This is a genomic window from Streptomyces sp. NPDC006430 (assembly GCF_040612395.1).
Classification (GTDB): domain Bacteria; phylum Actinomycetota; class Actinomycetes; order Streptomycetales; family Streptomycetaceae; genus Streptomyces.
The window spans coordinates 1-40,729 of sequence record NZ_JBEXQA010000043.1 but is presented as its reverse complement, the minus strand read 5'-3'; the positions used below and the strand labels follow the sequence as shown (position 1 = coordinate 40,729).

The following is a 40,729-nucleotide window of genomic DNA, read 5'->3' as shown; positions in this document are numbered from 1 at the left end:
GCTCACGGCGACGCGTGTGCTTTATCCCCTTGTGAGGGCGCTTGTTAGACACCCCCTCGTACGCACCCCGGCGGTCCGGTCCGTCGAGGTCTGCGGGCCTATCAGGTGCTCAACAGGCGGTTGAAGAAGGAGCGGTAGCGCTGGAGGGCCAGCCGGAGGTCCTCGGTGGCGGCCTCGCCACCCCCGCTCCACTGCTTCTCCAGTTCCTCCTTGTGGGAAGCGAACGTGCTGGCCAAGTGCTGCATGACGGCTGCGACCAGCGCGTCCGCCGCACGGACGGATTCCTTGGGGTCGTCGACGAAGTCTCCCTGGATCCGGCTCCACTGGTCACGGAAGTCCGCGGCCTCGGATTCCGGCATCAGGGGCTGTTCCTCGGCCGCGGTTGCGTCCGGCGACGTCGGGGACCCGTCCGTGGCGGACGCTGCGCCCTGGGGCGGGCCGGTCGACTCGGCAGCCGTCCCCCGCATCGTGTCCGAGTCCGCCGTGGTAGCGCTGTCGGTCGTGTCCGACGACGCTCCGGTCGGGGCGTCGCTCACGGGTGCGGCATCGCCGGGGTAGGCCGGTGCGCTGTCCTCATCTCGGGAACCGTCTCGGAGGTGTGCCAGCTCTTCCGTCGTGAGTCCGTGCCGGGCGTCTCGGTTGTCGTCGTGGTTCATGTCTCCTCCGTCCGCTGGCCCGAGCCCGAGGGGGTGACCAAGAGCTCGTCGAACAGGGCGCGGTAGTGCACCATCGCCCCGCGCAGCTCCTCGGTCGTGGCCTGACTGCCGCTGCTACGGGTGTGGATCTCGTGGGCGTCGCGGTAGTGCTCCAGGGTGCGTCCGTGCTCCACCGAGAGGTCCTGCAGCTGCTGGTCGTAGCCTTCCGTCGGATAGCCGCGCTCCCGCATGAGGCGGGTGACCAGGGTGTCGGCCTCGCTCACCGCACCCTGCGGGCGGTCCACGAAGCGTTCCTGTACGCGGCCCCAGTCGTCGGCGTACTGCTGTCTCACCTCCGGCGACACCTCCCGGATCTCCAGGGCGTCGTGCCGCCGTTCACGGCTGCGCAGCTCGCGGTCGGCCGGCAGGCGTCCGCCCGCTTCCTCGACCGTGCGGTCGTACTCGGGGCCGAAACGGCGCTTCAGATGACGTCGTCGCGACAGCATCCACAGACCGGCACCGAGCACGATCAGCACGATGACGCACGCGACGATGATGACGACAAGGGTTTCGGTTGACATCGCGGCCTCCAGGGCCATCCGTTGAGGCTGACCCGCGCCTGCCCGTCCGGTCCCGGCTGAAACGCCGCCGAGGGCACCACCAGGGGCCCGAGCGCTGCGTGCACGACGAGCTGCGCCCTCCTGCGGGCGGATCCGAACACCGGCGGGCCGGGCGCGGGGCAGCAGGCCCGCAACTGGATCGGCTGGCGCTCGTTGCAGGCGGTCGCTCGAAGGAGGCCGCCCGCCGGGGATTACGGGACAGCCCTCACGTCCCGTCGCGAGTGGGTCGCGCCACGAGCGGCATCAGGTCCCGCGTGCGCGCGGTGACCGCGACCTTCTTCCCCTGGCGGTCTGCGCGGCCGGGTCCGCGGCGTCCAGGACCCGGATCGTCGGCAACCCGAAGCACGTCGGCGTGACCAGTGCCGTCCGCCCGTCGGGCGCACCGTTCGCCGGGCATGGGATGTGGGGCGCCGGGCACCGCCGCACGGTGGGCCAGGGTGGCCACCCAGGTCATGACGCTGCCCCGGTCGCTGCGGTAGCGGGCGGCCTGCCGCCACAGATCGATCATCACTTCCTGCGCCGCTTCCTCCGACTGCGCCCGATTGCGCACCACCGAGGCCACGATCCCGAAGACCCGGGAAGCCACCGCCTCGTAGACGGCGCAGAACGCGCCCTGATCCCCCTGCGCGACCCGCTCCATCAACTCGCCCAACTCCGGTCCGGACGGCGTCCGGTTCTCGAAGCACGGCTCCGGCATCACCATGGCTGCCTTGCCCTTCCCGGTCTTCCTCACCCCCTCTTCACCGCGGCGTCCACCGGTGGATGCACACCGTGAGCCGGACGCCGAAAAGTCCGTGAACGGCCTCCGTGAACGACGGCCCATGGACGACAATGGACGGATGAACGTGTCGGCGCCCGCCCTGGACCGGCTGCGGGAACAACTCGGCCGCAGCCTGTTCGCCCGCGTCGCCGGGCCTTCGGGCCCGCAGAACCGGGCCCGCATACACGACACCCCCGGCCCCCGCTGGTTCGGCCCGGACCGCCCCATCCGCACCGTCCACGGCGACGCCTCGATGTTCATCGGCGGGCTGAGCGCCCTGCTGCTGCAATCACTGCACCCGCTCGCCATGGCCGCCGTGGCGGCGCACTCCGGCTATCGCGGGGACCCGTGGGGGCGGCTCCAACGCACCAGCACCTTCCTCGCCGTGACGACGTACGGCACCGCCGACGACGCCGAGCAGGCAGTCGCCCGGGTGCGCGCCGTCCACGCGCGGGTGCGCGGGGTGACCGCAGACGGGCAGCCGTACCGGGCCTCCGACCCGCACCTCCTGGGCTGGGTCCACGCCGCCGAGGTCGACTCCTTCCTGCGGGCCCACCAACGGTACGGCGCCCACCCCCTCGACGGTGCCGGCTGCGACGCCTATCTCGCCGACACCGCCCGCGTGGCGGCCGCCCTGGGAGTCACCGACGCACCGCGTGACCGGGCCGCGCTCACCGCCCGGATGGCCGCGTACCGTTCGGAGCTGCGCGCCGGCCGCGAGGCACGGGAGGCCGCCCGCTTCATCCTGTTCCGCCCGCCGCTCCCCCTGGCCGCCCGCGGCCCGTACGCCGTCCTGGCCGCGAACGCCGTCGCGATGCTGCCGTCGTGGGCCCGCGACCTGCTCGGACTGCCGTACCTTCCCCTCCTGGACCGGGCGTGCGTACGGCCGGCCGGGCACGCCCTGACCGGGGGCATCCGCTGGGCCATGCGACCGCCGCGGCCGACGCCCGACCCGGACGGCACGCCTTCGGTGCCGGGGCCTGGCTAGGATCCGTCGGCATGGTGCACGTACTGGGCAGCAGGATCCTGCTGCGTCCCACGGATCCCGAACGCTCGCGCGCCTTCTACGGCGCCGCTCTGGGGCTCGCCGTCTACCGGGAGTTCGGTACCGGACCGCTGCGGGGCACGGTCTACTTCCTCGGCGGCGGTTTCCTGGAGGTCTCGGGCCGCGCCGACACCCCGCCCGCGCCCGGGCTCGAACTGTGGCTCCAAGTCGCCGACGTACAGGCGGCGTACGAAGAGCTGAGGATACGGGGGGTCGAGGTGCTGCGGCCTCCCCGGCAGGAGCCCTGGGGGCTGATCGAGATGTGGATCGCCGACCCGGACGGGGTCCGCATCGCCGTGGTGGAGGTCCCGGCGGACCACCCCCTGCGCTTCCGCCCCTGATCGTCCCGCCCCCTGAATCGCCGAACGCGGGAGGAAGGAGCCGTATCGTGGCTCCGCATGAGGGAACTTGACCGTCAGGTCGCGTACTGGGACACCGTCGGCGCAGCGAAGACGTTCACCCACCCACTGGAGCTCACGTGGCTGGCCGGAGTCGGTCGCAGCGCGCGGGTCCTGGACTACGGCTGCGGCTACGGACGCACCATGGCCGAGCTGAGTGCGCACGGCTTCCGCGAGGTCTCCGGCGTGGACCTGTCACCCGCTCTCATCGCCCGCGGGCGCCGGTCGAGGCCAGATCTGGACTTCGCGGTGCTGGAGGATCCCCCGTCGCTGCCGTACGCGTCGTCGAGCTTCGACGTCATCGTCCTGTTCGCGGTCCTGACCTGCATCCCCGACGACGACGCGCAGCGGAAGCTGGTCGACGAACTGGTCCGGGTCCTGGCCCCCGGCGGCCTGCTCTACGTCAGCGACATGATCGTCCAGGACGACGACCGCAACCGGGACCGTTACGCGGCGCACGTCGCGGAGTTCGCCGGCCCGTACTGCGTCTTCACGACCAGCGACGGCGCCGTGTGCCGACACCACGAACCCGCCCACCTACGCGCGCTGCTCCGCGATCTCGACCTGGTGCGCGAGCGCCCGATCGACGTCGTCACGATGAACGGGCACCCGTCCCGGGCCGTGCAGCTGCTGGCCCGCAAGCAGTGACGGCCGTGGCACCGCGTACCGGGGGGCCGCCCACCGGGGGCCGCGCTTCACGACTCCTCGACCGTCTCCGGGACGCGCGTGCGCGGATCGCCCGCGAGGGCCGGTGCGTTGCTGCACGGCAATGCGAAGTCGCCGCGCGACATCGGGCGGCGCTGCGGCTCGGGCCATCACACGGATCCTCGGCCAGCCGCAGCTCGAACTGGTCGGCCTGCACTGCCACATCGGCTCCCAGATCACCGAGGTCAAGCCGTACGTCTGCGCCCTGCGCCGCATGGTGGGCCTGATGACCCGCGTCCGCGACGCCCACGGCATCGTGTGACCAGTTGTCCACGGCCTCCGGCTACAACATGGTCGGCCGGGATGACGGGGTTGGCCGGGATGGCCGGGATGGCCGGGAGCCGGCCACCGGGCCACCATGGAGGTTGACCTGTCCGTTCGGGGACCCGCCCCGGGAGGCGCCGATGGTGCACACCGATGGAACGACCACGGACGTCCTGGTGGCGGGCGGCGGTCCGGTCGGGCTGACGGCCGCCGCGGAGCTCCGGCGGCGCGGGATCGCCTGCCGTATCGTCGACCGGCTTCCGGCCAGGTTGCCCTACGCGAAGGCGGTGGGCATCCAGCCGCGCACCCTGGAGATCTGGGACCGGATGGGATTCGTCCAGGCCGCGCTGGAGGCGGCCGTACCGATGCGTGGGCAGCTCGCGTACGAGAACGGCGTGCCGCAGGAACGGATGGACCTGATACTGCCGCCCGAGGTGCCGTACGGCTTCGCGGCGCTGCCGCAGTACGAGACCGAGCAGATCATCGAGGAGTTCCTGAAGCTCTTCGGGACCCGGATCGAGCGGGGCACCGAGCTGGTGTCGTTCGCCCAGGACGCCGACGGGGTGACCAGCCGGCTCACCACTCCCTCCGGTGAGGAGGAGGTCCGGACCCGGTACCTGGTGGGCTGCGATGGCGCACACAGCATCGTCCGCAAGGGGCTCGGGCTGAGCTTCGAGGGGGGCGCCTTCCCTGAGGAGTACATGCTCGCCGACGTGGAGGTCGACTGGGACCTGCCGTACGGGTACGGGGTGCGGGCCGTGCACCGCGACGCCGCCGGAGCCGTCGACGACCTGCTGGTGTGCATCCCGCTGCCCGGCGCGCACCGCTACCGGATGTCGATGCTGGTGCCGCCCGAGCTGTCCTCCTTGGCACCGCAGGGTGGTGACGCGGTGGCGCACGGCCTGGAGGTCGGCCGGGCTCCCGACCTCGGCCACATCCAGGCCGTCCTGGACCGGCTGTCGCCGCAGCCCACCACGGCCTCGGCCATGCGCTGGTCCTCCGTGTTCCGGATCAGCCACCGGCTGGTGGACCGGTACGGCGAGGGGCGGGTCTTCGTCGCCGGGGACGCGGCGCACATCCATCCGCCGACCGGCGCACAGGGCATGAACACCGGGATCCAGGACGCCTGGAACCTGGCCTGGAAACTCGCGCTCGCCGTGGAGGGCGCGGCCGCTCCGGGGTTGCTGGCGAGTTACGACGCCGAGCGCCGGCCGGTGGGCGAGGAAGTCGTCGGCCGCACCGTCCGGCACGCCGCCGAGGGCGTCCAGGCCGATCCGGAGGACAAGGCCACGCTGATGCTGCGCGAGGCGCAGCTGCTCGTGGGATACCCGGGCAGTCCGCTGGTGCAGCGCACGGAGTCGGACGGCGGGCCCGGACCGCGGCCCGGCGAGCGGGCACCGGACTGCGGCGGGCTCACCGGGAAGATCGCCGCCTATCCGCTGCGGCTGTACGACCTGCTGCGCGGCCACGAGCACGTGGTGTTGTTGTACGGGGCGGGTCCGACCCCGGACGGCCTCGCCGAACTCACCTCCGCGGTCCGGGGTTTCGCGGTCGGCCGGGTCGGTGTGTATGCGGTCCTCGCGGACGCCGACCCGGACCGGCCGGCGCCGGTGCCCGTGTACTGCGACAGCCGGGGCGAGTTCGCCCGGATGTACGGGGTGCGGGAGCCGACGGCGTTCGTGATCCGGCCGGACGGCTACCTCGGCGCCAGGTTGTGCCCGCCGAGCACTTCGGAGCTGCTCGCCCACTTCTCGGGCGTCTTCGGGAGCTGAGCGGGCGCGGTGAACCCCTTGGTGAGGAGTCGTACGGCCAGGGTCACTTCCCAGGCGAACACCGGGAGGGCGGCGAGCGACCCGGCGACGGAGACCTGCGCGTAGAGGCCGAAGAGCACGGCGTTCGCGGAGGCGCAGATCATGGCGCCGCCCACCAGCCCGAGCACCGCAATGAACCGCGGCACGAGGCGTGAGCGGAACATCAGGTAGGCCAGCACGAGGGTGTTCGCCCCGAGGACGAAGTTGGGCCCGAAGAGGAACGTCCAGTCGTGGATCGCGCTGAGCGTACGGCCGGCCGTGAGGAGGGATGCGGCCTCGGCGCCCGCGGCGCCCGCGGACTCCTTGCGGAGGGTCACGACCGACAGCAGGCTGATGATGCCGACGACGATGACGGCGGCTTCCATCAGGCGCAGGCAGACGTAGCCGAGTGCGGCGCCTTCGTTGTGTTCCTTGACGACGGGGAACAGGGCAACCCCGGTGCCGACGACCGCCAGCGCGAGGACGAACTCGCACACCGCTCCGAGAAACACCCTGACGTCGGCCCCGGGACCGAGGACGTAGTCCGCGCCCTGCAGAACGGGGCCGTACAACGCGAGGCCGCCGATCGCGGCGACCTCGGTGACGAGGAACAACACACCCGTGACGACGGCGATCTTTCTGGTGGAGCTCATCTGGATGACCCTCCCTTGAGGGGTGTACGGCGTACACCTCTCGGCACACGGTAGGTGTACGCCGTACACTCGTCAAGTCGGGATTCCGGCCCGCCAGCCGATGACGAGGGAGCTGATCGAGATGGCCCAGCAGACGGAGGCAGCGCCCCGGGCGCCCCTGAGCCGGGACCGGGTGCTGCACGCCGCCGTCGCACTGGCCGACGGCATCGGGATCGAGGCGCTGAGCATGCGCAAGCTCGCCCAGGAGCTGGGGGTGGTGCCGATGGCGCTCTACAAGCACGTCGCCAACAAGGAACAGCTGTTGGACGGCATGGTGGAGGTCGTCGTCGGCGGGATCGATCCGCCGGCCCCCGGCTCCGACTGGCAGAGCGCGGTCCGACAGCGGATCCTCTCCGCGCGGCAGGCCCTCCTGGGGCATCCGTGGGCGGCTCAGGTGATCCGGTCGCGCACCGGTCCCACCCCGGCGGTGCTCGCTTACACGGACTCGGTGATCGGCATGTTCCGCACCGGCGGCTTCTCGGTCGACCTCACCCACCACGTGATGCACGCCCTGGGCAGCCGCATGCTGGGTTTCACCCAGGAGCTGTTCGACGCCTCCCCGAGCCCCGCCGCGCAGACGCGGGCGCCCGCGCCCGCGCCCGCGCCCGCGCAGGACGCGGGCGCCTACCCGTACGTCATGGAACTGGCCATGGCAGCGACCCACGACGGCGACTCCGTCGTGGGCCAAGGCTGCGACGACCAGTTCGAGTTCGAGTTCGCGCTGGATCTGCTCCTGGACGGATTCGAACGCCTCCGGCAACAGGGATGGACGTCCGGCGACAGGCGCCGGCGGAGTTAGCCCGGGGAAGGCCGCCGTCCCGTCCTCGGAGGCCGGGACGGCCACCGGCCCGTACGGGGCGGTGGTCTGCGCCGGGTCCGTGACCTCGCACCACAGACCGGCGCTCGACCGCCGGCGGTGGCCGGATCGCGTAGGCTCGGCGGATGGCCAAGTACTTCGACGTGCACCCCGAGAACCCCCAGCAGCGCACCATCGGCAGTGTCGCTGACAGCATCCGCTCCGGCGCGCTCGTCGCGTACCCCACGGACTCCTGCTACGCCCTGGGCTGCCAACTGGGCAACCGTGACGGCCTCGCCCGGATCCGGTCCATCCGCGACCTCGACGACCGCCACCACTTCACGCTGGTCTGCCAGAACTTCGCGCAGCTGGGCCAGTTCGTGCAGATCGACAACGACGTGTTCCGGGCGATCAAGGCGTCCACTCCCGGCAGTTACACCTTCATCCTCCCCGCGACGAGGGAAGTGCCGCGCCAGCTCCTGCACCCCAAGAAGAAGACGGTCGGCGTACGCATCCCCGACCACGCGGTCACCCAGGCCCTGCTCGCCGACCTCGGCGAACCGCTGCTGTCCAGCACCCTGCTCCTGCCCGACGAGCCGGAGCCGCTGACCCAGGGCTGGGAGATCAAGGAACGCCTCGACTACCTGGTGGACATCGTGGTCGACTCGGGCGACTGCGGCACGGAGCCCACCACCGTCATCGACTTCTCCGGCGGCGGGGCCGAGATCGTGCGACGAGGGGCGGGCGACACCACCCGGTTCGAGTGACGTCGCCGCGCCCGCTCCCTTCTCGGCGTGCTGGGACGCCGCTGGATCTACGACGGAACCCACGACCCGGTCCTCGTCGCCCAGTTGTTCGCGCTCGTTCTGGGCGAGGCCCAGCCACAGGACCAGAACGAGAGCGACGTGGTCGACCGGGCGGTCACCGTCGGCTGGTACGGGGGAGCGGCCCCTGCCGCGCCGATCGAGCTCGTACGGGTTTCGGCCGGGCTGCACACCACCGACCTGCTCGTGCAGGGCCCGGCCGGGAGGCCGACCATCCGCGTGCAACGCGTCCTGCGCCCCGGACAGGGGCGGGAGGACGGCGCCGGGGAGGCCCTGGGGCTCGTCTGCGCGGACTGGACGCTACCGGACGGTGCCAGGGTGCGGGGCCGGTACGCCGTCGTCACGGCCTAGGCGGCGCGGACCGGCGGCGGCGCGCATCATGGGGGTGAAGAGCGCTTTCGCCGGCAGAGGAGGGCGCGGATGAGTTCCCAGCGGTACGAGCTGGTGTTTTCCGAGGACCCGGAGGCGAACGAGGACGTCGTCGTCGTGGAGGCCACGGGCCAGGCCGGCCCGGGCGGCCACCCGGTGTACGTGGACGCGACCGGCATCATCCGGGCAGAGATCAGCGATCAGGGCGAAGTGCGCATCCTGGCCTCCGGCGGCGGCCAGGACCCGGCCCGCGTGGTCCGGGTCCGCCCCCTGTCGTGAGCGCACCGGCAGTGCGCGGGCCACGGAGGCCGGGCGCGCGCTGATCACGACCTGCGCGGCCCGCCCGCGGCGCCGCCCCGCCGTGTCGCGGCCACCGGTGTCGGCAATTCACTGCAGTGCGCCCGATGTTGCTCCGTACGAGTTCTCTTGCGTGCCCGTTCGGTCGCACCGGCCGAGTGCATGATCATAAATTCGCCTCGCAATCGTTTTGATGCTGCCATCGGGCCGTGGGCGAGCTGGGAAGGCTGCGTGGCGATGTCATCGACGCACCGTGCACAACAGGAACGACGGGCACGAAGGGCACGACGGGGCAGGACGTGGAGCGCGGTGGCCGCCGTCGCCGGAGCCGCCCTCGTCGTCGCCGCTGCGCCGGGCCGGCCGCCGGAGCCGGTTGGCGCCGGGCGCGCACCCAACGGTCCGGACGCCGCAGTGACCCTGCTGGTCGGCCGGGCCTTGGACGAGGGGGACGGCGGTATCGCCGCGCGGTGTGCGGTGGAGGGGTTCCGCGACGGCCTGTGCACCGGCTGGCGACAGCAGCACGTACGGGCCACTGCCGGGGGGGCCGGTTCGGTACTGCGGGGCTCCGCAGCCCGCGACGCGGACGGGGCGGTCCGTACGGTCGTCCTGCCCACGAACCCCGGCGGTCCGCTGGAGATCGCGCTCGCGGAACCGGGACAGCTCACGGACGTGAGCGTCCACGACGGCCACGGACGCTACGTGGGCGGCGAGCTCGCAGCGAAGAGCCGGCGCTGGACCAATACCGAGCCGCTGCGGGCCGGTGAGCTCTACACCGTCCGGGTCGGCGCACAGGACGCCGCCGGCACTCCGGTCGGGGTGACGATGGCGTTCCGTACCGCGCCGGCCACGGACGAGGGCAGGCTCACGGTGGCGTTCGGGCCCCGGCCCGGGACGTACGGCGTGGGGCAGATCGTGACGGCCGCCCTCAGCCGGCCGGTTCCTGCCGCCGACCGGACGTCCCGGGCCCGGGTCGAGCGGGCACTCCAGGTGACCTCGGAACCGGCGGTCGAGGGGAGCTGGTACTGGGTCGATGACTCGACGCTGCACTACCGGCCGCGTACGTACTGGCCCGCGCACGCCGAGGTGCGCGTGTCCAGCGGTCTGGACGGGGTCGAGGTCGGCGACCACGACTACGGCGGCCCCTCGGACCCCCTGGAGTTCACCATCGGGGACCGGATCGAGGCGATCACCGACTCCGCCGCCCACAAGATGACCGTGCGCCGCAACGGTCGGATCATCCGGACGATCCCGGTGACCACCGGCAAGGCGGGCTTCCGCACGCGCAGCGGGATCAAGGTCGTACTGCGCAAGGAGTACCAGGTCCGGATGCGCGGGGACACCGTCGGCATCAAGCCCGGCACGAGCGAGTTCTACGACCTGCCGGTCTTCTACGCGACCCGGGTGACATGGAGCGGCGAGTACGTGCACGCCGCGCCCTGGTCGGTCGGGGCGCAGGGCGAGGAGAACGTGAGCCACGGCTGCACGGGCATGAGCACGGCGGACGCCGCCTGGTTCTTCCAGACGGTGCGGGAGGGGGACGTCGTGGAGGTGGTGAACAGCGGAGGCGAGCGCATGGCGCCGTTCGACAACGGTTTCGGTGACTGGAACCTGGACTGGCGGACCTGGCAGGCGGGCAGCGCCCTCACCGACACCCACGTCCCGGCCGCCGCCCTCCCGGCGACGTCTTCCCGGACCCCGTCCCGCCTGCGCCCCCTCACCTGAGCCGTCGGTTCGCCACCCGGCCGATCACGGCGAGCACGAGGACTCCGGCAACGGCAGGGGCCGTGTGTCGGCTGCCGGCGCAGGCGCCCTCGGATCCCGATCCGAGGGCGCCTGCGCCGGCCCGCTGTGCCCGGCGCTCGGCCCTGGCACGGCGCAGGGCCTCAGGGGCGGGGGTGGGCCGTCAGGAGGCGGCGGGCCGGGAGGGCGTGGGGCAGACCTGCCAGGCGAGGTGGTAGAGGGTGCTCACGCTCGTGTCCGTGGAGTCCATGGCCATGAAGCTCGTGGCGGTCTGCGGATTGGACGTGCCCGCATTCACGCGCAGTTCGGTATTGATGTTGAAGTTGCGTTTCTCCCCGCAGGGCGCCCATACCAGATCCGCATACTCCGTCCGGTCGGACGCCTGCCAGTTGTCGTTGAGCGGCCCGTTGAACTGATGCGTGCGCTGCGTGGTCTGGGGCATTCCCTGGAAGTAGTAGTTGGCCCGCTCCTGACCCCACGCACCGGCTTGGAGAAATGCGAATCCGCGGTAGTCCGCCTGGACGATCGCATAGGTGAATCCCGAAGGAACGTGGACGCGGAGGTTGAGCTGGCAGTTCTTGCGGAATGCCGTAGGCGGCGCACCGGGCCCGACCTGGGCGAGGTAGTCACTGTACGTGACCGTGAAGGCGGTGTTGTCCGGCGAGACCGCCACCTCGGTGGTGCCTTCCCGACAGCCGGATCCGTTCACCGTGGCGAGTTCGATCACGATCTTGTCGGGCGGTGCGGTGATCTGCGGGGCGTGTCCGGTGGCTCCGGCCGGCGTCGTCGCGGTGGCGATCAGCAGGGCCGCCGCGCCGCCGGTGAGCAGAGTACGAGACAGGGAATGAGACATCGTTGTCACTCCTGACCATCCGTCGGTGATTCCTGCGCTCACGCCGCGTCAGGCCGCGGGACATTCCTTCCACGCGAAGTGGTAGATCGTGCTGACGCTGCCGTCCGTCGAGTCCATGCTCATGAAGCTCAGGGCCTGCGGGTTCGACGTCCCCGCGTAGACGCGCAGTTCGCTGTTGACGTTGAGGTTGCGTTCCTCGCCGCAGGGCGCCCAGACCAGGTCGGCGTACTCCGTCTGGTCGCTCGCCTGCCAGTTGTCGGAGTAGGGGCCGGTGAACTGGTGGGTGGTGCGGGCCGTCTGCGCCATGCCCTGGAAGTAGTAGTTCGCGCGCTCCTGGCCGTAGGCCCCGCGCTGGAGGTGGGCGAAGCCGCGGTAGTCGGCCCGGGCGATGGCGTACGTGAACCCCTGCGGCACGTGGATCTGTAGCGCGAGCTGACAGTTCTTGCGGAACTCGGTACCGCCGGAGCCGGCTCCCGCCTGGGCGAGATAGTCACTGTACGTGACCGTGAAGGAGGTGTTGTCGGAGGCCGCGGCGACACTCGCCGTCCCCTGGGGGCATCCCGATCCGTTGACGCCGACCACGTCGACCGTGATTCTTCCGGGCGGCGTGGACGCGGTATCGGCCTGTGCGGGTACGGCCAGGACGGACAACGCCGCCACTGCCGCGCCTACGGTGAGTCTGCGGAAGAACATGTTCGTTTCCCCATTCCTCGGAACCGCTGCGAATTCCCAAACTTAGGCATGGACATGCCACCACAGGGGTCGGGTACTGGGAAGGACGCGATACGGACAACGCCTTCCGCCGCCGTTACCTGGCCGAATGCCGCATTCCCCCGTTCCGCTCCCCCGCCCCCGCCCATCAGCCCCGCTCCCCCGCCACGGCCCGTAATCCGCACGGCCGGCCGGGGTGCGACAATGACCAGAACCCCGCCTCCAGCGTCCCGGCGGCCGAAACCGGGGCGGGGGTGTGCGACCACTCCCGATGGGCAGGCGCCGGACATGGCCTTCCAACACCCGGCGGAACGCAAGAACGAGGGAGAGCCCGCCCGCTTCGAGAAGCTGGCCGAGCTCGCCTCCAATTTCACCAGCTCCGCCGTCTTCTCCCTGCTCTGCGTGGCCCTGGTCGGCGGGCTCGTGGCCGTCCACGTGGCGGGGCTGTCGACGGAGTGGCAACACCTCGCGGGCGACGCCATCGCTGCGGTGTCGCTCCTCCTGCTGGCCCTGCTGAAGAACTCGGAGCGCCGCGCCGAGCACGCCATCCAGCGCAAGCTCGACGCGATCGCCGCGTCGCTACTGGAACAGCAGGAGGGCAAGCAGAGCGAGGCCCACGAGGACCTGGCGTCCGTGATCCGCATGGAAGAGCGCACGTAGCGCACGTAGCGGAGCGCACGCAGCGCACCCGCGGCCGTCGAGCCGCGGTGCTTCAATGCAGGAGGGCACGTCGGTGCAGGAGGCACGTCAGTGCAGCGGCACACGTCGCTGAAGCCAGGCGACGAGAACCGGCCCGCGATAGGCTCGGACGGGGCACAGGAGAGGGATGATGCTGATGTGTCGATGGCTCGCCTACTCCGGCTCGCCGATGCTGCTCGATGCGGTTCTCTACCAGCCGGAACACTCGCTGATCGACCAGAGTCTGCACGCGCGGATGGGCGTCGAGTCGACCAACGGCGACGGCTTCGGCATCGGCTGGTATAGCGCCGACGGTGACGGCACTCCGGCGATCTTCCGGGACATCGGGCCGGCCTGGAACAACCGCAATCTGCGGGAACTGGCGGCGCACGTCCGCTCAACCCTGTTCTTCGCCCATGTCCGCGCCTCCACCGGCTCCGCCATTCAACAGACGAACTGCCACCCGTTCCGTCACGGCCGCTGGATGTGGATGCACAACGGTGCGATCACCGACTTCCACCGCCTCCAGCGCGAACTGTGCATGGCCGTCGATCCGGCCCTGTTCCCGTGCATCGAGGGCTCCACGGACTCCGAGGTGATGTTCTACCTCGCCGTCACCTTCGGCCTCGACCAGGACGCCCCCGGCGCGGTCGCCCGGATGGCCGGTCTGGTGGAGCGGCTCGGCAAGGAGCACGGCGTTCCCGACCCGCTCCAGATGACGATCGCAGTCAGCGACGGCGAGCGGGTGTGGGCGTTCCGGTACTCCAGCCAGGGCAAGTCGCGTTCGCTGTTCTACAGCAGCAAGGCCGAGACCGTACGGCAGCTGTACCCGGAGCTGCCGTTCCTGCGGGAGGTTTCCGATGCGACCCGGCTCGTGGTGTCGGAACCGCTGGGTGACCTCCCCGGTGTGTGGAACGAACTCCCCGAGGCCAGCTACGCGGTCATCCCCTCCACGGAGACGGAGGACTACCTCCCCTTCATCCCCGAGCTCCCGTGATCCTGAAGTCGCACGGCCATCAGCCCGCAGGCTGACGCGGCCCGCCAGGTGTGCGGCCTAACTTCGGTGCTGCGGCCGGTCGTTCAGGGGAGACCGGCCGGATGCGGGGCCGCAGCGGGGGGACGAGATGCGTGGGAGCAGGACGGCCGCCCCCGGTGCGGCCCTGCTGTGCCTGCTCGGCCCCGCGGTGCGACGCGGCCGGGCCCCGGTGCACCGAGTTCACGGCGCCCCTGGACTACCGCCGCCCGGGGCGAGTTGACCGGCCGGGACGCGAGGTCCGGCCCGGCCCCGGCACGGCTCCTGCCCCCGGGTTACCGGTCCGGCTCCGGGTTCAGCAGATGCGGGGCAGTTGTTCCCCGATCGGCAGGTCGACCACGCGGGTGCCGCCGAGGCCGGTGCGGGCCACGACCAGGCCGGGGTGGGCCTCGACCGCCTCGCCGATCACCGTCGCACGCCGGCCCAGCGGGTGGGCGCGCATCGCGTCGAGGACGGCCTCGGCGTGCTCCCGGGGTACGAAGGCGACCAACTTGCCCTCGTTGGCCACGTAGAACGGGTCGAGACCGAGGATCGCGCAGGCGTTGCCCACGGCCTCGGGGACCGGCACGCGGCCTTCGTGGATGAGCACCCCGGCGCCCGAGGCGGCAGCGATCTCGTTCAGGGCGGCGGCGATGCCGCCCCGTGTGGGATCGCGCAGCACGTGCAGGTCGGGGGTGACCGCCAGCATCGCCTGGACGAGTCCGCCCAGCGGGGCGCAGTCGCTCTCGATCTCCACGCCGAAGCCGAGGCCCTCACGCAGGCTCATGATGGCCACGCCGTGCAGGCCGATCTCGCCGCTGACGATGACGACGTCACCCGGGACGACGCGCTGCGCACGCAGGTCCACCCCGTCGGGGATGAGCCCGATGCCCGCGGTGTTGAGGTAGATGCCGTCACCGTGGCCGGCCTCCACCACCTTGGTGTCACCGGTCGCGACCTCGACGCCGGCGACGCGCGCGGCCTCACCGAGGGCCTGTGCCACTCGGGCCACCACGGAGACTTCGACGCCCTCTTCGAGGATGAACCCGCAGGAGAGGTACGCGGCCCGGGCTCCGCTCATGGCCAGGTCGTTGACCGTGCCGTTGACCGCGAGGTCCCCGATGCTGCCGCCGGGGAAGAACAGGGGCCGCACCACGTACGAATCGGTCGAGAAGGCCAATCGGGCCCCGCCCAGGGTGACTGCGGCACTGTCGCCGAGCTGGGCGAGCACCTCGCCGCCGAAGGCGGGGGCGAAGACGTGCTGGACGAGCTCGGCGGAGAGCGCGCCGCCGCCCCCATGGCCCATGACCACCCGGGGACGGTCGCGCAGCGGGGCCGGGCACGTCCACCCGGTGATGTCCAGTGCGGTACCGGACACGGTGCCGGGCGCGGCGTCGGACACGGTCTCAGACAACGGGGCTCGCCTCCAGCGGTGCGGTCCGTGCTCCGGCGGGGGCCTCGGACTCGGACTTCCGGGCCGTCGTGAGGTCGAGGCGCCGGTAGAGGTAGTACGCGGCGCAGGCGCCCTCGCTGGAGACCATCGTGGCGCCGAGCGGGGTGCGCGGGGTGCAGGTGGTACCGAAGGCCTCACACTCGTGCGGTTTGATCAGACCTTGGAGGACCTCCCCGCTGCGGCATTCGGCGGGTTCCTGCGTGGTGATGTCCGTGACCGAGAAGCGGTGCTCGGCGTCGTACTCCCGGTAGCGGGCCGACAGTCGCCAGCCGCTGTCGGGGATGACGCCGATGCCGCGCCAGGCGCGGTCGGTGACCTCGAAGACGTCCTCCAGCATGGCGAGGGCGGCCGGGTTCCCCTCCGGGCGGACGACACGGGCGTAGGCGTTGTCGACGGTGTGCTCGCCCCGTTCGAGCTGCCGCACGGCCCGGCGCACGCCTTCGAGGATGTCCAGCGGCTCGAAGCCGGTGACCACGATCGGGACGCGGTGGCGCGCGGCCAGCTCGGGGTACTCCCCCGTGCCCATCACGCTGCACACGTGCCCGGCGGCCAGGAAGCCCTGGACCCGGCAGCTGGGAGAGGTCATGATCGCCTCGATCGCGGGGGGCACCCGGACGTGGGAGACCAGCAGGCTGAAGTTGGGAATGCCGAGCTTCTTCGCCTGGTACACCGTCATGGCATTGGGTGGTGCAGTGGTCTCGAAGCCGATGCCGAAGAACACCACCTCGCGCCCCGGGTTCTGCTGCGCGATCTTCAGGGCGTCGAGCGGGGAGTAGACGATCCGTACGTCGCCGCCCTCGCTGCGGACCTGGAACAAGTCGCGGCCGCTGCCGGGGACGCGGAGCATGTCGCCGAACGAACAGAAGATCACGTCGGGACGGGAGGCGATCTCCAGCGCCTTGTCGATGACCTCGAGCGGGGTCACGCACACCGGGCATCCGGGGCCGTGAATCAACTCCACCTGTTCGGGGAGGAGTTGGTCGATGCCGTGCCGAATGATGGTGTGGGTCTGGCCGCCGCACACCTCCATCAGCGCCCAGGGCCGGGTCACGGTGGCGTGGATGTCGTCGAGCAGGCGGCGGGCCAACTCGGGGTCCTGGAACTCCTCGATGTACTTCACTGCTGTGCCTCCCGTACTGCGTCCATCGCCGGTTGCTCCGCGACGTCGTTGGCGAAGGGCCAGGAATCCACGCCCGCCTCGGCCGCCGCGCGCTCCCAGGGGTCGGCGAACTCCTCCTGGAGCATGCCGAGTTGCTCGAAGAGTTGCAGGGTCTGGCGGGCCGACTCCTCGTCCAGGCGCTGGAGGGCGAAACCGACGTGGACGATGGTGTACTCACCGACCTGGAGGTCCGGCAGGTACTCCAGGCATACCTCCTTGACCACGCCGCCGAAGTCGACGGTCGCCATGCGGGTGCCGTCCTTCTCCCCGATGTCAAGCACTCTGCCGGGTACCGCCAGGCACATGGCCCTCTCCTTGCTGTGGTTGGTGCGGGGCACGGGCCGCCACCATGAGCTGGCCGAGGGCCAGCCCCCCGTCGTTCGGCGGGACGCGGTGGTGGCGCAGGACGGTGAAGCCGCGCTCGCGCAGTACGCGGGCGGTGGTTGAGGAGAGCACGGTGTTGGCGAAGACCCCGCCGGTGAGGGCGACGGTGTCGAGGCCGCACCGCTCGCGGGCCAGGGCGGCGAGCGTGCTCACGAGGTCGGCGACCGCGACGTGGAAGCGCGCGGCGATCAGGGGCGCCGGCACACCGGCGCGCACGTCGGCCACGACCGCGGCCAGGACGGGGGCCGGATCGGCCGTGAGCGGGGTCCCCTCGCCCGCTTCCCGCCGGTGCAACGTGAAGGCGTACCCGTCGTCCGCTTCCGTCCGGGGTGCCGCGAGTGCGGCGGATTCCAGCTCGATCGCGGCCTGGGCCTCGTATCCGGCGAGGTGGCAGATGCCGGCCAGGGAGGAGACGGCGTCGAAGAGCCGCCCCATGCTGGAGGTCCGGGCGCAGTTGAGGCCGCGCTCCAACTGGCGTTCCAGTACTCGTAGTTCCTCGGGCGGGCAGGCTGCGGTACACGGCAGGTCCGGTGCCCAGGCGATGCCCGCGGCACGAAGGTGGGACAGCGCCATCCGGTATGGCCGCAGTACGGCGGCGTCGCCGCCCGGCAGCGGCACGTAGGCGAGGTGGGCGAACCGCTGGTACCCGGCGTAGTCGGCTAGGAGGACCTCCCCGCCCCAAACGGCTCCGTCGTCCCCGTACCCGGTTCCGTCGAAGGCGATGCCGATCACCCGGTTGCCGCCGTCGAGGCCGTGTTCGGCCATCGCGGAGGCGACGTGCGCGTGGTGGTGCTGGACGCGGACCAGCGGGCGGGCGCCGGCGGTGCGCTGGGCCCACCGACCGGAGCGGTAACCGGGGTGCCGATCGGCGGCAAGCAGTCCCGGTGTCACGCCGGTGATGGATTCCAGTTGTCGCTCGGCGCGATCGAAGGCGTTCTGTGTGGCCAGGTCGTCCATGTCGCCGATGTGTGCGGACAGCCAGGCCTTGCGGCCCTCGCCCAGGCAGAAGGCGTTCTTGAGGTCGCCTCCGGCGGCGAGCGCGGCCGGGACGGGCAGCGGAAGTTCCAGGGGCAGCGGGGCGTACCCGCGCGAGCGGCGGACGGTCAGCGTTTCTCCGTCGCACACGCGTACCACGGAGTCGTCGCAGGGCACGTGGATGGGTCGGTCGTGCGTGAGCCAGCCGTCGGCGATGCGGCCGAGCCGGTCCAGGGCCTCGGCGTCGTCGGTGACGATGGGCTCGCCCGACAGATTGCCACTGGTCATGACGAGCAGGCGCGGACCCGGCGGATCGCCGGGGAGCCCGAGCAGCAGGTGGTGCACGGGCGTGTACGGGAGCATCACGCCGAGGTCGGGAGAGCGCGGGGCGACGGCATCGGCGACCAGGCCCTCCGCGGCATCCGACGGGCGGCGGCGCAGTAGGACGATGGGCCGGACGGGTCCGGTGAGCAGGGCCCGTTCGGCCGGGCCGAGGTGGACGAGCGGCTCGACGTCGGCGAGGGCACGGGCCATCAGGGCGAACGGCTTGTCCCCGCGGGCCTTGCGGCGCCGCAGTTCGGCCACGGCTGCAGCGTGCGTGGCATCGCAGGCCAGGTGGTAGCCGCCGAGGCCCTTGACCGCGAGGATCGCCCCGGCGGCCAGGAGCCGGCGGGCCTCGGCCACCGGGTCGGCGCAGCCCGTCTCGCGCGGCGGCGTCCCGACGAGGAGGCGCAGCCGGGGCCCGCAGCCGGGGCAGGCCACCGGCTGGGCGTGGAAGCGCCGGTCGGCGGGGTCGGCGTACTCGCGGGCGCAGTCGGGGCACAGCGGGAAGCTGGCCATGGTGGTGTGCGCCCGGTCGTACGGCAGCCCGGTGACGATGGTGAAGCGGGGTCCGCAGTGCGTGCAGGTGATGAAGGGGTGCCGGTGGCGCCGGTCGGCCGGATCGGCCAGCTCGGCGAGGCAGTCGTCACAGGTGGCCACGTCCGGAGAGACGAGGGTGCGCACGGGTCCGCCGGACCGGGAGGCCACGATGGTGAACCCCGTGCCGCCGGCGACCGGGACCTCGCAGTGGTCGACGGCGTCGACGACCGCCAGGGGCGGCGCGTCGGCCGCGAGCCGCTCGCAGAAGGCCGATACGACCGCCGGCGCACCCTCGACCTCGGCGACGACGCCTTCGGGGGTGTTGGTGACGTGCCCGGCGAGGCCGAGTCCGGTTGCTCGGGTGTACACGTACGGCCGGAAGCCGACGCCCTGCACCACACCGCGCACGACGATCCGGCGGCGTTGCACGGCCTCCATCAGCGGGTCTGCGCCGCGGAGGAGCGCGCCCGGGCGGGCCGGGAGTCGGAGTCGCGCCCGTGGACGTGATCGTCGCCGTGATCGTGCCCCGGTCCGTGCCCGTGACGGTGGTCCTCCGCGTGCTGGTGGTGGTGCGTCGGGTGCTGCTGTGCCATGACCGGTGCGTGGACCGCCCCTCCGTCACCGACCGCCAGCGCCCGGTCCAGCAGGATGCCCGCGCCCTCGCCCCCACGGGCGGAGGTGAGCACCACCTCGACGCCCGGGTTGACCTGCTGGACGTGCGCGCGGAAAGCCGCCTCGTCGAATTCGACGGCCCGCGCAATGTCCGTCTTCGTCACCACGACGAGGTGGGCCAGCCCGAAGGCCGTCGGGTACTTCAGCGGTTTGTCCTCGCCCTCCGTCACCGAGGCCAGTACGACGCGCAGCGTCTCGCCGAGGTCGTATGAGGCGGGGCAGACGAGGTTGCCCACGTTCTCCACGAACAGCAGCCGGGTGTCCTGCGGCAGCCAGCCGTCGAGGTGGCGGCCGAGCATCCCCGCCTCCAGGTGGCACAGCCCGTCGGTGAGCACCTGCTTGACGGGTACGCCCGAACGCGCCAGCCGCACCGCGTCGTTCTCGGTGGCGAGGTCCGCGGTCAGGGCCGCGACCGGAACGCCGCGCTCGCGCGCCAGCCCGAGCTCGCGTTCCAACAGGGCGGTCTTGCCGCTGCCCGGGCTGGAGAGCAGGTTGACCACCGTGGTGCCGCGGGCGGCAAGTTCGGCGCGCAGGGTGTGCGCGACCGAGTCGTTCTTGGCGAGGACCGCCTGCTTCAGGTCGACCACACGGCACATGGTTCAGCGCTCCTCGGAGATCGGTTCGCGGGTGGTGACGGGGGGCCGGACGCGGGCGGGCGCGTCCTCCCAGCACACGCTGAGGATCTGTAGCTCGCGCCCGGTGCGGAGTTCGACACCCGTCGCCTGCCCGCATCGGGGGCAGATCAGCCGGGGCGGCATGCCGACGGCCCAGTCGCCCGTACAGGAACGACAGTGCGCGCGGGCCTCGACCGGCTCCGTCACGAGCTCGGCGCCTTCGAGGAGCGTTCCGGCGCAGGCCAGTTCGAAACAGAAGGCGAGGGCGTCGGGGACCACCCCGGCCAACTCCCCGACCTGGAGCCGGACCGAGGTGACGGCGCTCGCGCCACCGGCCTCGGCGGCTTCCTCCACCTGGCCCACCACGGCCATGGCGATCGACATCTCGTGCATGGGGCTCCGTCCTGCCGGGCCTCATTAGACCGGCCGACGGCGGACGGAACCGTCGGGCACGCCGGGACGCCGTGCTACGTACGCCATTCGGGCGCCCGGCCGGTCGCGGAGCTGGTGCTGTGACCGGTTGGGGGCTGCGGCCGGCCGAAGGACGGTGTGGCCCGGCCACCCGCTCCGACCCACCACCGCCCTCCGCGCAGCCGCGCTCCTGCGACGCGCGGGTCACATCCGGCGGATGCGCAGATAGCGCTGGATGTCGGGGAGCACCGCCGCCAGTACGGCGGCGAGGGCGACGGCGGCCACGCCGCCGATGATGGCCTTCTTCATGGGGTTCTCCTCAGTTGGCAGCTGCGTTGTGTTCTTCGCCGAGCAACTCCTCGCCCGGACGGTGGATCAGGTCGAGGACCATCCGTACGGCCTCCGGCACCGCTGCGGCGACCGGGGCGCTTAGGCCGATGCCCTCCTCCAGGCAGTCGGGTTCGCAGCCGACGACCAGGATCCGCCGGGGCGGTGTGCCGCCGGTTCCGGCGCAGAGGGTGTCCAGCAGGGCGAGCACCGCGTCGGGCGACATCCGGTGTCCGTCGAGTACGGGGCCCTGCGGCGCGAGGGTGCCGGGTTCGCCTTCGGTGGCCTCGATCAGGTAGAGCGTGCCGGGGGCCCCGCCTCGCGCGGTGGCGTCCACCAGGACGAGCGTGTCGTAGCCGTCGAGCAGCTGGTAGGCGAGGTGGACCCCGCGGACGCCGATGTCCACCACCTCGACGTGGTCGGGCAGTCGGCTCCCGGGTTCGGACAGCCGTCGGACGGTCTCGACGCCGAAGCCGTCGTCGCCGAGGAAGACGTTCCCGATTCCGGCGACCAGGATGCGCCCGCTCACGCGTCCTCCACGGGGCTGACCTCGTCGGGCTGGAAGTACAGGAACCGGCCCTGTTCACGGCGGATGTCGGCGCCCGGGTCGCCTTCGACGGTGACGGCGAGGTGCACTCCGCCGTCGACGTCGTGGAGCACCGCCTCCACCTGGGCGGTGCGGCCCTGGAGGAACAGGTCCTGGGCGTCGCTGCGCCGCAGGCCGGGTCGGAGCAGGACGCGGCTGCCGGGGCCGACGGAGGTCCCGTCGATCAGGATCCGGTCCCGGGACGGGTCCGCCGGGTCCGCGTGCGCGGGGTCCCACCAGGGGGTGTCCGGCCGGAACACGGCCGCCTCGTCGAAGGGGTCGGGTACCGGGACGGGAGGGACGGCGCCGGGGTCGGTGATCTCCCGCAGCGCCCGGACCGCGCCGTGCAGGCGCTCCAGCACCTCGGGGGGCATGGAGTCGGCCAGGTCGATCACGGCCGCCGCCCGGGCGTCCGTCCCGCGCGCCTCCCGCTTCTCCTGGTCGGTCAGGGCCGCGGTGCGCAGGGCGAGGATCTCGTCGATCTCGGTGGCGTCGTACATCGCACCGGCGCTCTCGGGGGCGATGCTGGGGTGGTCCTCCAGGATGATCGGCGAGGACAGGACCACGTCCGCACGACCGGGTTCGCCCGCGAGCACGGGCCAGGTGTGCTGGTTGGTACAGGTCGCGACAGAGGCCTTGGCCCACTCCGGGGGGTCGGTCATGGACAGGAAGGATCCGGCGCTCAGGCCCAGCAGGAGGTGGGCGGCGACCAGCGAGCGCGGCAGTGCGGCGTCGCGGTCCTCGACCTGCGGTGTCCAGTCGCTGGTGTTCTCGACCACGGCCGTGAGTTTCAACGCCCGGTACGGCACGTCCAGTTGTTGCGCGCGCAGCCGCACCACGCCGTCGACGCGTTCGGTGCGCCGGACCAGGCGGCCCACCTGCCGGCCGTCCGTGCCGAGGACTGGTTCGCTCTCCTCGCGGGCCGGGCGCACGAACGGCAGGGAGACCTCGCCTTCCTCCAACTCGGCTACCGGGACGCTCATTTCGACGCGTTCCTCGGTGCCCTCGTCCCAGGGGACCAGGATCCGGTCGGGCAGGTGCAGCTCGGGCACGGACGCGAAGGTGCCGTCGCCGCGGGCCTCTTCGACCGTACGCCGCTGCGCGTGCAGGAAGCGCAGCTCGACGGCTACGCTCGCTTCGCCGCGCGGTTCCATGACCAGCTCGGTGCGCTGGAAGGAGTGCTCCTGGTGCGCGGGCCCCCACGCGGGCGGGACCAGTACGCCGAACTGCCAGCGCAGCCGGTTCTTCGCTGCCGAAGCCCGGTACGGGTAGAGCACGTAGCCCTCGAAGAGGACGGCGTCGGCGACCTGCCGGGCGACGTCGAACCGGGATGCGGGAAGGGTCGTCGTGGTCATGGCGCCGTCCTTTCGGCGGCCCGCGGCAGTACGGCGCCGGCCCAGGCGGGGTCCGGGGGCTGCTGCTGCGCCGCCTCGGCCCCGTCCAGCAGGGCCCGTACGGTCGCCTCCCAGGAGGCGAACGCGTGGCGGGAGCGGAAGGCGAGCAGGTCGGCCATGGTGTCGCGGGGGAGTCGCAACCAACCGCAGCCCGGGAAGTGCTGCTCGACCATCTCCCGCCACACTTCCACGGGCATCCGGAACGGGGCTTCCCGGTCCCAGGGCACGGGCTCGACGTGGAAGCCCCCGGCTCCGGTGAAGGCCGTACCGGAGAACAGCATGAGCAGGGGTGCCTCGCCGTCCTCCAGGGCGCTGAGGTAACGGCCGTACCCGATGTCCATGTCGTACGTGCAGGGCACGGCGACGTCGATCTCGGTCTCCCCGGTGAAACTGGGGACCATCACCGCGACCTGGGCGAACTGGAGGGGCTGGAGGGTGGTCCCCCAGCGGGCGCGCTCACCGAACAGGTCGTGGAGCGCAGCGGCTTCGCCCGTGCCGTAGCCGCGCCGCGCCGGTTCGATGCGGATCTGGCAGCGCAGCGCGAGCGCGTGCACGCGGCTCACGGCTCCCGGCTCGGTCCCGGAGGCCGTGATCCACAGCCGGAAGACGAGGGTCGGGCCGGCAGCGTACGGGTCGGCGCGCACCCCGGTGCAGGTGAACGTGAAGTCCGTCATGCTCGCCCCTCGCCCGCCGCGGCCGGGGTTTTGGCCCGGCGCTCCACCCGTTCGAAGAAGGTCTTCAGCGCGGCGCGCGCCTCGGCCCCGCCGTCGAAGCCCTGCCACAGCATCCGCATCCGCCCCACCAGCTCGTAGCAGATGTCGATCGGCACGAGGTAGCACTCGGTCCGGCCCTCCGTCCGGCGCAGCAGCAGTGCCTCCACGTCGGGTTCGAGCAGCCCGGACAGGGTCCCGGTGCCGAGTACGTTCTGCCAGATGGCGGGTTCCAGTTCGCTCTCGGTGGCGCCGGCCGGGCTCGGGTAGAGCGCGACCAGCCGGTCGAGGGCGGCGTTGCGGAAGAAGAAGGCGACGCCGACCGGGATCTGCAACTGCTCCCACGCGCCCTCGTCCAGCCGGTGTTCCGGATCGACGAGGTAGCGGTCGGGGACGGCACGGAAGCGCCCGGTGGTGGCGCCGGGCCGGTCGAAGAGGAGGGCGCACGCGGTGCACGCGCAGACCAGCGCACGCTTCTCGACCTCCACCAGGTGGCGGTGGCCGTCCTCGGGTACGGCCACTCCGCACAGTTCGCAGCGCTCGATCCGGGGCGGCCGGGGCCCGGTGAACCGGCGCAGGCCGCGCGGGCCGGCGGAGCCGGTGCGTGGCTCCGCCGGGGCCCAGGGGTGCCGTGCGTTCACCGGGCCCGCGCCGGGGCCTGCGGGCGGGTGCCGATCTGGAGCAGGGGCAGGGGCGCCTCGGCCGGCTCCACTTCCACCGAGGTCACCTCGGGTGCGAAGCAGGCGAGCGCGTCCTCGACGCTCTGCGGGACGGCGTCGCCCGCGGAACCGCAGCCGCAGCCGCCGCTCGACTCGGCCCGCAGGCGCAGGATGCCGGTGGACTCGTCGAAACCGATCAGCTCCAGGGGGTCGCTTACGGTGTCCAGGGCTCGGGCGATCCGGGCGTGGACGTCCTCCGGGTGCAGGTCGTGCAGGGCCAGCAGGCTCGCGACGAGCTCGTCGTCGAGGAGCCCGCCGAGGCGCTCCACGCCGAGCCGCTCCACGATGCGGGCGAGTCCGGCCCCGTAGAAGTCCATGAGCACCCGCACCAGTTCCTCGGCTGCCGCGCACGCCGCCCGGTCGCCGGATTCGGCGAGCCGGTCGAGGACCTCCTCGACCCGCCGGCCCGCCTCCCGGGCGTCCGTCACCGACGCGCCCGTGCGCCTGGCCGCCCGGTCGCCCGCCCGCCCGCTCGTCTTCGCGCTCATCCGCCCAGTCCGCTCAGTCCGGTGGGCACGTGCATCGACTTCACCGTCTTGCCGGCGCCGACGTACATGTGGACGCCGCACGGCAGACAGGGGTCGAAGCTGCGCACGGCGCGCATGATGTCGATGCCCTTGAAGTTCTCCGGGGAGTTCTCCTCGAAGATCGGGGTGTTCTGGACGGCGTCCTCGTACGGTCCGGGGGTGCCGAACGTGTCGCGGGTGCTGGCGTTCCACGGAGTCGGCGGGTAGGGGTGGTAGTTGGCGATCTTGCCGTCGCGGATGACCATGTGGTGCGAGAGCACCCCGCGGACCGCCTCGGTGAAGCCGACGCCCAGGCCCTCGTCCGGTACCTCGAACTTCTCCCAGGTCTGGGTGCGTCCGGCGCGGACCTCGGCGAGTCCCTTCTCAGCACAGTGCAGGGCGATCGCTGCCGCGTACGCCTGGAAGTACGTGCGGGCGCGGTTGCGCTCCAGCGCGTTGCTCCACTTCGGGATCTTCCACTCGAAGCGGGTCTCGGGCTTGGTCATGGTGCGCGGCAGGTTGATGACCACGCTGTGCCCGGTGGCCTTGACGTAACCGACGTCGACGAGTCCGGAGAGGGCGGTGGACCACAGGCGGGCGATCGGGCCGCCGCCGGTGTCCAGCGCGAGGTGGTCCTTGCCGTCGAACCAGCGGGGCGACATCACCCAGCTGTACTTGTCGTCGAAGTCGCGCTTCTGCGGGGCGGGGATGGTGTGCTGGTTCCAGGGGTGGCGGGCGTCGACCGGGTTGCCGAGCGGGTCGTGGGTGACGAACTTCTCCTGGCCCGCCCAGTCGTCGTAGTACGAGCTGCCGAGCAGGATGCGGATGCCGAGGTTGATCTCGGTGAGGTCGTTGGTGACCAGTTTGCCGTCCACGACCACGCCCGGGGTGACGAACATCTTCCGTCCCCAGTCAGTCATGTTGGCGTACGTGAAGTCGCAGTGCTCGGGGTCGTTGAGGGCACCCCAGCAGCCCAGCAGGACGCGCCGGCGGCCTACCTCCTCGTACCCGGGCAGGGCCTCGTAGAAGAAGTCGAAGAGGTCGTCGTGCAACGGGACGACCCGCTTCATGAATTCGACGTACCGCATCAGGCGGCTCATGTAGTCGGTGAAGAGCTGGACGGAGGCGATGGTGCCGACGCCGCCCGGGTAGAGGGTGGAGGGGTGCACGTGGCGGCCCTCCATGAGGCAGAACATCTCCCGGGTGTAGCGGCTTACCTGGAGGGCCTCGCGGTAGAACTCGCCCTCGATGGGGTTGAGCGAACGCATGATGTCGGCGATGGTGCGGTAGCCGTGGTCGCCGGCGTGCGGGGCCTCGGTGCGCTCCGCCAGTTCGAGGACGCCCGGGTTGGTCTCGCGGACCATCTTCTCGCAGTAGTCGACCCCGACCAAGTTCTCCTGGAAGATGTTGTGGTCGAACATGTACTCCGCCGACTCGCCGAGGTTGATGATCCATTCGGCGAGGTGGGGCGGCTTCACTCCGTACGCCATGTTCTGTGCGTAGACGGAGCAGGTGGCGTGGTTGTCGCCACAGATCCCGCAGATGCGACTGGTGATGAAGTGCGCGTCGCGCGGGTCCTTGCCGCGCATGAAGACGCTGTAGCCGCGGAAGACCGACGAAGTGCTGTAGCACTCCGCGACCTTCTTCTGCTTGAAGTCGATCTTCGTGTGGATGCCGAGACTGCCCACGATCCGGGTGATCGGATCCCAGGCCATCTCCACCAGGCCGCTGCCGTCACCGGCCGCCTTCGTCTTCGGTGTCATCTTGTCTGCCGTGACCCTTCTTGGAGACCGGAGCTGGAGGTTCTTCGGGGCGCAGCGGTGGGTCGGCGAACGCGCCGCCCGGGGAGCGCGGGCGAGGTCACCAGGGCGTGCGGTAGCCGGTGGTCAGCTGCCGGCCCGGATGGCGCCACTTCGGCTCCTGGTCCACGGTGTGCTCCGTGACCGCCCGCAGTCTGCGGATCACCGCGCCGTACGCCCCGCTGGCCTTGCTGGACAATTTGGCACCGGGGGGCTCGTCCATGAACGGCATGAACTTGTCCGGGAAGCCGGGCATGGTGCAGGCGATGCAGATGCCGCCGACGTTGGGACAGCCGCCGATGCCGTTCATCCAGCCGCGCTTGGGGACGTTGCATTTGACGACGGGGCCCCAACAACCGAGCTTAACCAGGCAGGTGGGCGAGTCGTAGGTCTCGGCGAACTGGCCCTGCTCGTAGTAGCCGGCCCGGTCGCAGCCCTCGTGGACAGTGGCGCCGAACAACCAGGTCGGGCGCAGCTTGTCGTCCAGCGGGATCATCGGGGCGGAGCCTGCGGCCTGGTAGAGGAGGTAGGTGAGGGTCTCCGAGAAGTTGTCCGGCTGGATGGGACAGCCCGGCACGCACACGATCGGGATGCCGGCCTTCGAGGTCCAGTCCCAGCCCAGGTAGTCGGGCACGCCCATGGCGCCGGTGGGGTTGCCCTCCATCGCGTGGATGCCGCCGTACGTGGCGCACGTGCCGATCGCCACCACGGCGAGGGCCTTGGGCGCGAGACGGTCGATCCATTCGCTGGTGGTGATGGGTTGGCCGGTGTCCGGATCGGTACCGAAGCCGCACCAGTAGCCCTCCGGCTTGATCTTCTCGTTGGGGATCGAGCCTTCGACGACCAGGACGAAGGGGTCGATCTCGCCTCGCTCCCCCTTGAAGAACCATTCGATGAACGTGTCGGCGCCGCCGACCGGTCCGCACTCGAAATCGATCAGTGGCCAATGCACGGCGATCTTGGGCAGGCCCGGAAGCACGCCCATGACGATCTCTTCGATGCTGGGCTGCATCGCTGCCGTCAGGGACACCGAGTCGCCGTCGCAGCTCAGTCCGGCGTTGATCCAGAGGATGTGGATCGGGGGGTCCTCTACCGTGCTCGGCGTTGCTGCATCCATGAGGATCGCTCCTTGGGGAGGGATGCGGGGAGGGGGGTGGGGCTGGGGACGGGGACGACGTACGGGCAGGTGCTCCCGCGCCGGCCCCACCCTTCTTGCTAGCAGGCGACCGGGCCCGGTGCCCTGTCCTGTACGGCCGGTCCAGTGACACCGGACCGGCGGGAGGGCAGGGGCGCGGTGTGCCGTCCGGGTACGCTCCGCTCCAGGTGCGGCGGGGTGCGGTCGGGGGGCTCTTTGCGCACGAAGGCGCGGCGCAGCGCGTGGTAGGGGGCCTGCGGGTCGAAGAAGGTCTCGCGCATCCGTGCCAGCTCCGCCTCCCGGTAGGTGGCGAGCGGCTTGACCGCTTCGTCCACCTCGCGCCGGGTCTTCTTCCCGACGATGCGGGACTGGGCGGCGGGCGAGTGTGCGAGCCGGACCGCGAGCCGGGCGGTCTCCTGCGCGAAGGCCTGTGGAGCGGAGTCGATCGTACGGTCGGCCAGCCCGAGCCTGCGGGCGGTTTCGGCGCTGATCGGCAGGGCCTCGCTGATGAGGCGGTCCGCGACGCCGGTGCCCGTCCGGCGGGGCAGGGTGTAGGTCCAGAATTCCGAGCCGTACAGGCCCATCAGCCGGTAGTGCGGATTGAGCACCGCGCCGGTGCGGCACCAGACCTCGTCGGCCGCGAGGGCGAGCATGGCCCCGCCGGCGGCGGCGTTTCCGCCGAGGGCGGCCACGACGAGCCGGTCGGTGGTGGTCAGGACGGCCTCCACCAGGTCGTCCATGGCGTTGATGTTGGCCCAGGATTCGACGGCCGGATCGGCGGCGGCCTCGATGACGCCCAGGTGGATGCCGTTGGAGAAGAAGTCGCGGCCACCGCCGAGGACGAGGACGGAGGTGGGGCGGGAGCAGGCCTCCCGGTAGGCGGCGAGCAGCCGCCGGCACTGCGCGGTGCTCATCGCGCCGCCGGGGAAGGCGAACGACAGGAAGCCGGCCCCGCCCTGTTCCCGGTAGCTGATGTCGGACCAGGTGCGCGGGCCGGTGTCGGCGTACGGCGGCGCGGGGACCTCGGGAAGCGGCGGCAGCCGGTCACCCAAGGCCAGTGCGGCGGGGAGCTTCACGGGGGCCGGCCATCCCGGCGTGCGCCGGGCCCGCAGCTCGGGGATCCACACGGCTCCGTCGACCGTCGCCCGGCAGATCGCGCCCGCCCTGGTGGCCAGCAGCTCTCCGGGGCGGCCGCGCAGCAGGTCCTCCGGGTGACCGCCGTGCAGGTACCACTGGCCGCCCAGCAGCTCGTCGAGGACGCCGGGCTGGGAGTCGGCGGCGCGCAGGGTGCGGACGACGCGCTGCATGGAGTCGTTGTCCCAGTCGATCCGACGCAGTTCCTGGCGCAGGTACGGCCGGGTGCGTCCGGACAGTTGCGCCTGGGGGACGAAGGTGGCGCGGGCGAAGCGGTCGACGGCCGTCAGGACGGCGGACAGGGCGGCGTCGGCGATCTCGCCCCGGTACGCGTCGCTCTTGGCGACGGGCGGCAGCGGGCATTCCACGGTGGCCCAGACGTCGCCGGCGTCCATCTCCTCGGCGGCCTGCATGACGGTGACGCCCCATCGGGTCGCGTCCTCGGTGATCGCCCAGTCGAGCGAGGAGGGACCCCGGTCGCCCACGGGGCCGGGGTGGACGATCAGACAGGTGTGGGCGGACCAGACCTCGTGTGGAATGGGCGTCTTGAGCATCGGCGCGAGCACGAGGTCCGGCCGGTGGCGGTCCACGGCCTCGACGAGGGAGGTTCCGGGCAGGGCGAGCTCGACCGACACGCTGTGCCCGCGGTCCCTCAACTCGGCGTGCACACGCTGGGTGAGACTGTTGAACGCGCTGACGACGAGCAGGATGTGCACGTGAACTCCCAAGCGTCCGGTTCCCCGGCAATCGGCGACCGGAACAGGTACGGCCGCTGGAGATCGTCGGCCACGGGGGTGCGCAGTTCGGCGAGGCCTACGGGGGTGTCACTCGGAAGGGAGCGCCCGGGCCGCCACCTGGTGGATACGCCGCGAGGGCCCGGCGGTGGTGCACCGCCGGGCCCGGTGGATCAGCGGACGTCGCCCAGTCGATCTCGCGCGCCTCTGCGCGCCTTCGTGCGGTGCCGTGCGCCGGGGGCCTGGTCTGTCAGCAGCCGGGGGCGCCGGTGCCGCCGCGCTGGGGAAGGCTCAGGTTGGGGGCGGAACTCGGCCAGGTGAGAGTGATCGTCTTCGTCGTCCCGTCCGGGTTGAACTGGACGATGGGGGCGGGCTTGCCGACGGGGTTCCCGTCGGCGCCGAACGAGAGCCAGCCGCTCGCTCCCGGAAGCATCTGCGCGCAGTAGAACTGGTGCAGGATGCCGGTCTCCAGGCCGGGGTTCTTCAGGCCCGCCTCGTCGTGCCGTGCCGCGCTGATCGCCGCCACGGCCGCGTCGTGCGTGAGCATCGCCTGCCCGCTGGCGAGGTCCGCGGGATCGAAGGCCAACGGTGCCGCGCCGGCCTGGGTGGTGGCCAGGGGCTGCTTCGTGCACGGATCGGGCCGCCCGGTGAAGGCCGACCAGAACTGGTCGTAGTTGCGCTTGGCGTCCGACCCGGGGCATTCGGTCCCCCACTCGTCGGGGCTGGCCAGGGCCGTGTACGCCACCGTGACCCGGCCGGAGGCCACGCCCTTGAGGACCGCATCGTCACGGATGGCCTCCGAGGCGTCGTCCCCGACCAGGATGCGCAGTTGCGGGATGCCGCAGGGTGCGCCCTGCACCCAGTTCTGGACGAAGGCCCCGAGGTCGCGGCCCCGGCCGGCGAAGTACACGACGGAGGGTGCGGCCTGGCACAGGTTGGCATGCATCAGGTTGAACTGCTGGATCAGGTAATCCTGCCGGCCGGCGCCGCTCGGCAGGCTGCGGGGCGAGGTGTACGGCAGCACCGTCACCGTGCGGTCCGGCGCCTGGAAGCGGGTCTTGGCCTCCGCCGCCAGCGTGGCCGTGTAGTCGTCGTCGGCGACGCTGTCCGCCACCACCGCGAGCGAGGTCACCTCCGGGCGCAGTCCCGAGACGTACTGGTTCGCCGCGATCACGGAGTCGGAGTTGGTCGGCGAGACCCGGAACATGTCGGGGATCGGCCGCTTGCCCGTGGGGTCCGAGGGGTCCAGGTTCATCGAGTTGCCGGTGACCGTGGATCCGATGACGGGGAGGTGCAGTTGGGAGGAGAGGGCCGCGGCGGCCTGCCGGGTCTGCTCGGTGCTCTGGCCCAGGCCTATGACCGCCGAGATGTGCTCGGACGCGGCGTACTTCTTGACCCGGGCCACCGTCTCCTGCCAGGACGCGTACTGGCTGCCCATGTTGGCGAGGTAGAGCTTGACGCCGGGCGTGCTGCCGTACGCAGCCGTGTTGTTGGCCCGCCAGACGGCGGCTATGGCGCCCTCGATGTTGTGGTAGAGCGAGTCGTAGGTCAGCGTGTCCACGTCTTCGACGGGTGAGAAGTTCAGCATCAGCACCACGCTGGTGGAGTTCCCCTCGACCGCCTCGTTGGCGGTTCGGATCGTCTCCTCCAGCTTGCGCATCCGCGCGGGTTCGTCCTTGGTGAAGGACGTGCTGTCGAGGTTCACGCCGACGCACGCCAGGGGCGAGCCGGCAGCGGTCATCCCGGACCCGCACGGCAGGGCGGGCGGGAACAGGACGCGGTAGCCCCAGGCGCCGCCGAACACGACACCGGCCAGGACGAGGAGGGCGACGGTCAACGACAGCACCGGATGGCGGCGCAGCCGGCCGAGTCGGGGGTTGCGTACACCTGCGGGCATGAGGACTCCTTGCGGTGCGCCCGGCCACGCCGCCGGCGTGGCGCGGAGGTGTCAGGCGAAGAGCGCGCCCGCCTGCTGGAGGGCGCTGACGTCGAGCAGACGGGAGTTGTGCGAGAGCCGTTCGAAGCCCTCTTCGATCTGGGCGTCCCAGCGCCGGCTGCGCTCGGTGAGCGGATCGTTGTACAGCCACAGCAAGGCCAGGAGTTTGGCCGTGGCCACCGCCACGACGTCCCGGCCGGTCCGCTCGATCCCGGAGAGGAGGAGTGCGTACGCCTGCTGGGCGGACTGCTCGTGGACCAGGCGGCAGGGCGCCGACGCCAGGTAGTCCAGGAGGCGCACCCACTCCCGGTGGTCCCGGTCGAACCGGTTGGCCAGCGCCTCGGCCACGGGGACGAACCGGCCCAGGGACAGGGCGTAGAACAGCTGCTGTTCCTCGCGTCCGACGCCCGAGCCGTCGTGTGTGGCCGCCAGCGAGGCCAGGGCCCGGGCCTGGTGGCCGAACACCTCCTGCCACGGGTCGGCGGGCTGCTCGCCTTCCGGGTCGGCGTCGGCCGCCGTGGCAACGGGAGCGGCGGCGGAGAGGGCAGTGAGCGCACAGCGGCTCAGCCAGGGGTGCAGTACCGGTGGGCGGTCCGCCTCGCCCCAGCCGACCTCGCGGATCCGCGAGGGGCGGTGGAAGAAGGTACTGACCCACAGGTTGCGGCGTAACAGCTCCAGGCTGCGCGGCAGATCCGCTATCTCCGGCGGTACGCGGGGGTCGTCGGCCGTGCGGACGTCCGCGAGGTACGCCGCCGCCAGGAGGACCGGCGGCGGCGCACCGGTCCACTGCGGCTCGGGCGCGGCGAGCCCTTCGGGAAGGCTGGTCTCCAGGGCGCGCGACCACAGCGGTCTGCCGCTCGCGTCGAGGGCGGCGGGCAGGGGTCTCTCCCGTACGAGGGTGTCGGCGTCCGGCGGTGCGCTCTCGCGCTGGTCCTGCAGGACGGTGGTGGCGCCCCAGTGGCCTCCGGTGAGCGCGTGGACGACGGACGCCGGGACGGGTGCCGCCAGGGACGTCCCGTCGTCGGTCACGTACGAGGCGCGCTCCTCGGACATCGGATCGAGCCACACGGGGTACCAGTAGTGGGCCGCCGAGATGGGATCCGGTCCGGGGCCGCCCTCGTCCTGCCGGGTCCACAGCGCCCGGGTGGCCCGGGAGAGGAGGGGGACGCGGCGCTGCGGGGTGTCCGGCAGCGGCGTGGTGCGCCAGGGCTCGCACCAGCGGGTGGTCCAGTCGGGCTGCCACTGGTCACAGGCGGCGAGGACGACGAGGGGATCCGCGGCGGCTCCCGTGCCCGGCTCGTGCTGCTCGTTGCGCAGGCGCGCCGCGATGAGTGCGGTGAGGAAGCGCCGACCGGCCGGGGTCTGGGCGCCGTCCACGAAGAGGACCCACGCGTGGTCGTGCCGGGCGCGTCCGGCACGGTCCGGCGGCAGTTCGCACGAACACGACGAGCGCAGCGCCGGATGCCGTTCCGCCTGGTCCTTGGCGTCGGCGAGGAAGGCCGCCAGCAGCGGTCCCACCGCCGCCGACCGCGAGGCGGAGCTGAGTCTGATCAGCGCGTCCAGGGAGCCGGCGGCCTCCGCCTCCGGGATGCTGACGTGCCAGCGCAGCGCGTCGCGCAGGCCCCACCGGGCGGTGCTCTGGAGCAGCGATCCGATCACAGGTCGGGCCCGGTCCCGCACGGCGGTGACCACTTCGCGTGCTTGTCCCTGCACCAGGGGGCTGAGCGCGCCGGTCGCCACGACGTCCATCGTGACGTCCACCGCCTCTTCCAGCCGGGTGGCGAACCTGCCGCGCCGCGTGTTGCGGGTGTACTGGTGGATCAGTCCCCTGATCTGGTCCGTCGCGCGGGAGCGGTCCGACTCCAGGTTCTCGTTGAGCGCCAGCAGACCGAGGGCGAACCGGTGGAAGACGGGGCTGCGGCGCAACGTGTCCCACCCGCGCATCATCTGGAAGGCCGCCAGCGCGGCGGCGGACACCGGATCGAGCGGCGTCTCGTGGAAGTCGAGGTGGGCGTGGACCACGGTGGAACCGCACCCCTGGGACAGGGAGCGGAGCATGGTGGTCTTGCCCGACTGGCGGGGACCGAGCAACGCCACCACGGGCTGCCGCTGGTCCGGATACCGCCAGATCATGTGCCGAAGAAAAGCGTCGGTCCCCTCCGCATGGCCGAGCTCCGCCGTTGCGCTCACCGTTCCCCCCGCCCCCGAACCGAATTGCGACGCACGCGCCGACGACACGGAAGGTAACACCGGGGGGACGTGGAGCGACGGCGAAAGCTGCGGATCCCCTTCTCGGGTTTCCGGGATGCGCCGGATGCCGGGGACGGGAGCGGGGACGGGGACGGCCGGACCGGCGGGCACGGCCGGGGAGCCGGTCTCCAACGGATCTTCAACGGATATTCTGCATCCGCGCTGGCGAGCAGCCAGATGGCCTGGAAGCCTACGAGATGGAGCCCCGATGGACGTGCAGCACTTCGAGCGGATCACCGCATTCATCGAGGCGCGGCTGACCCCGCTGTTCGACGAGGCGACCGGCAGCGAGCACGGCTTCGCAATGGACGACACCTCCCGCGCCCTGCGCGCGCTGCGCAACGCGGTGCTGGAGGCGTCTGCGGTCAAGGGACTCCTGGAGAAGCGGGCGACGGCGGAGCCGGCGCTGTGCCGGGTCATCGACCAGTCGGTGGAGCACCACTGGGACGTGCTGCGCGGCATCGCCCGCCAGTGGGAGGACCACGGCGACTTCCGCCGGGAGTTCAAGCGCCACGCGTGGGAGCTCGACGGGGCCCTGGTCACCCCGGCCGGCACGGAGGGCTGAGCCCGCGGGGTTGTCGGCCGCCGGGCGGGGCGGCATCCGGCGCGGTTCCACCGCCCCCGGGTGACAATGGGGTGTGCACCGGCTGTCGAGCCGGCAGGAGACGACGATGAACGGGTCTGTCCCGATCGGACGCATTGTCGGGGTACCGCTGCGCATGCACTGGAGCGTGCCGCTGCTGGTGGTGCTGTTCGCGTACGGACTCGGCCGCCAGACCCTCCCCGCGTGGACCCCGGGACGCTCGAACACCGTGTACACCCTCGCCAGTGTCGTGGGGGCCCTGCTGCTCATGGGCAGCCTGCTGCTCCACGAGACGGCCCATGCGGCGACCGCCCGCCGGAAGAAGATCTCCGTCGAGGACGTCACCCTCTGGGCGCTGGGCGGCATGACGCGGATGGGCCGCCCGCAGACCGCCGCGGCGGCCTTCGCGGTGGCGGTCAGCGGGCCCCTGACCAGCCTGCTGATCGGGGGCGCCGCGCTCGGGGCCGGGATCGGCCTGCACTCGTTGCTCGGTTGGTCCGTACCCGCAGCCGTCCTGGTGTGGCTCGGCTGGACCAACCTGTTCCTCGGCGTGTTCAACCTGCTGCCGGCCGCGCCGCTCGACGGCGGGCGGGTCCTCCAGGCGGCTCTGTGGTGGCGTACGGGTGACCAGGAGCGGGCGGAACGGGCGGCCTCCCGCAGCGGGCAGGTCATGGGCATGCTGCTGGCGGCCGTGGGCTGGATCTCCTTCCTGCGCGGGGTGCCCGGTGGGCTGTGGCTCGTCGTCATCGGGCTCTTCATCACGGTCGTGGCGGGCGCGGAGCGCCAGCACGCCGTACTGCGCTCGGCCCTGCGGGGCATGCGCGTGGCCGATGCCATGTCCAGCCCCGTCACCACCGGTGCCGACTGGCTGAGCGTACGGCGCTTCATCGACGAGGTGGCCGTGCGATCCCGGCACTCCGCGATCCCGCTGCTCGATCTCGAAGGCCGTCCCAGCGGAGTGGTGCACCTGCGCCGGCTGGCGATCCCGGAGTCCCAGCGCGAGGCCGTGCGCGTACGCGAGGTGGCGACCCCGATGGCCCAGTGCGCGGTCGCCGCTCCGGACGATCTGCTGAGCGAAGCCCTGGAGAAACTGCGCCCCGGGGTCGGCCTACCGATCCTGGCGTTGGACGAGGGCCGACTGGTGGGGATCGTCACGGCGAAGGACGTCACCCGGCTGGTGCAGCGGCAGGCGCTGGGCGGCGGTCAGGATGCTGGAGCCGGATGAGCCGGACGCCCCTGCGGGAGGACGCCTGCGGGCGCTCCGAGGGCAGCCGCGCTGGGGCCGCGGGACAATGGGGGTGCGATGACGTACGTAGCCGTGAGCGCCCTGAGCCATGCGGGGCTGGTACGCGACCACAACGAGGACAGCCTCGTCGTCGGGCCGTGGACGCTGTGCGCCGGCGTGACCCGTAATCCGCAGACGTTCGTGTTCCCGCACGGCAGCCCGCTCGTCGTCGCGGTCGCCGACGGGATCGGCGGGCAGCCGGCCGGCGAGGTGGCCAGTGCGCTGGTCGTGCGCCAACTCGCGCTGCTCGGGCCTTCCCTGGACAGCGAGGGGGCGGTACGCGAGGCGCTCGCCCTCTGCAACCGCGCGGTGTACGCAGCCGCCGGCAGCGATCCGCAACTGACCGCCATGGGCACCACGGTCGCGGGCGCCGTCATCCTGGAGGAGTCGCTCATCTCCTTCAACGTCGGCGACAGCAGGGTGCTGGACGTCACGGACGCCGAACTGCGGCAGGTGAGCGTGGACGATAACCCTCCGCTGGAGCCGGGGCAGCGCACCACGTCCCTACTCACCCAGGCACTCGGCGGCGCCCGCCGGCCCGGCACGATCACGCCTCACGTCTCGACGGAGCCGCTGCCTGCCGGAGCCCGCTACCTGATCTGCTCGGACGGGCTGACCGACCCGGTACCGCCCGAGGACCTCGACGAGCTGCTGCGGGTGCACGACGACGGCAAGGCGGCGTTCGAGCTGTGGAGGGCCGCCATCGAGGCGGGGGGCCCTGACAACATCACGCTCGCGCTGGTGCGCATCGGCGCATGACCACGCCTGCCGACGCGGGACACCCGCCCGCCCGGGCCGAACATCCGGTGACCGTATGTGACCGACTATGGCGGGGCGGCCGGGTCGCTACGGCCGACGGCGGGGTTTGCCGCCCTTGCCGCCCTTGCCTCCCTTGGCGCCGCCCGAGCCGCCGCGCAGGTTCTTGCCGCCCGTCTTTCCCGCCGCGGGACCCCGCCCGGCGCCGGCCGTCTCGGGGCGTTTGCGCTGTTTCGGCTGCGGCGGGGTCTGGGGGCGACCACGGGTGCTGTTGACGGTCCGGCCGCGCACGATCCCGATGAACTCTTCCACCAGGTCCGTGGGTTCGCCGTCCAGGAACGACAGGGCGACCCGCGACTCGGGGGCGTCCGTGACCGTCCGGTAGGTGAGGTCCTTGCGGTGGTGCAGGCGGGCGAGGGACTGGGGGACGACCAGTACGCCGATCCCCGCCGCGACCAGTTCGATCGCGTCCGCCGTCGTGGCGGGGCGCTCGATCGCGGGCCGCCCGGGCAGGCCCTCCCAGTCCAGGGTGTCGTCGAGGGGGTGCAGCACGATCTCGTCGGCAAGGTCTGCGGTGGACACCTCATCGACGCTCGCCACGACGTGGTCCTTCGGGACCACGACCACGGTGGTCTCGGTGTAGAGCGGGATAGCGGCCAGGCCCGTCCGGTCGATGGGTAGCCGCACGAAACCCGCGTCGGCGCCACTGCCCCGCAGTACGTCGGGGGCTTCGGCGGCGGACACCTGGAGGAGGGTCAGCGGGATGTCGGGCAGGCGCTCGTTCCAGATCCGCACCCACTTGCTGGGCGTCACTCCCGGGACGTACGCGAGCCGGAACGAAGGAGATGCTTCCGAGCCTGTCACCCGGCCAGATTACCGGCCGTGGTCAGAAGTAGCGCACACGCTCGATACCCTTGACCCCATGACGTCGCACAAGACCACCCAGACCATGAAGCCCGCCACCGCGGCGAAGAAGCTGGGTGTGTACCTCGAAGCCACCCCCGCTGAGTTCCAGGAGGGGGTCGTGACCCGCAGCGAGCTGAACGCGCTGCAGGCCGAGCCGCCCCAGTGGCTGCAGGAACTGCGACGCAACGGCCCGCACCCCCGGCCGGTGGTCGCGGCCAAGCTCGGCGTCTCGATCGCCGGCCTCGCCCGCGGCGGGGTCACCGAAGCCCTCACCACGGAGCAGATCGACGCACTGAAGCAGGAAAACCCCGAGTGGCTCCAGAAGGAACGCGCCACCCAGGCCGAGGTCCGCAAGGAAGCGGTCCGCATCAAGGAGAAGCACGCGGAGCGCGCCGAGCGCCTCCAGCAGTCCGGCTCCTGACCGCCGTGCGCCCAGGGCGCCCGAAGTGCCCCATCCCGAGCCATTCAGGTAGAGATCGCCGGAATGCGGGCGGCGCGCCCCGGGCATAGCTGCGGAGTGATCTCGCAACTCCTCGCAAAGTTCCGGCGCACCAGCGCACCCGTCTTCTCGGCCGACTTCGGCTCGACCTCCCAATGGGTGGCCGGACGGTCTTGGGCCTATCCCAACGGTGGTCCGGTCAATCCGGGCGACAACAAACTCGATTACCTGGTCAGCGACCCCGCCTACAGCAGGAGCGGGACCTTCCGTGCCACCCGACGGACGGACGAGAACTGGGACACCGGACTGCTGACCACCGAAGGCAGTGACGAGGGCTTCCAGCTGCGCGCGGAAGACGTGCTCGAAGCACGGGTCAAGCTGCCGGAGGCGGTCGGTGCCTGGCCGGCGATCTGGACCTGGCGGGACGGCGGCCAGGAAGTCGACGTCTTCGAGTACCACCCCGACAACCCGGACCTGTTGGAACTCTCCAACCACGTACGCCGCGGGGGGTCGTACTACTTCCGCGACCCCGCCGTGCAGCCCGGCGGGTGGGTCGACCTCAAGGTCAAGTTCGGCGCGACTTCGGTCGTCTGGTGGGTCAACGGCACCAGTGTGTTCGCCGACCGCAGCGGGGTGGGGCGGCGCTGGCGGGCGTACATCATCGTGAACCTGTCCGTGTGCGCCGGCCGCTACCACCCCGCTCCCGACCCGGCCGTGTCCGAGATGTCGTACGAGGTCTCGGACCTCCGCGTGTACCGCTCCTAGTGGCGGGCCGTAGCGGCGACCGGAGCGGACGGTCCGCTCGTCACCCCGTAGCCCACGACCGGGCCGACCGCGTCCACCCGTACCGGCTGTCGGTGCGGAGCGGAGGCGCCGCGGCCCGTGAGCCCCGGGCGCGGGCCGCCCCGCCCGGCCACCTGCGCCCGGCTACCCGTGCCCGACCGCCTCCTCCAACCGCTGCTCCAGACGCCGGTAGTTCCGCTCCCCGACGGCGCGCCACCGCACGCGGGGCGCGAGCGGAACACGGGCCATGATCAGGACCTGTTCCCCCGGCTCCGCCTCTTTCAGGATCATTCCGAGGACGGTGAGCAGCTTCCTTCCGGGGACCGCAGCGGCAGCAGCGGCCCCGGCCGCGGCGCCGATCCCGTCCCACTCCGCCCGGGACACCACTGCGGGGACGAGCGGCAGCACCTCGCGCTCTTCCACGTCGAAGTGCTCCTCGACGGCCCGTGACACCTGGTCGAACGCGGTGGCCAGCTCCTCCGCGTGGGCACTCGCACCGGCGGCTGCCCACGGCCCGATGAGGGCGCCGGCCCGTCCCAGGAGGGCCGACAGCTCCGCGTGCCGGCCCCACATCCGCTTCCACAGCTCGCCGTGCTCCGGCAGGCGCTCGGCCAGCTCGGGCCACAGCAGCGCGTCCTCGCCCCTGTAGTGTTGGTGCAGGGTGTCCAGCAGCAGCGCCAGCCGGTCGGCGACCAGCCTGACCTGTGCGCGGCTCCCGTGCCGCACCCCGCGCACCCGGCCCGCTGCGGCCCGGAACTCGCGCCGCAGCATCCGGTGGACCATCACCACCTCATGCGTGGTGGTCGGCATTCCCTGGTTCTCCATCGGCCAAGACCCCCGTCCTGGTGGGTGTTCCGGGTTCCAGCGTGACCGCCCGTCGGCCGGCTCCACCAGGGGCGCACGGCGGCGCTCCAGCGCCCTCGGGGCGTATCTCCAGTTCCAGGACCCCGAAGGCGATGCCGCCGAGGACGGCTTCGTCCAGTACCTCGCCCGCGGAGCGTACGGTCAGCAGATCGCCGAGCCCCTGATCGAAGACGAGCTCCGGAGGGACAGGCCTCGACGGCTGGGTGAAGGAGCGGCGCGTGTCTGCACGTTCGCATGCATCGCGGGACGGTGTCCCGGCGCCGAGGTGGCTGTGGCCCGATGGAAGCGGAATGGCAGGATGTCCACCGCGATCAGACCGAAACGAGATGCGCGTCTCATTCCACGGACCACCGATCCCCGCGGTCCGCGCCCTGTGTGCCGGGGGGACAATGGGCGCCATGCGTATTCGAGCCGTGCACATCGATGAACTGCCCGTGCTCCAGGCCATCGAAAGGGCGGCCGGGGAATGCTTCCGCGGCATCGGCATGCCGGAGATCGCCGACGACGAACCGCTGCCGCTCCAGGAACTCGCCCGCTACCAGCGGGCCGGACTGGCCTGGGTCGCGGTGACCGAGGCCGACGCCCCCATGGCGTACCTCATCGCCGACCGCGTCGACGGCAACCTCCACGTGGAGCAGGTGTCGGTGCATCCGGACGGCGCGCGCCGCCGCATCGGCAGGTCCCTGCTGGAGCACCTGGCGGCGCTGGCCGCGAGCGACCGCGTCCCGGCCCTGACCCTCACCACCTTCGAGGGTGTCCCGTGGAACGCCCCGTACTACGCGCGCTGCGGTTTCGAGCGCCTCGCCGACGCGTCGCTCGGCCCCGGCCTCCGGGAGATCCGCGACCGGGAGGCGGAGCACGGCCTGGACCGCTGGCCGCGGGTGTGCATGCGGCGGGTCCTGTGACGTCCTGAACGCCAGCGGGCACGCCGGAGGGCCGTACACCGGTGCCGAACGCCGGCGCCGGCCACCCGGGGAGGGACGGGGGGAGGCCCGCGTCCTCCCGGACGGAGGCGAAGAGAGAGCGGAAGGTGTGCACGGCACGGGGCACCCTGCTCGACTTCTTCGCCGCCCAGAGGCGTTGAACCCGGCAGGCTTCGACGGCCTGATCACCTCGATCTACACGGGCCGCCAGGACGCGATCATGTCCTCGATCACTGACAACA

Annotated in this window: 41 protein-coding genes and 2 pseudogenes; 18 read left to right on the top strand and 25 right to left on the bottom strand. The window is 71.8% G+C overall.

Annotated elements, in window-relative coordinates:
* Positions 1-101 precede the first annotated feature (101 nt).
* The 3 genes from ABZZ20_RS33660 to ABZZ20_RS33650 all read right to left on the bottom strand — a co-directional run bounded on the left by ABZZ20_RS33660 (position 102) and on the right by ABZZ20_RS33650 (position 1,988).
* The gene (locus tag ABZZ20_RS33660; RefSeq protein WP_356876265.1) at positions 102-656 is read right to left on the bottom strand and encodes a hypothetical protein; all 555 of its coding nucleotides are present in this window, start codon (positions 654-656) and stop codon (positions 102-104) included.
* Positions 653-1,216, bottom strand: coding sequence for a hypothetical protein (locus tag ABZZ20_RS33655; protein ID WP_356876263.1), 564 nt, complete (start codon positions 1,214-1,216; stop codon positions 653-655). The genes ABZZ20_RS33660 and ABZZ20_RS33655 overlap by 4 nt, the downstream gene beginning before the upstream one ends.
* A 244-nt stretch (positions 1,217-1,460) precedes the next feature.
* Complete coding sequence (locus ABZZ20_RS33650; RefSeq protein WP_356876261.1) at positions 1,461-1,988, bottom strand: sigma factor; 528 nt, start codon at positions 1,986-1,988, stop codon at positions 1,461-1,463.
* 106 nt (positions 1,989-2,094) lie between these two features.
* Here ABZZ20_RS33650 and ABZZ20_RS33645 point away from each other — a divergent pair, with 106 nt between their 5' ends.
* The 5 genes and pseudogenes from ABZZ20_RS33645 to ABZZ20_RS33625 all read left to right on the top strand — a co-directional run bounded on the left by ABZZ20_RS33645 (position 2,095) and on the right by ABZZ20_RS33625 (position 6,199).
* Positions 2,095-3,003: an oxygenase MpaB family protein gene (locus ABZZ20_RS33645; RefSeq protein ID WP_356876272.1), complete on the top strand. Its 909-nt coding sequence runs from the start codon at positions 2,095-2,097 to the stop codon at positions 3,001-3,003.
* 11 nt (positions 3,004-3,014) lie between these two features.
* Positions 3,015-3,401 (top strand): VOC family protein, encoded by a 387-nt coding sequence (locus ABZZ20_RS33640; protein ID WP_356876259.1) that lies wholly within the window; start codon positions 3,015-3,017, stop codon positions 3,399-3,401.
* 57 nt (positions 3,402-3,458) lie between these two features.
* Positions 3,459-4,106 carry a class I SAM-dependent methyltransferase gene (locus tag ABZZ20_RS33635; RefSeq protein WP_356876258.1) on the top strand — a complete coding sequence of 216 codons (648 nt, stop codon included), beginning with the start codon at positions 3,459-3,461 and terminating at the stop codon, positions 4,104-4,106.
* A 136-nt stretch (positions 4,107-4,242) separates the two neighbouring features.
* Positions 4,243-4,419, top strand: a pseudogene (locus tag ABZZ20_RS33630) (diaminopimelate decarboxylase); the annotation flags it as partial.
* Positions 4,420-4,567: 148 nt separating this feature from the next.
* Positions 4,568-6,199 (top strand): FAD-dependent monooxygenase, encoded by a 1,632-nt coding sequence (locus tag ABZZ20_RS33625; RefSeq protein ID WP_356876256.1) that lies wholly within the window; start codon positions 4,568-4,570, stop codon positions 6,197-6,199.
* Here the strand turns inward: ABZZ20_RS33625 and ABZZ20_RS33620 are convergent.
* Positions 6,124-6,870 (bottom strand): DUF4386 domain-containing protein, encoded by a 747-nt coding sequence (locus ABZZ20_RS33620; RefSeq protein WP_356876254.1) that lies wholly within the window; start codon positions 6,868-6,870, stop codon positions 6,124-6,126. The genes ABZZ20_RS33625 and ABZZ20_RS33620 overlap by 76 nt on opposite strands.
* 121 nt (positions 6,871-6,991) lie before the next feature.
* Here ABZZ20_RS33620 and ABZZ20_RS33615 point away from each other — a divergent pair, with 121 nt between their 5' ends.
* The 5 genes from ABZZ20_RS33615 (at position 6,992) to ABZZ20_RS33595 (ending at position 10,917) form a co-directional block, all read left to right on the top strand.
* Positions 6,992-7,708, top strand: coding sequence for a TetR/AcrR family transcriptional regulator C-terminal domain-containing protein (locus ABZZ20_RS33615; RefSeq protein ID WP_356876252.1), 717 nt, complete (start codon positions 6,992-6,994; stop codon positions 7,706-7,708).
* 143 nt (positions 7,709-7,851) lie between these two features.
* Complete coding sequence (locus ABZZ20_RS33610; protein WP_356876250.1) at positions 7,852-8,472, top strand: L-threonylcarbamoyladenylate synthase; 621 nt, start codon at positions 7,852-7,854, stop codon at positions 8,470-8,472.
* Positions 8,473-8,499: 27 nt separating this feature from the next.
* The gene (locus tag ABZZ20_RS33605) at positions 8,500-8,880 is read left to right on the top strand and encodes a hypothetical protein (RefSeq protein WP_356876248.1); all 381 of its coding nucleotides are present in this window, start codon (positions 8,500-8,502) and stop codon (positions 8,878-8,880) included.
* Between the two features lie 69 nt (positions 8,881-8,949).
* Positions 8,950-9,177, top strand: a complete 228-nt coding sequence (locus ABZZ20_RS33600; protein ID WP_356876246.1) for a DUF6296 family protein — start codon at positions 8,950-8,952, stop codon at positions 9,175-9,177.
* A 327-nt stretch (positions 9,178-9,504) separates the two neighbouring features.
* On the top strand, positions 9,505-10,917 hold the full coding sequence (locus ABZZ20_RS33595; RefSeq protein ID WP_356876244.1) for an Ig-like domain-containing protein: 1,413 nt from the start codon (positions 9,505-9,507) through the stop codon (positions 10,915-10,917).
* Positions 10,918-11,098: 181 nt separating this feature from the next.
* On the opposite strand, the gene ABZZ20_RS33590 is transcribed toward ABZZ20_RS33595, so the two are convergent.
* Together ABZZ20_RS33590 and ABZZ20_RS33585 are read right to left on the bottom strand one after the other, a co-directional pair.
* Entirely contained in the window at positions 11,099-11,776 is a 678-nt protein-coding gene (locus tag ABZZ20_RS33590) for a DUF4360 domain-containing protein (protein ID WP_356876270.1), read from the bottom strand.
* Positions 11,777-11,836: 60 nt separating this feature from the next.
* Positions 11,837-12,481, bottom strand: coding sequence for a DUF4360 domain-containing protein (locus tag ABZZ20_RS33585; RefSeq protein ID WP_356876242.1), 645 nt, complete (start codon positions 12,479-12,481; stop codon positions 11,837-11,839).
* Between the two features lie 306 nt (positions 12,482-12,787).
* On the opposite strand from ABZZ20_RS33585, the gene ABZZ20_RS33580 reads away from it, so the two are divergent.
* Both ABZZ20_RS33580 and ABZZ20_RS33575 read left to right on the top strand, forming a co-directional pair.
* Positions 12,788-13,159 (top strand): hypothetical protein, encoded by a 372-nt coding sequence (locus ABZZ20_RS33580; RefSeq protein WP_356876240.1) that lies wholly within the window; start codon positions 12,788-12,790, stop codon positions 13,157-13,159.
* A gap of 175 nt (positions 13,160-13,334) precedes the next feature.
* Positions 13,335-14,174: a class II glutamine amidotransferase gene (locus ABZZ20_RS33575; RefSeq protein ID WP_356876269.1), complete on the top strand. Its 840-nt coding sequence runs from the start codon at positions 13,335-13,337 to the stop codon at positions 14,172-14,174.
* Positions 14,175-14,505: 331 nt separating this feature from the next.
* Here the strand turns inward: ABZZ20_RS33575 and hypE are convergent, their stop codons facing one another.
* The 16 genes from hypE to ABZZ20_RS33495 all read right to left on the bottom strand — a co-directional run bounded on the left by hypE (position 14,506) and on the right by ABZZ20_RS33495 (position 33,831).
* Positions 14,506-15,567, bottom strand: a complete 1,062-nt coding sequence (hypE, locus tag ABZZ20_RS33570; protein WP_356876267.1) for a hydrogenase expression/formation protein HypE — start codon at positions 15,565-15,567, stop codon at positions 14,506-14,508.
* Positions 15,568-15,595: 28 nt separating this feature from the next.
* A complete protein-coding gene (gene hypD, locus ABZZ20_RS33565; RefSeq protein ID WP_356876238.1) occupies positions 15,596-16,762 on the bottom strand; it encodes a hydrogenase formation protein HypD in 1,167 nt (388 codons plus the stop codon).
* The gene (locus tag ABZZ20_RS33560; RefSeq protein WP_356876236.1) at positions 16,759-17,106 is read right to left on the bottom strand and encodes a HypC/HybG/HupF family hydrogenase formation chaperone; all 348 of its coding nucleotides are present in this window, start codon (positions 17,104-17,106) and stop codon (positions 16,759-16,761) included. Before ABZZ20_RS33560 ends, hypD begins: the two co-directional genes overlap by 4 nt.
* The gene (gene hypF / locus ABZZ20_RS33555) at positions 17,075-19,459 is read right to left on the bottom strand and encodes a carbamoyltransferase HypF (protein ID WP_356876234.1); all 2,385 of its coding nucleotides are present in this window, start codon (positions 19,457-19,459) and stop codon (positions 17,075-17,077) included. Before hypF ends, ABZZ20_RS33560 begins: the two co-directional genes overlap by 32 nt.
* The gene (gene hypB, locus ABZZ20_RS33550) at positions 19,459-20,289 is read right to left on the bottom strand and encodes a hydrogenase nickel incorporation protein HypB (RefSeq protein WP_356876232.1); all 831 of its coding nucleotides are present in this window, start codon (positions 20,287-20,289) and stop codon (positions 19,459-19,461) included. The genes hypF and hypB overlap by 1 nt, the downstream gene beginning before the upstream one ends.
* Positions 20,290-20,292: 3 nt before the next feature.
* Positions 20,293-20,700, bottom strand: coding sequence for a hydrogenase maturation nickel metallochaperone HypA (locus ABZZ20_RS33545; protein ID WP_356876230.1), 408 nt, complete (start codon positions 20,698-20,700; stop codon positions 20,293-20,295).
* Positions 20,701-21,037: 337 nt separating this feature from the next.
* On the bottom strand, positions 21,038-21,574 hold the full coding sequence (locus tag ABZZ20_RS33540; RefSeq protein WP_356876228.1) for a hydrogenase maturation protease: 537 nt from the start codon (positions 21,572-21,574) through the stop codon (positions 21,038-21,040).
* Complete coding sequence (locus ABZZ20_RS33535) at positions 21,571-22,986, bottom strand: hypothetical protein (RefSeq protein ID WP_356876226.1); 1,416 nt, start codon at positions 22,984-22,986, stop codon at positions 21,571-21,573. Before ABZZ20_RS33535 ends, ABZZ20_RS33540 begins: the two co-directional genes overlap by 4 nt.
* On the bottom strand, positions 22,983-23,699 hold the full coding sequence (locus ABZZ20_RS33530) for a DUF6084 family protein (RefSeq protein WP_356876224.1): 717 nt from the start codon (positions 23,697-23,699) through the stop codon (positions 22,983-22,985). The genes ABZZ20_RS33535 and ABZZ20_RS33530 overlap by 4 nt, the downstream gene beginning before the upstream one ends.
* The gene (locus ABZZ20_RS33525) at positions 23,696-24,376 is read right to left on the bottom strand and encodes a DUF5947 family protein (RefSeq protein WP_356876222.1); all 681 of its coding nucleotides are present in this window, start codon (positions 24,374-24,376) and stop codon (positions 23,696-23,698) included. The genes ABZZ20_RS33530 and ABZZ20_RS33525 overlap by 4 nt, the downstream gene beginning before the upstream one ends.
* Entirely contained in the window at positions 24,373-24,942 is a 570-nt protein-coding gene (locus tag ABZZ20_RS33520; protein ID WP_356876220.1) for a hypothetical protein, read from the bottom strand. Before ABZZ20_RS33520 ends, ABZZ20_RS33525 begins: the two co-directional genes overlap by 4 nt.
* Entirely contained in the window at positions 24,939-26,723 is a 1,785-nt protein-coding gene (locus tag ABZZ20_RS33515; protein ID WP_356876218.1) for a nickel-dependent hydrogenase large subunit, read from the bottom strand. Before ABZZ20_RS33515 ends, ABZZ20_RS33520 begins: the two co-directional genes overlap by 4 nt.
* A gap of 97 nt (positions 26,724-26,820) precedes the next feature.
* Positions 26,821-27,876 carry a hydrogenase expression protein HypE gene (locus tag ABZZ20_RS33510; protein ID WP_356876216.1) on the bottom strand — a complete coding sequence of 352 codons (1,056 nt, stop codon included), beginning with the start codon at positions 27,874-27,876 and terminating at the stop codon, positions 26,821-26,823.
* Positions 27,877-27,974: 98 nt separating this feature from the next.
* The gene (locus tag ABZZ20_RS33505; protein ID WP_356876214.1) at positions 27,975-29,744 is read right to left on the bottom strand and encodes an enoyl-CoA hydratase-related protein; all 1,770 of its coding nucleotides are present in this window, start codon (positions 29,742-29,744) and stop codon (positions 27,975-27,977) included.
* A 268-nt stretch (positions 29,745-30,012) separates the two neighbouring features.
* Positions 30,013-31,659 (bottom strand): hypothetical protein, encoded by a 1,647-nt coding sequence (locus tag ABZZ20_RS33500; RefSeq protein WP_356876212.1) that lies wholly within the window; start codon positions 31,657-31,659, stop codon positions 30,013-30,015.
* Positions 31,660-31,710: 51 nt separating this feature from the next.
* Positions 31,711-33,831, bottom strand: a complete 2,121-nt coding sequence (locus ABZZ20_RS33495) for a hypothetical protein (RefSeq protein ID WP_356876210.1) — start codon at positions 33,829-33,831, stop codon at positions 31,711-31,713.
* Positions 33,832-34,156: 325 nt separating this feature from the next.
* Between ABZZ20_RS33495 and ABZZ20_RS33490 the strand changes: the two genes are divergently transcribed.
* From ABZZ20_RS33490 to ABZZ20_RS33480, 3 genes are all read left to right on the top strand, one after another.
* The gene (locus ABZZ20_RS33490) at positions 34,157-34,513 is read left to right on the top strand and encodes a hypothetical protein (protein ID WP_356876208.1); all 357 of its coding nucleotides are present in this window, start codon (positions 34,157-34,159) and stop codon (positions 34,511-34,513) included.
* Positions 34,514-34,619: 106 nt separating this feature from the next.
* The gene (locus ABZZ20_RS33485) at positions 34,620-35,756 is read left to right on the top strand and encodes a site-2 protease family protein (protein ID WP_356876206.1); all 1,137 of its coding nucleotides are present in this window, start codon (positions 34,620-34,622) and stop codon (positions 35,754-35,756) included.
* Between the two features lie 78 nt (positions 35,757-35,834).
* Positions 35,835-36,575: a PP2C family serine/threonine-protein phosphatase gene (locus ABZZ20_RS33480; protein ID WP_356876204.1), complete on the top strand. Its 741-nt coding sequence runs from the start codon at positions 35,835-35,837 to the stop codon at positions 36,573-36,575.
* Between the two features lie 87 nt (positions 36,576-36,662).
* Here the strand turns inward: ABZZ20_RS33480 and ABZZ20_RS33475 are convergent, their stop codons facing one another.
* The gene (locus ABZZ20_RS33475) at positions 36,663-37,436 is read right to left on the bottom strand and encodes a LysR substrate-binding domain-containing protein (protein ID WP_356876202.1); all 774 of its coding nucleotides are present in this window, start codon (positions 37,434-37,436) and stop codon (positions 36,663-36,665) included.
* Between the two features lie 58 nt (positions 37,437-37,494).
* Here ABZZ20_RS33475 and ABZZ20_RS33470 point away from each other — a divergent pair, with 58 nt between their 5' ends.
* Positions 37,495-37,899, top strand: coding sequence for a DUF5997 family protein (locus ABZZ20_RS33470; protein WP_356876200.1), 405 nt, complete (start codon positions 37,495-37,497; stop codon positions 37,897-37,899).
* 96 nt (positions 37,900-37,995) lie between these two features.
* Positions 37,996-38,682 (top strand): beta-glucanase, encoded by a 687-nt coding sequence (locus ABZZ20_RS33465; protein ID WP_356876198.1) that lies wholly within the window; start codon positions 37,996-37,998, stop codon positions 38,680-38,682.
* A gap of 162 nt (positions 38,683-38,844) precedes the next feature.
* On the opposite strand, the gene ABZZ20_RS33460 is transcribed toward ABZZ20_RS33465, so the two are convergent.
* A complete protein-coding gene (locus ABZZ20_RS33460) occupies positions 38,845-39,510 on the bottom strand; it encodes a hemerythrin domain-containing protein (protein WP_356876196.1) in 666 nt (221 codons plus the stop codon).
* A 118-nt stretch (positions 39,511-39,628) separates the two neighbouring features.
* Positions 39,629-39,751: pseudogene (locus ABZZ20_RS33455) on the bottom strand (carbonic anhydrase); the annotation flags it as partial.
* Between the two features lie 211 nt (positions 39,752-39,962).
* Between ABZZ20_RS33455 and ABZZ20_RS33450 the strand changes: the two are divergent.
* Positions 39,963-40,469, top strand: coding sequence for a GNAT family N-acetyltransferase (locus ABZZ20_RS33450; RefSeq protein ID WP_356876194.1), 507 nt, complete (start codon positions 39,963-39,965; stop codon positions 40,467-40,469).
* Positions 40,470-40,729: the final 260 nt, after the last annotated feature.

Bases quoted from the DNA above. Each gene is read 5' to 3' on its own strand.
- ABZZ20_RS33660 (WP_356876265.1), bottom strand. From the start codon at position 656: ATGAACCACGACGACAACCGAGACGCCCGGCACGGACTCACGACGGAA.
- ABZZ20_RS33655 (WP_356876263.1), bottom strand. From the start codon at position 1,216: ATGTCAACCGAAACCCTTGTCGTCATCATCGTCGCGTGCGTCATCGTG.
- ABZZ20_RS33645 (WP_356876272.1), top strand. From the start codon at position 2,095: ATGAACGTGTCGGCGCCCGCCCTGGACCGGCTGCGGGAACAACTCGGC.
- ABZZ20_RS33640 (WP_356876259.1), top strand. From the start codon at position 3,015: ATGGTGCACGTACTGGGCAGCAGGATCCTGCTGCGTCCCACGGATCCC.
- ABZZ20_RS33635 (WP_356876258.1), top strand. From the start codon at position 3,459: ATGAGGGAACTTGACCGTCAGGTCGCGTACTGGGACACCGTCGGCGCA.
- ABZZ20_RS33625 (WP_356876256.1), top strand. From the start codon at position 4,568: ATGGTGCACACCGATGGAACGACCACGGACGTCCTGGTGGCGGGCGGC.
- ABZZ20_RS33620 (WP_356876254.1), bottom strand. From the start codon at position 6,870: ATGAGCTCCACCAGAAAGATCGCCGTCGTCACGGGTGTGTTGTTCCTC.
- ABZZ20_RS33615 (WP_356876252.1), top strand. From the start codon at position 6,992: ATGGCCCAGCAGACGGAGGCAGCGCCCCGGGCGCCCCTGAGCCGGGAC.
- ABZZ20_RS33610 (WP_356876250.1), top strand. From the start codon at position 7,852: ATGGCCAAGTACTTCGACGTGCACCCCGAGAACCCCCAGCAGCGCACC.
- ABZZ20_RS33600 (WP_356876246.1), top strand. From the start codon at position 8,950: ATGAGTTCCCAGCGGTACGAGCTGGTGTTTTCCGAGGACCCGGAGGCG.
- ABZZ20_RS33585 (WP_356876242.1), bottom strand. From the start codon at position 12,481: ATGTTCTTCCGCAGACTCACCGTAGGCGCGGCAGTGGCGGCGTTGTCC.
- ABZZ20_RS33580 (WP_356876240.1), top strand. From the start codon at position 12,788: ATGGCCTTCCAACACCCGGCGGAACGCAAGAACGAGGGAGAGCCCGCC.
- ABZZ20_RS33575 (WP_356876269.1), top strand. From the start codon at position 13,335: ATGTGTCGATGGCTCGCCTACTCCGGCTCGCCGATGCTGCTCGATGCG.
- ABZZ20_RS33560 (WP_356876236.1), bottom strand. From the start codon at position 17,106: ATGTGCCTGGCGGTACCCGGCAGAGTGCTTGACATCGGGGAGAAGGAC.
- hypF (WP_356876234.1), bottom strand. From the start codon at position 19,459: ATGGAGGCCGTGCAACGCCGCCGGATCGTCGTGCGCGGTGTGGTGCAG.
- hypB (WP_356876232.1), bottom strand. From the start codon at position 20,289: ATGTGCCGTGTGGTCGACCTGAAGCAGGCGGTCCTCGCCAAGAACGAC.
- ABZZ20_RS33545 (WP_356876230.1), bottom strand. From the start codon at position 20,700: ATGCACGAGATGTCGATCGCCATGGCCGTGGTGGGCCAGGTGGAGGAA.
- ABZZ20_RS33535 (WP_356876226.1), bottom strand. From the start codon at position 22,986: ATGACCACGACGACCCTTCCCGCATCCCGGTTCGACGTCGCCCGGCAG.
- ABZZ20_RS33530 (WP_356876224.1), bottom strand. From the start codon at position 23,699: ATGACGGACTTCACGTTCACCTGCACCGGGGTGCGCGCCGACCCGTAC.
- ABZZ20_RS33520 (WP_356876220.1), bottom strand. From the start codon at position 24,942: ATGAGCGCGAAGACGAGCGGGCGGGCGGGCGACCGGGCGGCCAGGCGC.
- ABZZ20_RS33515 (WP_356876218.1), bottom strand. From the start codon at position 26,723: ATGACACCGAAGACGAAGGCGGCCGGTGACGGCAGCGGCCTGGTGGAG.
- ABZZ20_RS33510 (WP_356876216.1), bottom strand. From the start codon at position 27,876: ATGGATGCAGCAACGCCGAGCACGGTAGAGGACCCCCCGATCCACATC.
- ABZZ20_RS33500 (WP_356876212.1), bottom strand. From the start codon at position 31,659: ATGCCCGCAGGTGTACGCAACCCCCGACTCGGCCGGCTGCGCCGCCAT.
- ABZZ20_RS33495 (WP_356876210.1), bottom strand. From the start codon at position 33,831: ATGATCTGGCGGTATCCGGACCAGCGGCAGCCCGTGGTGGCGTTGCTC.
- ABZZ20_RS33490 (WP_356876208.1), top strand. From the start codon at position 34,157: ATGGACGTGCAGCACTTCGAGCGGATCACCGCATTCATCGAGGCGCGG.
- ABZZ20_RS33485 (WP_356876206.1), top strand. From the start codon at position 34,620: ATGAACGGGTCTGTCCCGATCGGACGCATTGTCGGGGTACCGCTGCGC.
- ABZZ20_RS33480 (WP_356876204.1), top strand. From the start codon at position 35,835: ATGACGTACGTAGCCGTGAGCGCCCTGAGCCATGCGGGGCTGGTACGC.
- ABZZ20_RS33470 (WP_356876200.1), top strand. From the start codon at position 37,495: ATGACGTCGCACAAGACCACCCAGACCATGAAGCCCGCCACCGCGGCG.
- ABZZ20_RS33460 (WP_356876196.1), bottom strand. From the start codon at position 39,510: ATGCCGACCACCACGCATGAGGTGGTGATGGTCCACCGGATGCTGCGG.
- ABZZ20_RS33450 (WP_356876194.1), top strand. From the start codon at position 39,963: ATGCGTATTCGAGCCGTGCACATCGATGAACTGCCCGTGCTCCAGGCC.